The organism is Thermocatellispora tengchongensis (genome assembly GCF_014202315.1).
Taxonomy (GTDB): Bacteria; Actinomycetota; Actinomycetes; order Streptosporangiales; family Streptosporangiaceae; genus Thermocatellispora; species Thermocatellispora tengchongensis.
Genome location: NZ_JACHGN010000039.1, coordinates 1 through 57671, shown reverse-complemented (window position 1 = coordinate 57671; position 57671 = coordinate 1). Strand labels below are relative to the sequence as shown.

The 57671-nt window shown below is 72.2% G+C and carries 48 protein-coding genes; 7 read left to right on the top strand and 41 right to left on the bottom strand.

What is annotated here, in order from left to right:
* Positions 1-532: 532 nt before the first annotated feature.
* The 9 genes from tyrS to argC form a co-directional block, all read right to left on the bottom strand.
* On the bottom strand, positions 533-1804 hold the full coding sequence (gene tyrS, locus HNP84_RS49260) for a tyrosine--tRNA ligase (RefSeq protein ID WP_185057072.1): 1272 nt from the start codon (positions 1802-1804) through the stop codon (positions 533-535).
* Positions 1805-1927: 123 nt separating this feature from the next.
* Positions 1928-2608, bottom strand: a complete 681-nt coding sequence (locus HNP84_RS49255; RefSeq protein WP_185057071.1) for a DNA-3-methyladenine glycosylase — start codon at positions 2606-2608, stop codon at positions 1928-1930.
* On the bottom strand, positions 2590-4008 hold the full coding sequence (gene argH / locus HNP84_RS49250; protein WP_185057070.1) for an argininosuccinate lyase: 1419 nt from the start codon (positions 4006-4008) through the stop codon (positions 2590-2592). The genes HNP84_RS49255 and argH overlap by 19 nt, the downstream gene beginning before the upstream one ends.
* A gap of 150 nt (positions 4009-4158) precedes the next feature.
* Positions 4159-4665 (bottom strand): arginine repressor, encoded by a 507-nt coding sequence (locus HNP84_RS49245; RefSeq protein ID WP_185057069.1) that lies wholly within the window; start codon positions 4663-4665, stop codon positions 4159-4161.
* Positions 4662-5588 carry an ornithine carbamoyltransferase gene (gene argF, locus HNP84_RS49240; RefSeq protein WP_185057068.1) on the bottom strand — a complete coding sequence of 309 codons (927 nt, stop codon included), beginning with the start codon at positions 5586-5588 and terminating at the stop codon, positions 4662-4664. The genes HNP84_RS49245 and argF overlap by 4 nt, the downstream gene beginning before the upstream one ends.
* Positions 5585-6811 (bottom strand): acetylornithine transaminase, encoded by a 1227-nt coding sequence (locus HNP84_RS49235; protein WP_185057067.1) that lies wholly within the window; start codon positions 6809-6811, stop codon positions 5585-5587. The genes argF and HNP84_RS49235 overlap by 4 nt, the downstream gene beginning before the upstream one ends.
* Positions 6808-7695: an acetylglutamate kinase gene (gene argB / locus HNP84_RS49230; protein ID WP_185057066.1), complete on the bottom strand. Its 888-nt coding sequence runs from the start codon at positions 7693-7695 to the stop codon at positions 6808-6810. The genes HNP84_RS49235 and argB overlap by 4 nt, the downstream gene beginning before the upstream one ends.
* Positions 7692-8843 (bottom strand): bifunctional glutamate N-acetyltransferase/amino-acid acetyltransferase ArgJ, encoded by a 1152-nt coding sequence (gene argJ / locus HNP84_RS49225; protein WP_185057065.1) that lies wholly within the window; start codon positions 8841-8843, stop codon positions 7692-7694. The genes argB and argJ overlap by 4 nt, the downstream gene beginning before the upstream one ends.
* Complete coding sequence (gene argC / locus HNP84_RS49220; protein ID WP_185057064.1) at positions 8840-9868, bottom strand: N-acetyl-gamma-glutamyl-phosphate reductase; 1029 nt, start codon at positions 9866-9868, stop codon at positions 8840-8842. The genes argJ and argC overlap by 4 nt, the downstream gene beginning before the upstream one ends.
* Before the next feature lie 253 nt (positions 9869-10121).
* Between argC and HNP84_RS49215 the strand changes: the two genes are divergently transcribed.
* The 3 genes from HNP84_RS49215 to HNP84_RS49205 are packed head-to-tail and all read left to right on the top strand — an operon-like array spanning position 10122 to position 13581.
* On the top strand, positions 10122-11801 hold the full coding sequence (locus HNP84_RS49215) for a class I adenylate-forming enzyme family protein (RefSeq protein ID WP_185057063.1): 1680 nt from the start codon (positions 10122-10124) through the stop codon (positions 11799-11801).
* A gap of 60 nt (positions 11802-11861) precedes the next feature.
* Positions 11862-12224 carry a nuclear transport factor 2 family protein gene (locus tag HNP84_RS49210; RefSeq protein WP_185057062.1) on the top strand — a complete coding sequence of 121 codons (363 nt, stop codon included), beginning with the start codon at positions 11862-11864 and terminating at the stop codon, positions 12222-12224.
* A 49-nt stretch (positions 12225-12273) separates the two neighbouring features.
* Positions 12274-13581: an MFS transporter gene (locus tag HNP84_RS49205; protein WP_312927399.1), complete on the top strand. Its 1308-nt coding sequence runs from the start codon at positions 12274-12276 to the stop codon at positions 13579-13581.
* Between the two features lie 139 nt (positions 13582-13720).
* Here the strand turns inward: HNP84_RS49205 and HNP84_RS49200 are convergent, their stop codons facing one another.
* From HNP84_RS49200 to HNP84_RS49130, 15 genes are all read right to left on the bottom strand, one after another.
* Positions 13721-16297: a phenylalanine--tRNA ligase subunit beta gene (locus HNP84_RS49200; RefSeq protein WP_185057061.1), complete on the bottom strand. Its 2577-nt coding sequence runs from the start codon at positions 16295-16297 to the stop codon at positions 13721-13723.
* Positions 16297-17337, bottom strand: coding sequence for a phenylalanine--tRNA ligase subunit alpha (gene pheS, locus HNP84_RS49195; protein WP_246519614.1), 1041 nt, complete (start codon positions 17335-17337; stop codon positions 16297-16299). Before pheS ends, HNP84_RS49200 begins: the two co-directional genes overlap by 1 nt.
* A gap of 169 nt (positions 17338-17506) precedes the next feature.
* On the bottom strand, positions 17507-18664 hold the full coding sequence (locus HNP84_RS49190) for a sensor histidine kinase (RefSeq protein ID WP_185057078.1): 1158 nt from the start codon (positions 18662-18664) through the stop codon (positions 17507-17509).
* Between the two features lie 137 nt (positions 18665-18801).
* Positions 18802-19605, bottom strand: a complete 804-nt coding sequence (locus HNP84_RS49185; RefSeq protein ID WP_185057059.1) for a TrmH family RNA methyltransferase — start codon at positions 19603-19605, stop codon at positions 18802-18804.
* 123 nt (positions 19606-19728) lie between these two features.
* On the bottom strand, positions 19729-20109 hold the full coding sequence (gene rplT / locus HNP84_RS49180; protein WP_185057058.1) for a 50S ribosomal protein L20: 381 nt from the start codon (positions 20107-20109) through the stop codon (positions 19729-19731).
* Between the two features lie 37 nt (positions 20110-20146).
* Positions 20147-20341, bottom strand: coding sequence for a 50S ribosomal protein L35 (rpmI, locus tag HNP84_RS49175; RefSeq protein ID WP_185057057.1), 195 nt, complete (start codon positions 20339-20341; stop codon positions 20147-20149).
* Positions 20342-20456: 115 nt separating this feature from the next.
* Positions 20457-21041: a translation initiation factor IF-3 gene (infC, locus tag HNP84_RS49170; RefSeq protein WP_312927405.1), complete on the bottom strand. Its 585-nt coding sequence runs from the start codon at positions 21039-21041 to the stop codon at positions 20457-20459.
* A 359-nt stretch (positions 21042-21400) separates the two neighbouring features.
* Positions 21401-22225, bottom strand: a complete 825-nt coding sequence (locus HNP84_RS49165) for a shikimate dehydrogenase (protein ID WP_185057056.1) — start codon at positions 22223-22225, stop codon at positions 21401-21403.
* A gap of 2 nt (positions 22226-22227) precedes the next feature.
* Positions 22228-23241 (bottom strand): endolytic transglycosylase MltG, encoded by a 1014-nt coding sequence (mltG, locus tag HNP84_RS49160; protein ID WP_246519608.1) that lies wholly within the window; start codon positions 23239-23241, stop codon positions 22228-22230.
* A 585-nt stretch (positions 23242-23826) separates the two neighbouring features.
* On the bottom strand, positions 23827-24306 hold the full coding sequence (gene ruvX, locus HNP84_RS49155; RefSeq protein ID WP_185057054.1) for a Holliday junction resolvase RuvX: 480 nt from the start codon (positions 24304-24306) through the stop codon (positions 23827-23829).
* A gap of 1538 nt (positions 24307-25844) precedes the next feature.
* Positions 25845-28517: an alanine--tRNA ligase gene (alaS, locus tag HNP84_RS49150; protein ID WP_185057053.1), complete on the bottom strand. Its 2673-nt coding sequence runs from the start codon at positions 28515-28517 to the stop codon at positions 25845-25847.
* A gap of 73 nt (positions 28518-28590) precedes the next feature.
* Positions 28591-28821 (bottom strand): hypothetical protein, encoded by a 231-nt coding sequence (locus tag HNP84_RS49145; RefSeq protein ID WP_185057052.1) that lies wholly within the window; start codon positions 28819-28821, stop codon positions 28591-28593.
* Positions 28818-29243, bottom strand: coding sequence for a DUF948 domain-containing protein (locus HNP84_RS49140; protein WP_185057051.1), 426 nt, complete (start codon positions 29241-29243; stop codon positions 28818-28820). The genes HNP84_RS49145 and HNP84_RS49140 overlap by 4 nt, the downstream gene beginning before the upstream one ends.
* A 190-nt stretch (positions 29244-29433) precedes the next feature.
* Positions 29434-30741 (bottom strand): replication-associated recombination protein A, encoded by a 1308-nt coding sequence (locus HNP84_RS49135; RefSeq protein ID WP_185057050.1) that lies wholly within the window; start codon positions 30739-30741, stop codon positions 29434-29436.
* 27 nt (positions 30742-30768) lie between these two features.
* The gene (locus HNP84_RS49130) at positions 30769-31230 is read right to left on the bottom strand and encodes a DUF2231 domain-containing protein (protein ID WP_185057049.1); all 462 of its coding nucleotides are present in this window, start codon (positions 31228-31230) and stop codon (positions 30769-30771) included.
* Between the two features lie 172 nt (positions 31231-31402).
* Between HNP84_RS49130 and HNP84_RS49125 the strand changes: the two genes are divergently transcribed.
* Together HNP84_RS49125 and HNP84_RS49120 are read left to right on the top strand one after the other, a co-directional pair.
* Complete coding sequence (locus tag HNP84_RS49125; RefSeq protein ID WP_185057048.1) at positions 31403-32326, top strand: peptidylprolyl isomerase; 924 nt, start codon at positions 31403-31405, stop codon at positions 32324-32326.
* 87 nt (positions 32327-32413) lie between these two features.
* Entirely contained in the window at positions 32414-33652 is a 1239-nt protein-coding gene (locus HNP84_RS49120) for a cytochrome P450 family protein (protein ID WP_185057047.1), read from the top strand.
* A gap of 163 nt (positions 33653-33815) precedes the next feature.
* On the opposite strand, the gene aspS is transcribed toward HNP84_RS49120, so the two are convergent.
* From aspS to HNP84_RS49105, 3 genes are read right to left on the bottom strand one after another with little or no spacing between them, the layout of a single operon-like run.
* Positions 33816-35561 (bottom strand): aspartate--tRNA ligase, encoded by a 1746-nt coding sequence (gene aspS / locus HNP84_RS49115; protein ID WP_185057046.1) that lies wholly within the window; start codon positions 35559-35561, stop codon positions 33816-33818.
* Positions 35558-36835, bottom strand: a complete 1278-nt coding sequence (hisS, locus tag HNP84_RS49110) for a histidine--tRNA ligase (protein ID WP_185057045.1) — start codon at positions 36833-36835, stop codon at positions 35558-35560. Before hisS ends, aspS begins: the two co-directional genes overlap by 4 nt.
* A gap of 3 nt (positions 36836-36838) precedes the next feature.
* Positions 36839-37519, bottom strand: a complete 681-nt coding sequence (locus HNP84_RS49105; protein WP_185057044.1) for an MBL fold metallo-hydrolase — start codon at positions 37517-37519, stop codon at positions 36839-36841.
* Positions 37520-37659: 140 nt separating this feature from the next.
* Here HNP84_RS49105 and HNP84_RS49100 point away from each other — a divergent pair, with 140 nt between their 5' ends.
* Positions 37660-38526: a peptidylprolyl isomerase gene (locus HNP84_RS49100; protein ID WP_312927391.1), complete on the top strand. Its 867-nt coding sequence runs from the start codon at positions 37660-37662 to the stop codon at positions 38524-38526.
* Between the two features lie 54 nt (positions 38527-38580).
* Positions 38581-39810, top strand: a complete 1230-nt coding sequence (locus HNP84_RS49095) for a DUF349 domain-containing protein (protein WP_185057042.1) — start codon at positions 38581-38583, stop codon at positions 39808-39810.
* Positions 39811-41113: 1303 nt separating this feature from the next.
* On the opposite strand, the gene HNP84_RS49090 is transcribed toward HNP84_RS49095, so the two are convergent.
* The 14 genes from HNP84_RS49090 to HNP84_RS49025 all read right to left on the bottom strand — a co-directional run bounded on the left by HNP84_RS49090 (position 41114) and on the right by HNP84_RS49025 (position 57306).
* Positions 41114-43300 carry a RelA/SpoT family protein gene (locus HNP84_RS49090; RefSeq protein ID WP_185057076.1) on the bottom strand — a complete coding sequence of 729 codons (2187 nt, stop codon included), beginning with the start codon at positions 43298-43300 and terminating at the stop codon, positions 41114-41116.
* Between the two features lie 241 nt (positions 43301-43541).
* A complete protein-coding gene (locus HNP84_RS49085; protein WP_185057041.1) occupies positions 43542-44063 on the bottom strand; it encodes an adenine phosphoribosyltransferase in 522 nt (173 codons plus the stop codon).
* A gap of 85 nt (positions 44064-44148) precedes the next feature.
* A complete protein-coding gene (gene secF / locus HNP84_RS49080; protein ID WP_185057075.1) occupies positions 44149-45210 on the bottom strand; it encodes a protein translocase subunit SecF in 1062 nt (353 codons plus the stop codon).
* The gene (secD, locus tag HNP84_RS49075; RefSeq protein WP_185057040.1) at positions 45210-47000 is read right to left on the bottom strand and encodes a protein translocase subunit SecD; all 1791 of its coding nucleotides are present in this window, start codon (positions 46998-47000) and stop codon (positions 45210-45212) included. The genes secF and secD overlap by 1 nt, the downstream gene beginning before the upstream one ends.
* Positions 47001-47081: 81 nt before the next feature.
* Complete coding sequence (yajC, locus tag HNP84_RS49070) at positions 47082-47465, bottom strand: preprotein translocase subunit YajC (protein WP_185057039.1); 384 nt, start codon at positions 47463-47465, stop codon at positions 47082-47084.
* Between the two features lie 246 nt (positions 47466-47711).
* Entirely contained in the window at positions 47712-48749 is a 1038-nt protein-coding gene (gene ruvB / locus HNP84_RS49065; RefSeq protein ID WP_185057038.1) for a Holliday junction branch migration DNA helicase RuvB, read from the bottom strand.
* A gap of 183 nt (positions 48750-48932) precedes the next feature.
* Positions 48933-49550: a Holliday junction branch migration protein RuvA gene (gene ruvA / locus HNP84_RS49060; protein WP_185057037.1), complete on the bottom strand. Its 618-nt coding sequence runs from the start codon at positions 49548-49550 to the stop codon at positions 48933-48935.
* Positions 49547-50071 carry a crossover junction endodeoxyribonuclease RuvC gene (ruvC, locus tag HNP84_RS49055; protein WP_185057074.1) on the bottom strand — a complete coding sequence of 175 codons (525 nt, stop codon included), beginning with the start codon at positions 50069-50071 and terminating at the stop codon, positions 49547-49549. The genes ruvA and ruvC overlap by 4 nt, the downstream gene beginning before the upstream one ends.
* Positions 50072-50246: 175 nt before the next feature.
* Positions 50247-51425, bottom strand: coding sequence for a GNAT family N-acetyltransferase (locus HNP84_RS49050; protein WP_185057036.1), 1179 nt, complete (start codon positions 51423-51425; stop codon positions 50247-50249).
* A gap of 48 nt (positions 51426-51473) precedes the next feature.
* Positions 51474-52226, bottom strand: a complete 753-nt coding sequence (locus tag HNP84_RS49045) for a YebC/PmpR family DNA-binding transcriptional regulator (RefSeq protein WP_185057035.1) — start codon at positions 52224-52226, stop codon at positions 51474-51476.
* 3 nt (positions 52227-52229) lie between these two features.
* Positions 52230-52832, bottom strand: coding sequence for a pyridoxal 5'-phosphate synthase glutaminase subunit PdxT (gene pdxT / locus HNP84_RS49040; protein WP_312927386.1), 603 nt, complete (start codon positions 52830-52832; stop codon positions 52230-52232).
* A gap of 163 nt (positions 52833-52995) precedes the next feature.
* A complete protein-coding gene (locus tag HNP84_RS49035; RefSeq protein ID WP_185057034.1) occupies positions 52996-54660 on the bottom strand; it encodes an alkaline phosphatase D family protein in 1665 nt (554 codons plus the stop codon).
* Positions 54661-54925: 265 nt separating this feature from the next.
* Positions 54926-55840 carry a pyridoxal 5'-phosphate synthase lyase subunit PdxS gene (gene pdxS / locus HNP84_RS49030; RefSeq protein ID WP_185057033.1) on the bottom strand — a complete coding sequence of 305 codons (915 nt, stop codon included), beginning with the start codon at positions 55838-55840 and terminating at the stop codon, positions 54926-54928.
* Between the two features lie 455 nt (positions 55841-56295).
* A complete protein-coding gene (locus HNP84_RS49025) occupies positions 56296-57306 on the bottom strand; it encodes a DUF3048 domain-containing protein (protein ID WP_312927384.1) in 1011 nt (336 codons plus the stop codon).
* Positions 57307-57671: the final 365 nt, after the last annotated feature.

Here is a 57671-nt window from a genome sequence, read left to right as displayed (position 1 = left end):
GGTTGTGCATCATGCACTGGCTTTTAGCACACTGTTGAGTTCTCAAGAAACGGACGCGTGCTCTGCGGCCCCGCGAGACGATCTCCCGCGAGCCCTCCAGGGCGTTACTTCCGCTTGTCAATCCTATCAGGTGCGTCCAGACCCGGTCAAGTTCGGCCGAGTCGCGGAGCGCTCCCGCGCCCTGTCTCCAGGGCAACCCTCTGAACTTACCGTGCCAGCCGGGTTACGCCAAATCAACCGATTTTCTCGGTCGTTGGGCGCGCCGACGGCCCCGGCCGACACCGTGACGATGTGGCCGGCAGCAGGCTCGAAGGGTGTCGCCCTGGGGCCCGTCCGCCTGACCGGCGTCCGGCTCGCTCCCGGGGCGAGATGAAAGATTAGGTCGCGATCGGAGGCCCGTCAAATCGGGCTCCTCCCGCACTGTCAGGATGTCACAACGCGGGCGCCTCCGGCGGTATTCCCCGCCGGAGGCGCCGTTCGTGTCGTGCCTGCTCAGGGCATGTCAGGCCATGTCAGGCGGTGTCAGGCAGTGTCAGGCCGGCGCCACCTCGACGCCGCCCACCGAGCGCTTGCCGCGGCGCAGGACCAGGAACCGGCCGTGCAGCAGGTCCTCCGGGCCCGGGACGTACGCCTCGTCCGTCACCTTGACGTTGTTGAGGTACGCGCCGCCCTCCTTGACCGTGCGGCGGGCCGCGGACTTGGACTCCACCAGCCCGCTCTCGGCGAGCAGGTCGATGTACGGCGCGCCGAGCGCCGGCACGGTCGCCTTGGGCACCTCCGCCAGCGCCGCCGTCAGGGTGCTCTCGTCGAGTTCCTCCAGCGAGCCCTGGCCGAACAGGGCGCGGGACGCGGCGACCACGCGGGCCAGCTCGTCGGCGCCGTGCACCAGCGTGGTCACGTCCTCCGCCAGGGCGCGCTGCGCCTCGCGGGCGGCCGGGCGGTCGGCCAGCGACTTCTCCAGCGCCTCGATGTCCTCGCGCTCGCGGAAGGTGAACACCTTCAGGAACCGGATCACGTCGCGGTCGTCGGCGTTCAGCCAGTACTGGTAGAACGCGTACGGCGAGGTCAGCGTCGGGTCCAGCCAGATCGCGCCGCCGGCGGTCTTGCCGAACTTGGTGCCGTCGGCCTTGGTGATCAGCTTGCCGGTCACCCCGTGCACGTGGACGCCCTCGACCCGGCGGATCAGGTCGACGCCGGCGGTGATGTTGCCCCACTGGTCGCTGCCGCCGACCTGGAGGGTGCAGCCGTGGCGGCGGTAGAGCTCCAGGTAGTCGTTGGCCTGCAGGATCTGGTAGCTGAACTCGGTGTAGCTGAGCCCTTCGCCGCCGAGCCTGGCGGCCACCGACTCGCGGGCGAGCATGCGGTTGATCGGGAAGTGCTTGCCGATGTCGCGCAGGAAGTCGATCGCGGTCATCTGGCCGGTCCAGTCGAGGTTGCTGACCAGCGTGGCCCCCGTGGGGCCGGGGGTGAAGTCGAGGAACTTCTCCACCTGCGCCCGGATGCGGGCCACCCAGTCGGCCACGACCTCGGTGGAGTTCAGCGCCCGCTCGGTGCTGCGCCCGCTCGGGTCGCCGATGAGGCCGGTCGCGCCGCCGACCAGGCCGATCGGGCGGTGTCCGGCGCGCTGGAAGCGGGTGAGGATCAGCAGCGTGGCGAGGTTGCCGGCGTGCAGCGACTGCGCAGTGGGATCGAAGCCCGCATAGACCGTGATCGGGCCCTCGGCGAGCGCCGCGCGGAGGGCGTCGGCGTCGGTGGACTGCGCGAGCACGTCGCGCCACTGGAGCTCATCGAGGATGTCGGTCACGGTCCTTGCTTTCTGCTGTGTGTGGAAAGGAAGACGGCGGGCGCCCTGCGCGCCCGGCGTGTCTGACGCATCACAGCCTGCCCGATTCCGGGCCGCCTCCGCCACTCGAAACCGGAGTCAAGATCAGCCCTGTGACGTGGCGGATCTCCTGCGGCGCGGGATGTGCCTGCGATAGGGCGAGACGGTCGGGTGGCCGTCGATCCAGAAGCGCCACGGTGTGTCGGTGGCGGCCGAGATGCCGGTGCGCGGGCCCGACAGGATCGCGGTGGACTCGCTCGCCACGGCGCCGACGGGGCCGTCGGCCGTCACGCGCAGCTCGCCATCGGGCGCGCAGGCGTCCAGGCCGTTGTGCTCCCGGGTCAGCCCGAGCGCGACCGCCAGCCTCGCGGGGCCCCGGGCCAGGTCGCGGTCGGCCACGCCGGCGCCCCGCCGGGCCCTGGCCTCGTCCAGGCCCGCGATCACCTCGCCCGCGCGCAGCAGCACCGCGGAGCCCTGGTCCTCGGGCAGGCAGACGAGGTTGGCGCAGAAGTGCATCCCGTAGGTGAAGTACACGTACAGGTGGCCGGGCGGGCCGAACATGACCGCGTTGCGGGCGGTGCGGCCCCGGTAGGTGTGCGAGGCGGGGTCCTCGCCCGGCAGCCCGTACGCCTCGACCTCGGTCAGGCGCACGGCGACCGGGCCGTGCACCAGGACCTTGCCGAGCAGGGCGGGGGCGACCTCGTGGGCGGGGCGGTCGAAGAAGGAGCGGTCCAGGACCTCCCCGCCGCTCCCGCCCCGGGGCCGGCTCAGGCTCCGCTCGCCCATGCGGCCTGGGCGTCCACGATCTCGCGCAGGCTGGCGAGCTGGTCGCGTACGCGGTCGGGCGCGGTGCCGCCGTGGGCCTTGCGCGCGGCCAGCGCGCCCGCCACGTTGAGCACCTCGCGGGAGTCGGGGGTGAAGTGCGGGGAGACCTTGGCCAGCTCCTCGTCGGTGAGCTCGTCGAGGGTCTTGTCGTTGACCTGGCACCACACCACGAGGTGGCCGACGGCCTCATGGGCCTCGCGGAACGGCACGCCGCGGCGTACCAGCAGCTCGGCGAGGTCGGTGGCCAGGGCGAACCCGTCGGGGGCGCTGGCGGCGAGCCGGGCGGTGTTGACCCGCATGGTGGCGGCCAGGCCGGCGACGGCGGGCAGGACGAGCAGCAGGGTGTCGACGGCGTCGAAGACCGGCTCCTTGTCCTCCTGGAGGTCGCGGTTGTAGGTCAGCGGCAGGCCCTTGAGCACGGTGAGCAGCGTGGTGAGCGAGCCGATGAGCCGGCCGGACTTGCCCCGGGCCAGCTCGGCGACATCGGGGTTCTTCTTCTGCGGCATGATCGACGAGCCGGTGGAGTAGGCGTCGTCCATCTCGATCCAGCGGAACTCCTGCGAGGCCCACAGCACGATCTCCTCGCCCAGCCTGGACAGGTGGACGCCGATCATGGCGGCGCAGAACAGGAACTCGGCGGCGAAGTCGCGGTCGGCGACGGCGTCCATGGAGTTGGGCGCGGCGGAGTCGAAGCCCAGCTCCCGGGCCACGGCCTGGGGGTCGAGCGGCAGCGAGGAGCCTGCGAGCGCCCCCGCGCCGAGCGGGGAGACGGCGGCGCGGCGGTCCCAGTCGCGCAGGCGGTCGATGTCGCGGGCGAAGGCGTGCACGTGGGCCAGGAGCTGGTGGCCGAAGGACACCGGCTGGGCGTGCTGGAGGTGCGTCATGCCGGGCGCTGCGGTGTCGGCGTGCTGCTCGGCCTGGTTGAGCAGCGCGGTCTCCAGCTCCACCAGCCGGGAGACGATGTGGCGCACGTGGTCGCGCAGGTACAGGCGCAGGTCGGTGGCCACCTGGTCGTTGCGGCTGCGGCCGGCGCGCAGCTTGCCGCCCAGGGAGCCGAGGCGTTCGAGCAGGCCGCGCTCCAGCGCGGTGTGCACGTCCTCGTCGGCCACGGTGGGCCGGAACTCGCCGGACCTGCAGGCGTGCTCCAGGTCGTCGAGCGCGCCGAGCATGCGCTCCAGCTCCTCCTCGGTCAGCAAGCCCGCGCGGTGCAGCACGCGGGCGTGCGCCCGCGAGGCCAGCAGGTCGTACGGCGCGAGCCGCCAGTCGAACTGCACGCTCACCGACAGCCGGGTCAGCGCGTCGGACGGGCCGCCCTCGAACCGGCCGCCCCACAGCCGCATCGGCTTGCCACCCTCGGTCACTTCTACTCTCCTCCTCGTTCTTCCCACCGCGACCCTAGTGCAATTCCGCCCAGGTCCCGCGCACCATCGCGGGACGCGGACGCCCGGACGCCGTCTCCATGCGGGCGTCGCGGGCGCGGTGGTGGTGCGAAGGCGGCGCGCGGCACGGGGTCAGGCGCGTCGGTCGGCGGTCCTGAGCAGGGCCTCGGCGACGGCGGCGCCGCCCTGCGGGTCTCTGCTGATGACCAGGATCGTGTCGTCGCCGGCGACCGTGCCCAGGATGGACTCCCATCCGGCGTGGTCGATGGCGGAGGCGAGGAACTGCGCGGCGCCCGGCGGGGTGCGTACGATCACCAAATTGGCCGACGCCTCGGCGCTGACCAGCAGTTCCTCGGCGATGCGGTGCAGGCGGGCGGCCGGGGTCTCGCCGGTGCCCAGGCGGGCGGGCGGGATGCGCCCGCCGCCCTCGCCCGGCAGCGCGTAGACCAGCGAGCCGTCCTCTGCGCGCAGCTTGAGCGCGCCCAGCTCGTCCAGGTCGCGCGAGAGCGTGGCCTGGGTGACCTCGACGCCGCTCTCGGCCAGGAGTTTGGCGAGCTCGGGCTGCGACCTGACCGGCCGCCGGGCGAGCAGCTCGGTGATCCGGGCCTGGCGCGCCGCCTTGGTCATGGGCAGGGTCATCGTTGCTCCAGCAAGAACGCCAGCAGTGCCTTCTGGGCGTGCAGCCGGTTCTCGGCCTGGTCCCACACTACGCTGCGCGGGCCGTCGAGGACGTCGGCGGTGATCTCCATGCCGCGGTACGCGGGCAGGCAGTGCAGCACGATCGCGTCGGGCGCGGCCAGGGCCAGCAGCTCCGCGTTCACCTGGTACGGCATGAGGGCCCGGACGCGGTCGTCGCCGCCCTCCTGGCCCATCGACACCCAGGTGTCGGTGGCGACGACGTGGGCGCCCTCGGCGGCGGCGCGCGGGTCGGACACGGCCACGACCGAGCCGCCGGTGCCCGCGGCGATGGTCGCGGCGCGGTCGAGGATGACGGCGTCGGGCTGGTGCGCGGCCGGGCCGGCGACGCGAACGTGCATGCCGGCCAGCGCGCCGCCGAGCAGGTAGGAGTGGGCCATGTTGTTGGCGGCGTCGCCGAGGTAGGCGAGGGTGCGCCCGGCCAGCGTGCCCTGGTGCTCGCGGATCGTCTGCAGGTCGGCGAGGATCTGGCAGGGGTGGAACTCGTCGGTGAGCGCGTTGACCACCGGCACGGTGGCCGCCTGCGCCATGGCCTCGATGCGGTCCTGGCCGAAGGTGCGCCACACGATGGCGGCGACCTGGCGCGAGAGCACCTTCGCGGTGTCGGAGATCGGCTCGCCCCGGCCCATCTGCGAGGAGCCGGCGTCGATGATCAGGGGCTGGCCGCCCAGTTCGGCGATGCCCACCGCGAAGGAGACGCGGGTGCGGGTGGAGTGCTTGTCGAAGATGACGGCGACGGCGCGCGGGCCCTCCAGGGGGCGGTGCCCGAACCGGTCCTTCTTCATCGCGTCGGCGAGGTCGAGCACCCTGGCCTGCTCGGCCGGGGTCAGGTCGTCGTCGCGCAGGAAGTGCCGCAGGGCGGTCATGCCTGGACCTCCGCGAGGATGGCGGGGAAGGTCGCCACGAACGAGGTGACCTCCGCGGCGTTGATCACGAGCGGGGGCGCCAGGCGTACGGCGTCGGGCTGGACGGCGTTGACCAGGAACCCGGCCCGCTGGGCCGCGGCCTGCACCTCGGCGGCCTTGGCGTCGGTGAGCAGGGCGGCCAGCCACAGCCCGCGCCCGCGCACGCCCGACAGCAGCGGGTGGTCGATCGCGGCGATGCCGTCGGCGAGCCTGGCCCCGACCGAGCGGGCGTGCTCCAGCAGGCCCTCGCGCTCGATGGTGTCGAGCACGGCCATCGCCGCGGCGCACGCGACCGGGTTGCCGCCGAAGGTGGAGCCGTGGTCGCCCTTCTCCAGGACCGTGCCGGCGCGGCCGAAGCCGATGCAGGCGCCGATCGGCAGCCCGCCGCCCAGGCCCTTTGCCAGGGTGAGGATGTCGGGCAGCACGCCCTCGTTCTGGTGGGCGAACCAGTGGCCGGTGCGCCCGATGGCCGACTGGATCTCGTCGGCGACGAACAGGGCGCCGGTGGAGTCGCAGATCTCGCGGACGGCCTTGAAGTAGCCCTCGGGCGGCGGCACGACGCCGGCCTCGCCCTGGGTGGGTTCGAGGAAGACCGCGGCGCACTCCTCGGTGACGGCCTCCTTCAGCGCGTCGGCGTCGCCGTAGGGAACGAAGCGGACATCGATCGGGAAGGGGCCGAACTGGTCGCGGATGGACGCCTTGCCGGTCAGCGACAGCGCGCCGATGGTGCGGCCGTGGAAGCCGTTCTCGGCCGCGACGAAGTAGGTGCGGCCCTCCGCCTTGCCGTACTTGACCGCGATCTTGTACGCGCACTCGTTGGCCTCGGTGCCGGAGTTGGCGAAGAACACCCGGCCGGGCGCGCCGAGCAGGCCGCGCAGCCGCTCGGCGAGCAGCACCTCGGGCGCGTGCATGAACAGGTTGGAGGTGTGGGCCAGCTTGGCGACCTGGGCGGAGACCGCCTCGACCAGCGCGGGGTGGGCGTGGCCGAGGCTGCTGACGGCGATGCCGCCGATCATGTCGAGGTATTCGCGGCCGTCCACGTCCCACACCCGGCAGCCCTGGCCGCGGGCGAGGACGACGGGCGGCACCCCGTAGTTCGCCATGAACGCGTCCTCGAAGCGGCGCTTGAACGCGCCGCCCACGCCGGAGTCGGCTCCGTGTCTGTACCCCCCGGGCGACGTCATGCGCCCACCTCCTCGTGCGGCACCACCATGGTGCCGACCCCCTCGTCGGTGAAGATCTCCAGTAGCAGGGCGTGCTCGACGCGGCCGTCGAGCACGTGGGCCCGCGGCACCCCGCCGCGCACGGCGGTGAGGCAGGCGCCCATCTTGGGCACCATGCCGCTGGTCAGGCTCGGCAGCAGGGCTTCGAGCTCCTTGTCGTCGAGCCTGCCGATCACCTCGTCGGAGGCGGGCCAGTCGGCGTACAGGCCCTCGACGTCGGTGAGCACGATGAGCTTGCTCGCCCCGAGCGCGACGGCCAGCTCGGCGGCGGCGGTGTCGGCGTTGACGTTGTAGACCGTGCCGTCCTCGCCGCGGGCGACGCTGCTGACCACCGGGATGCGCCCGTCGTCCAGCAGCGCCCGCACGGCGCCCGCCTGGACCTTGACGATCTCGCCGACCTGGCCGATGTCCACCGGCTCGCCGTCCACGACGGCGTGCTTGCGCACCGCGGTGAACAGGTGGGCGTCCTCGCCGGACATGCCCACCGCGAACGGGCCGTGCCGGTTGATCAGGCCGACGACGTCGCGGTTGACCTGGCCGACCAGCACCATGCGCACGACCTCCATGGCCTCGGGCGTGGTGACCCGCAGCCCGGCGGTGAAGCTGCTCTCGATGCCGAGCCGGTCGAGGTGGGCGCTGATCTGCGGGCCGCCGCCGTGCACGACGACCGGCTTGAGCCCGGCGTAGCGCAGGAACACGACGTCCTGGGCGAACGCCTGCTTCAGCGACTCGTCGGTCATCGCGTTGCCGCCGTACTTGACCACGACGGTGGCGCCGTGGAAGCGGGCGAGCCAGGGCAGGGCCTGGATCAGGGTCGCGGCCTTCTCCGCGGGGGTCTGCCTCATGTCGAGTACGCCGAGTTCTCGTGCACGTACGCGGTGGTCAGGTCGGTGGTGTGGATGGTGGCCGTGTCGGTGCCGGCGGACAGGTCGATGGTGACGGTGACGTCGCGCGGGCGCAGGTCCACCTTGCCGCGGTCGTCGCCCGCGGCGCCGCCCCGGCAGATCCAGATGCCGTTGACCGCGACGTTGACCCGGTCGGGCTCGAAGACGGCGTCGGTGGTGCCGACGGCCGACAGGATGCGGCCCCAGTTGGGGTCCTCGCCGTAGATGGCGCACTTGAACAGGTTGCTGCGGGCGACCGCGCGGCCGACCTTGACCGCGTCGTCCACGCTCGCGGCCCCGACGACCTCGATCGCGATGGCCTTGGTGGCGCCCTCGGCGTCCACCAGGAGCTGGCGGCTGAGGTCGGCGCAGACCTCGGTCACCTTGGCGGCGAACTCGCGCTCGTCGGGGGTTACCCCAGAGGCGCCGCTGGCCAGCAGCAGCACGGTGTCGTTGGTGGACATGCAGCCGTCGGTGTCGAGCCGGTCGAAGGTGACCGAGACGGCCTCGCGCAGCACGGCGTCGAGCCGGTCGGCGGGCACGTCGGCGTCGGTGGTGAGCACGCACAGCATGGTGGCCAGGCCGGGGGCGAGCATGCCCGCGCCCTTGGCCATGCCGCCGACCATGTAGCCGCTGCCGCGCCGGAAGGAGATCTTGGAGACGGTGTCGGTGGTGCGGATCGCGTCGGCGGCCGGCAGCCCGCCGTCGCGGTCGAGCTGCCCGGCGGCGGTCTCGACCCCGGCGAGCAGGGCGTCCATGGGCAGGCGCTCGCCGATCAGGCCGGTGGAGCAGACCGCGACCTCGCCGGCGGAGTCGCCGAGCAGGGCCGCGACCTTCTCGGCCGTGGCGTGGGTGTCCTGGAAGCCCTCCGAGCCGGTGCAGGCGTTGGCGCCGCCGGAGTTGAGGACCACGGCGAAGACCCGGCCGCCGCGCAGCACCTGCTGCGACCACAGGACGGGCGCCGCCTTGATCCGGTTGGCGGTGAAGACGCCCGCCGCGGCGCGGGACGGGCCGTCGTTGACGACGAGGGCGACGTCACGCGCGCCGCCCGCCTTGATCCCGGCGGCCACGCCCGCCGCGCGGAACCCGAGAGGTGCAGTAACGCTCACGGAGCTACTCCATTGACAGGGAGGCCGAGTGTTTCGGGTAGGCCCAGGGCCAGGTTGGCGCTCTGGATCGCGCCGCCCGCGGTGCCCTTGGTCAGGTTGTCGATGGCGATGACGGCGACGATCCTGCGGGCGCGCTCGTCGAGCGCCACCTGGAGGACGGCGGTGTTGGCGCCGTACGTCATGGCGGTGGCGGGCCAGCGGCCCTCCGGCAGCAGGCGCAGGAACGGCTCGCCGGCGACCGCGGCCTCGTACGCCTCGCGCACCGCGGCGGCGGTGACGCCGGGCAGGGCCGGGGCGGTGCAGGTGGCGAGGATGCCGCGGCTCATCGGGGCCAGGGTGGGGGTGAACGACACCGACACCGGGGCGCCCGCGACGGCCGAGAGGTTCTGCTCCATCTCCGGGGTGTGGCGGTGCACGCCGCCCACGCCGTACGCGCTGACCGAGCCCATCACCTCGCTGCCCAGCAGGTGCGGCTTGGGGGCGCGGCCGGCGCCGCTGGTGCCGCTGGCGGCGACCACGACGACCTCGGGCGCGGCGAGCCCGGCGGCGAAGGCCGGGAAGAGCGCCAGCGTCACGGCCGTCGGGTAGCACCCGGGCACCGCGATGCGGCGGGCGCCCCGCAGCACCTCGCGCTGCCCCGGCAGCTCGGGCAGCCCGTACGGCCAGGTGCCGGCGTGCTCGCCGCCGTAGAACTCGGCCCACGCGGCCGGGTCGGCGAGGCGGAAGTCGGCGCCGCAGTCGACCACCAGCGCCGAGTCGCCGATGCTCTCGGCGACGGCCGCCGACTGGCCGTGCGGCAGCGCCAGGAAGACCAGGTCGTGCCCGGCCAGGGCCTCGGGCGTGGTGTCGAGCAGGACGCGGCCGGCCAGCTCGGGCAGGTGCGGCTGGTGCTCACCGAGGGTGGTGCCGGCGCTGGCCCCCGCGGTCAGCGCACCGATCTCGATCTCGGGGTGGCCGAGCAGGAGGCGCAGCAGCTCGCCCCCCGCGTATCCACTCGCCCCGGCCACCGCCGCGCGCGCGCCCAATCTCCCGACCCCCCAACGATCGTATGTTCATGCAGTGTACTGCATGCTTTCCCAAGGATTATGCATCGGCGAGCATGGCCATGCAAGACGATCTCGCATGATGGACGCCGCACGGGCGATGTCGGGCAGATGACGGGCATATGTCGGGCGCGTGGCGAGCGAACCGAACTTCCCTCTGTTCTCCATACATACCGGTCGGTACGCTGACGTCACGCACACCGTTCCACGCTCATGACGGCCGGGAGTCGCACGCATGACACTCACCCACGAACAGGTCCGCGCCCAGCTCACCGCGCCGGGCCAGCTCTTCGAGATGGACGAGGTGGAGATCCGGGGGACCACGATCCGCACCTGGAAGCACGCGCCCGGTCACTTCCGGGCCCTGCTGGACGCCAGCCGCGGCTACGGCGAGCGCGACTTCCTCATCTACGAGGACGAGCGCCTGTCCTTCGAGGAGCACTACCGGCGCGCCTCGGCGCTGGCCACCGTCCTGGTGCGCGACTACGGCGTGGCCAAGGGCGACCGGGTGGCCCTGGCCATGCGCAACTACCCCGAGTGGGTCGTCTCCTTCTCCGCGATCCTGGCCGCGGGCGCCATCGCCGTGCCGCTGAACGCCTGGTGGACCCGGCAGGAGCTGGAGTTCGGCCTGGCCGACTCCGGGGCCAAGGTGCTCATCGCCGACGGCGAGCGGGCCGACCGGCTGGCCGCCGCTTCGTACGACGCCAGGCTGATCGTCACCCGGCCCGGCGGCGAGCCGCCGGAAGGGGCCGCGCTGCTGGCGGACCTGATCGCCGACGCCGGGCCCGGCTCCGCGCCGCCCGCCGTCGAGCTGGACCCGGAGGACCCGGCGACGATCTTCTACACCTCCGGCACCACCGGCAGGCCCAAGGGCGCCCTGGGCACCCACCGCAACCTCGGGCAGGCGCCGATGACGGTGGCGTACTCGCTGATGCGCGGGGCGATGCTGGCCGGCAAGGACCCGGCGCAGGCAAGCGGCGAGCGCCGGGTGTCGCTGCTGACCGTGCCGCTGTTCCACGTGACCGGCTGCTTCGCCACCATGATCACCTCGCTGTTCAGCGGGGCCACGATCGTGCTGATGTACAAGTGGGACCCGGGCGTGGCGCTGCGCCTGATCGAGCGGGAGAAGGTCACGGGGCTGGTCGGCGTGCCCACCAACGCCTGGCAGCTCCTGTCGCACCCCGACATCGGCAAGCACGACATCTCCAGCCTCGGCTCGCTCGGGTACGGCGGCGCGCCCGCCCCGCCGAAGCTGCTGGAGCGCATCACCTCCGAGCTGCCCGGACGGGCGCCGTCCAACGGCTACGGCATGACCGAGACCACCGCGCTGATCATCAACAACACGGGCCGCTCCTATCTGGACAAGCCCGACAGCATCGGCCATCCGGTCGCGGTCATCGACGTGCGCATCTCCGACCCGCTCGGCAACGAGGTGCCGGTCGGCGAGGTCGGCGAGCTGTGCGTACGCGGCTCCGCCGTGATCGCCGGCTACTGGAACCGCCCCGACGCCACCGCCGAGACCTTCGTGGACGGCTGGCTGCACACCGGCGACCTCGCCCGGGTGGACGAGGAGGGCTTCGTCTACATCGTGGACCGGGCCAAGGACATGGTCATCCGCGGCGGCGAGAACGTCTACTGCGCCGAGGTCGAGGCCGCCCTGTTCGAGCACCCGGCCGTGGACGACGCCGCCGTGATCGGCATCCCGCACGACGAGCTGGGCGAGGAGGTCGGCGCGGTCATCCGGCTCAAGCCCGGCGCCCGGGTCACCGAGGCGGACCTGACCGGGTTCCTCAAGGAGCGCATCGCCACCTTCAAGATCCCCACGCACGTCTGGTTCCGCGACGCCGACCTGCCCCGCAACCCCGGCGGCAAGATCCTCAAGACCCACCTGCGCCGCGAGATCCTCGGCCTGTAGCCGCCCGCATTACCCGCGGCGTAATCGCCCCGCCCCCGGTCGCGGTGACACGGTGGTCCCATGACCGACTACGCCGCGCTCGTCGAGCGCTACATCGCCACCTGGAACGAGACCGACGCCGAGACCCGCGCCAAGGCCGTCGCCGGGCTGTGGACCGAGGACGGCTCCTACACCGACCCGCTGGCCGACGTGCGCGGCCACGACGCCATCGGCGCGGTGATCGGCGCCGTGCACGAGCGGTTCCCCGGGTTCGTCTTCACCCCGGGGAGCCTGCTCGACGGCCACGGCCGCCTCGTCCGCTTCACCTGGGGCCTGGGCCCGGCCGGCGGCGAGCCGCTGGCAGAGGGCTTCGACGTGGCCGAGCTGGCCGAGGACGGCCGGATCGCACGGGTGCTCGGCTTCCTGGACAAGGTGCCGGGCTGACGGTAAATCGATTGCGCCGCCGGCCACGCCTGAAACAGACTCTCCAAGCGTGACCGGCGACGAATCCGAACGGGAGCGCGGCGGGCCGTGGCGTCACCTGCACATGGACCTGAGCCCGCTGCGCGACTCCCGCGACTTCCGGCTCCTGATGGGCTCGGGCGTCATCACCATGTTCGGCAGCTTCCTCACCTACGTCACGGTGCCGCTGCAGATGAAGCAGCTCACCGGCTCGTACGTCGCGGTGGGGCTGGTGAGCCTGGCGGAGTTCGTCCCGATGGTGCTGTGCGGGCTGTGGGGCGGGGCCATCGCCGACGCCCTCGACCGGCGCCGCGTGGTGCTGCTGTGCGAGGCGGGCCTGGCGCTGATGTCGGCCCTGCTGCTGCTCAACGCGCTGCTCCCGAACCCCCAGGTGTGGGTCCTGTACGTCGTCGGCGCGCTCATGGCCGGTCTGGACAGCCTCCAGCGGCCCAGCCTGGACGCCATGGTGCCCCGAGTGGTCCGGCACGACCAGCTCACCGCCGCGGCGGCGCTGATCTCCTTCCGGTGGAACCTGGGCGCCATCGCCGGCCCCGCCCTGGCCGGCCTGATCGTGGCCGCCTACGGGCCGGCGACGACGTACGGGATCGACCTGGTCACCTACCTGGTGTCGCTGGCGCTGCTGCTCCGGGTGCGCGCGGTGCCGCCGCGCGAGGACGCCGCCCCCGCCTCGCTGCGCACCCTGGCCGAGGGCGTGCGCTACGCCGTGCGCCGCCCGGACCTGATGGGCACCTACCTGGTGGACATGGCCGCGATGTTCTTCGCCATGACCACCGCCCTGTACCCGTTCCTCGCCGACGAGTTCGGCACGCCCGAGGCGCTGGGCCTGCTGTACTCCTCCTCGGCGATCGGCGCCCTGCTGGCCTCGCTCACCTCGGGCTGGACCCGGCGGGTGCACCGCCACGGCATGGGCGTGATCGTGGCCGCCGCCGCCTGGGGCGCCGCCGTGGCCGTGGCCGCCCTCTCACCCGCCTTCTGGGGCGTCTTCGCCTGCCTGGTGGTCGCGGGCGCCGCCGACATGATCAGCGGCCTCTTCCGCGCCACCATCTGGAACCAGACCATCCCCGACGAACTACGCGGCCGTCTGGCCGGCATCGAGCTGCTGTCGTACTCCTCGGGCCCCATGCTGGGCAACACCCGCGCCGGCCTCATGGCCGACCTCGGCGGCACCCGCTTCTCCCTGGGCGCGGGCGGCCTGCTGTGCGTCACCGCCGTCTGGGGCCTGGCCGCCGCCCTGCCCCGCTTCCGCCGCTACGACGCCCGCACCGACGAACACGCCCAAGCCGAACGCGAACGCCGCACCGCGAACGCCACTCCGTAAGATCCACCGGTTGCTACGCTGTGCGACTCGCTCATCCTCAACGTGCCGTTCACGATCGACATCGATCTGAAGGGCATCTTCGAGATCTAGAAGGCGCGACAGGGCCGGTACGCCGCGTGCGTACCGGCCCTTCGGTGTCTCAGGCGCCGCGGAGCTGGGCGCCCAGGCGTTCCGTCGCCAGGGAGACGGCGGCGTCGCGGGCCGCGGTGGTCTCCTCGACCGTCAGGGTGCGGTCGGGGGCGCGGAAGCGCAGGGAGTAGGCCAGGGACTTGTTGCCCTCGCCCACCTGGGCGCCGGTGTAGACGTCGAACAGCCGGATCGACTCCAGCAGCTCGCCGGCGCCCTCGCGCAGGGCCTGCTCGACCGTCGCCACGGGGGTGGCGGCGGGGACGACCAGGGCGACGTCCTGGGTGGCGACCGGGTAGGACGAGATCGCCGGGGTCTGGACCGGGCCCGGGAGGCCGCGCTCCAGGCGGGTGAGCTCGATCTCCATCGCGCAGGTGCGCGGCGGCAGGCCGTACGCCTCGATCACGCGCGGGTGCAGCTCGCCCGCGTGCCCGATCAGCTCGTCGCCGACGTGGATCGCGGCGCAGCGGCCCGGGTGCCACGGCTCGTGGGCGTCGGCCGAGACGACCGGGACGAGCCTGGCCTCGCGGACCACGGTGCGGGCCGCCTCGATCGCGTCGGCCCAGCCGGCCGCGCGGCCGCCGCCCCACCAGCCCGAGCGCTCGCGCTCGCCCGTCAGCACCACCGCGACCCGCAGCGGCTGCGCGGGCAGCGCGGCCTCGACCGAGGCCAGCTCCTCGGGCCTGGGCCGGCGGCTGACCGGGAGCACCGGGGCCTTCTCCGGCGCCCCGGGCTCGGGCCGGTAGACGGCGCCGACCTCGAACAGCGCGACGTCGGAGAATCCGCGGCCCACGTTGCGCACCAGCGTCTTGAGCAGTCCGGGCAGCAGCGTGGTGCGCATCAGCGGCTCGTCCTCGCTGAGCGGGTTCGCCAGCCTGGTCGCCACGCGGCGCGGGTCGCCGGCCGGCAGTTGCAGGTTGTCGAAGTCGCGCTCGCCGAGGAACGGATAGGACAGCACCTCGACGTACCCGGCCGCGGCCAGGGCCCGGCCCACCCGGCGGCGCAGCCGCTGGCCCTCGGTCAGGCCGCCGCCCGCGGGCGCGGCCGGCAGCACCGAGGGCAGCCGGTCGTAGCCGACGAGCCGGATGACCTCCTCGGCCAGGTCGTTGGGGTCGGTCAGGTCGGGACGCCAGGTCGGCGGCGTGACCGTGATCAGGTCGGTGGCGCCCTCGGTGACGTCCAGCGCGTCGCCGAGGTCGCCGCCGGAGACCACGCCGGTGGCCGCGGCGCCCGAGGCGGACGCGCCGCCCGCCGTGGCCGCCGCCGGCTCGGTCGCGGTGACGGTGCAGCCGACCTGCTCCAGATGGCGGATCACGACCTCGCGGCCGTACGCCATGCCGGCGACGCGGTCGGGGTGGTCGGCGGGGATCGTGATCCGCACCGGATCGACCTCGATCGCGGCGTGGGTGACCCCCGGCGCGGCGGTGCCGCCGCCCAGCTCGACCAGCAGCTTGACCGCCCGCCAGGAGGCGTACAGCGGCAGCTCGCGATCGACGCCGCGTTCGAACCGCTTGGACGCCTCGCTGACCAGGTTGTGCCGCCGGGACATGCGGGCCGTCCCGGTGGCGGAGAAGTGGGCCGCCTCGATCACCAGCTCGGTGGAGCTGCCGGAGATCTCGGTGGCCAGGCCGCCCATGGTGCCGGCCATCGAGATCGGGCCCGACCCGTCGGTGATCAGGATGTCGTCGGGGTGGAGCTTGCGCACGACGTGGTCCAGGGTCTCCAGCGTCTCGCCCGCGCGCGCACGGCGTACGACGATCTCGCCGGTCAGCTTGGTGCGGTCGAAGGCGTGCAGGGGCTGGCCCAGCTCCAGCATGACGTAGTTGGTCACGTCCACGGCGAGCGAGACCGGGCGCATGCCCGCGCGAAGCAGGCGCACCCGCATCCACAGCGGGCTGGGCGCGGCCGGGTCGAACCCGCCGACCTCGCGCAGCACGAACCGGTCGCACGCGCTCGGGTCGCCGATGGAGGCCGGGTAGGCGGCCTCGGCGGTGTCGGGCAGGTCGAGGTCGGCCGGGTCGCGGAACGGCACGCCGAACGCGATGGCCGCCTCGCGCGCCACGCCCCGGATGGACAGGGCGTAGCCGCGGTCGGGGGTGATCTCCAGCTCGATGACGTCGTCGCGGAGCTGGAGCAGCTCCACGATGTCGGCGCCGATGGGCGCGCCGGGCTCCAGCACCAGGATGCCGGGCGAGGAGTCGGCGATGCCCAGCTCGGCCTCCGAGCAGATCATGCCGTCGGAGACCCGCCCGTACGTCTTGCGGGCGCCGATCTCGAACCCGCCGGGCAGCACCGCGCCGGGCAGCGCGACCGGAACCCGGTCGCCCACCGAGAAGTTGGTCGCCCCGCACACGATGCCGCGCGGCGCGGCCTCGCCCACCTCCACCTGGCAGTAGCGGATGGGCTTTTTGAACTCGGTGAGCTCCTCGATGTCGAGGACCTCACCCACCACGACGTTCTTGATCTCATGCCCGTGGGAGGTGATCGACTCCAGCTTCAGGCCGGCGGCCGTGAGCTTGTCGGCCACCTCGTGGGCGGTGACCGCGGGAAGGTCGACGTACTCCCGCAGCCAGCTCAGCGGGACCTTCATCAGACCTCCATCCCGAACGGGAGCGTGAAGCGCACGTCTCCCTCGACCATGTCGCGCATGTCCTCGGCGTTGTGGCGGAACATCAGGGTCCGCTCGATGCCCATGCCGAAGGCGAAGCCGGAGTAGCGGCGCGGATCGACGCCGCAGGCGACCAGCACCCGCGGGTTGACCATGCCGCAGCCGCCCCACTCGATCCAGCCCTCGGACTTGCAGGTGCGGCACGGGGGGTTGCCCGGCACCGCGGACGAGCCCCGGCACACGAAGCACTTCAGGTCCATCTCGGCGGACGGCTCGGTGAAGGGGAAGTAGTTGGGCCGGAACCTGGTCGTGATGCCCTCGCCGAACATGACCTCGGCGAAGCGGTCGAGCGTGCCCTTCAGGTGGGCCATGGTCAGGCCCTCGTCCACGGCCAGCCCCTCCACCTGGTGGAAGACCGGGGTGTGGGTGGCGTCGAGCTCGTCGGTGCGGAACACCTTGCCGGGCGAGATGACGTACACCGGCAGCGGGCGCGAGAGCAGGGCGCGGATCTGCACCGGCGAGGTCTGGGTGCGCAGCACCTTGCCCGACTCGACCGACTCCACGAAGAAGGTGTCGTGCTCGGAGCGGGCCGGGTGGTCGGGCGCGATGTTCAGCGCGTCGAAGTTGAACCACTCGCCCTCCAGCTCCGGGCCCTCGGCCACCTCGTAGCCCATCGCCACGAACGCGTCGGCGATGCGCTCCTGGAGCGTGGTCAGCGGGTGGCGGGCGCCGACGGGGCGGGCGTCCCAGGGAAGGGTGACATCGACGGTCTCCTCGACGAGCACCCGTTCGTCGCGCTCGGCTTCGAGCTTGGCCTGGCGCGCGGCGAGCGCCTCGCCGATGGCCTTGCGCGCGCCGCCGATGCGCTTGCCGGCCTCGGCGCGGGCCTGCGGGGGCAGGGCCCCGATCTCACGGTTGGCGAGCGCGATCGGCGAACGGTCGCCCGCGTGCGCCAGGCGTACCTGCTTGAGTTCATCGAGGTCGCGGGCCGCCGCTATGGCGGCCAGGGCGTCGGCCTGCATGCGCGCCACCTCATCGGCGTGCAGCGGCGTCACCTCGACCGGGTCGTAGTTAGACAACTTGAGGGCTCCGAATCCAGGACTTGAGCGGCCATGAGTCTAGTGCTTTCCGCGGGGGCGCCCACCGGCGGAAGCGGCCCGCTCGCCTGGTGTTTCGAGTCGCGGGCTCGGCTCAGGCGAAGTCGGGGGTGCCGGTGGGCACGGTAAATCGGAACTCGGCACCGCCCTCGGGGCCGCGCTGCACGGTGACGGTGCCGCCGTGCGCCTCGACCAGGCCCTTGACGATGAACAGGCCGAGCCCGGTGCCGCCCCGGCGGCGGCCGGGGCCGCGCCAGAACTGCCGGAACACGCGCGGCGCCAGCTCGGGCGCGATGCCCTCACCCTGGTCGCGCACGGACACGGCCACACCCCATTCAATCGGTTCCACGACTATTGTCACCGTACCGCGTCCGTGACGCACCGCGTTTTCCAGCAGGTTGGCCAAGATCTGATCGATCTTGTCCTGGTCGAGCCACGTCTCGGGCAGCTCGCCGTGGACCTCCAGGCGGAAGCGGTCCTCGGGCTCGCCCGCGGCCACCCGGCCGGCGATGATCCGGCGCACCCGGGCCGGGATGTCCACGACCTGGCGCCGCACCTGGAGCCGCCCCGACTCGATCCGCGAGACGTCCAGCAGCTCGGTGATCAGCCGGGTGACCCGGTCGGCGTCGGCGTTGACGGTCTCCAGCATGACCAGCTTCTGGTCGTCGGTGAAGCGGTTCCACTTGGCGAGCAGGGTGGCGGTGAAGCCCTTGACGCTGGTCAGCGGGGAGCGCAGCTCGTGGGCGACGGTGGAGACGAGGTCGGCGCGGCTGCGCTCCAGCCGGGCGCGGGCGCCGTTGTCGCGCAGCGTGATCGCCACCCGTACGACGTCGCCGCCGCGCTCGGGCTCGCGCACCAGCCTGGCCGCGATCAGCAGCTCCTGCCCGCCGGGAAGCTGCACCGGGCACTCGGGCTGGCGGCTGCGGGTGCGCAGGCCGCCGCACGGGTCGAGCCACTTCCACCACTCGCGGCCGTCCTGGTCGCGAAAGGGGAAGACGTCGCGGATGTCGGCGCCGAGCGCGCGCTCGCGGCTGACCCCGGTCAGGCGGGTGGCGGCCCGGTTGACCACCAGGACGCGGCCGGTGGCGTCGACGACGATGACGCCGTCGGGGAGGTCGTCGGCGGAGATGACGCAGCCGCGGTCGCGGGCCTGGGCGGACGCGAGCCCGTCGCCCGCGGCGCTCTCGCCGTCCGCGTCGGTGCTGACGCCGGGGCCGGTGCCGGGATCACGATGGCGGCCCTGGACGGGCAGGAGCGGCGTGGCGTCGGGCGAGGACGCCGGGCGCGCGGCATCGACGCGCTGCCGATCGACGTTCTCTCCCAGCACTACCCCGCCTCCTCGACCCTACAAGGCCGACAATAGCGGGTTTCCCGCATCGTGCGGCAGCCTCACTTTTCCCGTTGAGTGCGGGCGGACGCGTACAAACATACCGCTGCGGCGGTGGCGAGATTGAGGCTCTCGGCCTGGCCGTAGATGGGCACGCGGACCACTTCGTCGGCCAGGCGCAGCACCTCGTCGGGCAGGCCCCACGCCTCGTTGCCGAAGATCCACGCGGTGGGCCCGGACAGGTCCACGTCGTCGAGGGTGCGCTCGCCCGCGCCGTCGGCGGCCAGGACGCGCATGCCGCACTCCTTCAGCCGGCCTACGGCCTCGGCGACGGGCGCGCCGGTGGCCACCGGGAGGTGGAACAGGCTGCCCGCGCTGGCGCGCACGCACTTGCCGTTGTAGGGGTCCACCGAGGCGTCGGTGAACACCACCGCGTCGGCGCCGGCGGCGTCGGCGGTGCGCAGCACGGTGCCCGCGTTGCCCGGGTCGCGTACGTGCGCCAGCACCGCCACCAGGCTCGCGCCCGGCGTGACGGCCTGTGCCAGCGGCACGTGCACCAGCTTGCACACCGCGAGCAGGCCCTGCGGGGTGACGGTCTGGGCCAGCTCGGCCATGACCTCCCCGCTGGCGAGGTGCACCGGCACCCCGGCCCCAGCCGCGGCGGAGACGATGTCGGCGTGCCGGGCCTCGGCGCCGGCGGTGACGTACAGCTCGGCCACCACCCCCGGGAGCCTGAGCGCCTCCCTGACGGCCTGCGGGCCCTCGGCGAGGAAGGCCAGGTCGCGTTCGCGGAACGCGCGCTTGGCGAGCCTCCTGGCCGCCTTCACCCGCGGCGACCTGATGTTGGTCAGCTCGGTTCTGGCCATGCGCGGTACGGTCCTTGCCCCGAAGTCCTCCACGAAAGCGAAACGCCGTGATCCCCAGCGGGGTCCTCGCGTGGCTGGGGCGGCGCGAGGACCGTCACCGCTGTGAGATCACGGCCAGGGACGTCAGGCGACGGGCGCGTTGACGTCGGCGGGCAGGGCCTTCTTGGCGGTCTCGACGAGGGCCGCGAAGGTCTGCGCGTCGTTGACGGCGAGGTCGGCCAGGATCTTGCGGTCCACCTCGACCCCGGCGGCCTTCAGGCCCTGGATGAACCGGTTGTAGGTCAGGCCGTTCTGACGGGCCGCGGCGTTGATCCGCTGGATCCACAGGCGGCGGAAGCTGCCCTTGCGGTCCTTGCGGTCGCGGTAGGCGTAGGTCAGAGAGTGGAGCATCTGCTCCTTGGCCTTGCGGTACAGACGCGACCGCTGACCCCGGTAACCGCTCGCCCGTTCGAGTACGACCCTGCGCTTCTTCTTGGCGTTGATCGCCCGCTTCACGCGTGCCATTTGTATCTATCTCCCCGGGGATTCGTTCGTACTCGGCTTACTTGGCGAGCAGCTTCTTGATCTTCTTCGTGTCGGCGTCGGACATCACCACGTCGGGGTGGAGACGGCGCGTCAGCTTGGACGACTTGTGCTCGTTGTAGTGCGCGCGGTTCGCCCGGCGACGAATGATCTTGCCCGACCCGGTGAGCCGGAACCGCTTCTTCGCACCGCTGTGCGTCTTCATCTTCGGCATCTCAGCCGTCTCTCCCTCGTTCGCTCGTGCCGATGTCCCGGGCCGGTCACCCGAGTCAAGGGCATGCCTGACTACGAGACCGGACCCGGTCTCGGCGCTGACGTGGGCCTGCCGCCTACTCCTGGGGCTCGGCGGTCCCGGCCTCCCGCGCCGGCGCGTCACCGCGGCGCGATCTCGCCGCGGCCTTCTCGGCCTTGGCCTCGGCCTTCTTCTTGTGCGGCCCGATCACCATGATCATGTTACGGCCATCCTGCTTGGGCTGGGACTCGACGAAGCCCAACTCCGTCACGTCCTCGGCCAGCCGCTGCAGGAGCCTGAACCCCAGCTCGGGACGGGACTGCTCCCGGCCCCGGAACATGATCGTGACCTTGACCTTGTCTCCCGCCTTGAGGAACCGCACCACGTGACCCTTCTTGGTCTCGTAGTCGTGCGGGTCGATCTTCGGCCGGAGCTTGATCTCCTTGATGATCGTGTGCGCCTGGTTGCGGCGCGCCTCGCGCGCCTTCATCGCGGACTCGTACTTGTACTTGCCGTAGTCCATGAGCTTGCACACGGGCGGGCGAGCCGTCGCCGCGACCTCCACGAGGTCGAGGTCGGCCTCCTGAGCCAGCTTCAGCGCATCGTGAATGGAGACGATGCCGACCTGCTCGCCGTTCGGGCCGACGAGGCGGACCTCTGGCACACGGATACGCTCGTTGATGCGGGGCTCGGCGCTGATGGGACCTCCCAGGTTTACGTTACTGCGTTACGTACCTCGGCCGCCCTGCGGACGGCCGCCACGTGCTTGATCGTGCCGGGAACCCTCGCGGATCGCGCTCCCCCAAGCTCGCGAAATGCGAAATGCCCCGCACGTCGCGCATGCGGGGCCACCGAGCCCGCCATCGCGGGCCCACTCCGGGCCGTCACGCCCGGAAGTGATCCTTGACCCGTCGGCCCAGTGGCCGATCAGGTGGGAGGAAAACCTCCGCTTGCGCGTCCAGCAGGCATGCCGGACCGATCAGGCACTTACGTTACCACAACGCCCGCCGCCCGCCGAATCTTCCCGCCGGCGGGCGGTGCTCAGGACGCCCGGCGCTCCAGCTCGGCCTGCCCGGCGGCGCGCATCGCCTCGACCGGCGCGGGCTCGCGGCCCGTCATCAGCTCGACCTGCCGGACGGCCTGGTGGAGCAGCATCGGGAAGCCGCCGACGACCGTGCCGCCCGCGGCGCGTACGGCGCGGGCCGCGACCGTGGGCCAGGGCGAGTAGACCACGTCGAACAGCGCGGGCACGGCGGCCAGGAGGGGTGCGAACGCGTCGGCGGCCCCGGACGGCAGCGTGCTGACCACCAGATCGACGTGGATCAGCGCGTCGAGCTTGTCGAAGGTCTCCACGGCCAGCGCCATGCCCAGCCGCTCGGCCGCCTCCAGGGTGTCGCCCGCGCGGGACGGCTCGCGTACGACGAGGGTGGCCTGGCCCAGGCCCAGCTCCCGCAGCGCGGCCAGGGCGGAGGCCGCGGTCGCGCCCCCGCCCAGGATCGTGGCCGAGGCGGGCGCGCCGACGCCGGCCTCGGCCAGCGCGCGGACGATGCCGTACACGTCGGTGTTGTCGCCGTGCCTGCGGCCCTCGCGCAGCACGATCGTGTTGGCGCCGCCGACCTCGACGGCGAGGTCGGAGACGGTGTCCACGACCCGCAGCGCCACCCGCTTGAGCGGCATGGTCAGCGACAGCCCGGCCCACTCGGGGCCGAGGCCGTCGAGCAGGGCGGGCAGCCGGGCCTCGTCGCACTCGATCGCGTCGTAGCGCCACCCGTCCAGCCTCAGCGCCGCGTACGCGGCCCGGTGCAGGACGGGCGAGAGTGAGTGGGCGATCGGCGAGCCGAGCACCGCGGCCCTGGGTCCGGTCACGCTCAGCCGCCCTGGTAGTTGCGGTTGAACTCGTCGCGGAGCTTCCAGAACTCCGCCTCGGAGTCGGTGAACTTGGTGATGCCGCGCTTGGGATCGACCGTGACGAAGAACAGCCAGCTGCCCTTGGCCGGGTTCAGCGCCGCCTCGATGGCGTGGTCGCCCGGATTGGAGATCGGGCCGGGCGGCAGGCCGTGGCGGGCGTAGGTGTTGTAGGGCGAGTCGCTCTTGGTCTCGGCGTCGGTGGCGGCGATGCCGTACTTGTTCAGGCCGTACATGACCGTGCTGTCCATCTGCAGCTTCATCGGCGGGTTCAGGGCCAGGCGGTTGTAGATCACGCGGGCGACCTTGGGCATGTCGTCCACACTGCCGGACTCGGCCTGCACGATGCTGGCGATGGTCAGGATCTGGTGCTGGGTGAAGCCCAGCGCCTTGGCCCGCGAGGCGATGCCCGCCTGCTCCAGCGCCTCGTCGTGGCGGTCCTTGAGCGTCTGCAGGATGTCGGACGCGGTCATCTTGGGGGTGATCTCGTACGTGGCCGGGAACAGGTAGCCCTCGACCTTGCCCTTGGCCGCCGCCGGCAGTTCCAGGTTCTTGGCCGCCTCCTGGAACTCCTTGACCGGCTTGCCGGTGGACTTCTCCAGCTCGGCGTAGATCTGGCTGGCCCGCAGGCCCTCCTTGATCGTCACCTTGGCGAGGAGCCTGAGCTTGGGGTCCAGCAGGGTGACGGCGCTGGCCGCGGACATGCCCTTGCGCATCTTGTAGTCGCCCGGCTGCAGCGAGGAGCTCTTGCCCGCGGCGTCGATGGCGTTGGTGAAGGCGCGGGCGCTCTTGACCACGCCCTGCTCCTCCAGGATCTGCGCGACCTCGGCCGCGCTGGCCCCCGGCCGGATCTCCACGATGACCTCGCCGGAGCCCTCGCCGGTGTAGTCGTCGGGCACCGTCACGTCGCGGAGCCAGGTGTAGCCGTAGTAACCGGCGCCGCCGATGAGGCCCACCAGCACGATCAGCGCCAGCATCGGCGCGAGGAAACCACCGCGGTTGCGGCGACGACGGCGCCGCCGCCCTCCCCTGCGCCGGCCGTTGCGCCCGGCCGCGGAACGGCGACTTCGACCATCGTCGTCTTCGGACCCCAGCAGGAAGTCCATATCGAGATCATTCATAGGTGCGCTGGCCAATCTCCCGGTACGAACGGCCTGGCGTCAAGCGGAACGCCCAAACCGAGGGGGCACCGAGCAATCCGTGCCCGTACGCGGCGGCAGGCGGGTGTCGGTCTCCTCTGTCCGACGTGTTTCGGGCGCGGCCCACCGGCCATCAACGTATCCCGAGGTAAGCGTGCAACATCTCCCGGTATCTCACGAACTCGCCTTCTTTGTCAGTGAATTTCGTGATTCTATGCTCAGGCGTGGTCATGGCGCGGCCACAACCGACCACCTGGTCTGGGTGAAGGGCGACATTGCCCCAACATTGCCGCGATGGCTGTATGCCCCCACGCCACCGCCGTAGTCCCTCGTCCAGGTAAGTGTTCGATGCCCAACACCCCGCGGACGCCGTAACCCGAACACCTCCGCGTACGCCGCCATCCGGACGCCTTCGACCGATGATCACTCGGACGCTTCCCCGGCGCCGCCGCCGGCCTCCACCGCCGTCCCCGGCGGCCGCCCGGTGGCCCGCTCGCCGTCCAGCGCCGACTGCAGAATGATCACGGCCGCCGCCTGGTCCACCACGTCCCGCTGCCGCTTCCCGCGTACGCCCCCGGCCCGCAGCCCCTGCTGCGCGCTCACGGTGGTCATCCGCTCGTCCACCAGCCGCACCGGCGTGGGCGCGAGTCGCACGGCCAGCTCCCCCGCGAAGTGCCGCGTCACCGCCGCGGCGTGACTCTCCCGCCCCGACAACGAGGTCGGCAGCCCCACCACGACCTCGACCGCCTCGTACTCGGCCACGATCTCCGCGATCCGCGCGAAGTCGCCCTTCCCCCGGCGCACGGTCTCCACCGGCGTGGCCAGCACCCCACCCGGATCGCTACGCGCCACCCCGATCCGCACCGCCCCCACATCGATCCCGACCCGCACCCCGGCCCTCATGACCCTCCCTCCCGCACGAACACGCCCGCCCAAGAGTAAAGGCCCCCGACCCGAAGCCCGCACACGTTCACGCCCGCTTCAGCCCCATTCAGCACAAGAACACGCAAAGACGACCTCCCTGCGCCCCGAACACAGGCGACCGGACAGAGCCATCACCCGGCCCGCACCCCATCCGGCACGCCGAAGCCCCGGCGGTCACGCGGACACCCGCCGCGCCCTCAGGGGCAGGCCACTGGGTGGTGCGCGGTGCCTGGCGTTCCACGCGCCCGGAGGGCTCTCGCCCAGCGGTCCGCGGTCCCAGCGTCACCACGCCGAGCTGCCTCCGACGGGGCAGGTGGCAGTCCGAGCCATCCCCCACACCGACCCACCTCCGGCCCGACAGGCGGCGATCCCGGCCGACCTCACACCGACCGACCCACCTCCGGCGCGGCGGGCGGGTGTGGCGACGGGCGCATGGGGCCGCACAGCGGACCCCATCTCGCACACGGTGTTGAGGTGAATCCGGGGGCGGCTCCGCTATGGGACAACCGCGCGGGCATCCGGTCCCGCCCTCAGGCGGGGGCGGCACCAGCACGTGCAGGCGCGACGCCACCTCGTGGGCGGCGCCCTCCGCTTCGCCCCACTATGTGCCCACTTGGTAGCAGTCCCCGCATCGAGGGCCTCCGCGCACGCGGTGCCACGGTCAGGGCGCCCGCAGGGCACACGGCCCCACTCATCCGCAAGCCCGCAATGGGAACGCGCGCGCAGCGGGGCGCGCCACAGCGCCCCACGCCCGGGGAATGCCCGCCTCGCTCCCGCTCACCAACGTGGTGGGCGTCGGCTGATTGGCGCGTGCGCACGACGCGAACCTCGGAGTTTGCCGTGCACGAGCGGCCGTCGAAGGTCACCCATCGGCCCTGCGGCCCGGCACACGGCCCGACCTCGCGGCGGTTTCCAAAGATCAGTGCGCGGCATGGACCGCTGTGGGTGCGGCCCCGCACATGGTGCGCCGCAGGACGGAGGCTGGCGCGAGACGGACGCGGGCCCGAGACGGATAGCGGCCCAGGGGGGCCGGAAGCGCGCAGCCGCCGCCGGGTTCGCCCTCACCACGTGCGTATGCGCAAGGTGCGCCTTCCGGCACCACCCCATTGGGGGCGGCTCACGCGGGTGCGGTTCCAGCGGGCATCGCCCCGGCCACGCCCATCCAACGTCGCCGCGAACGGGCGCCAGCAACATGGGCACGCCGCAACCCAGGCCACGCCCAGGCACCCCAGCCCCCGCTCCCCACGTCCGGCCCTCGCTCCCGGAAAGCTCGCAGCGGGAGCGAGTCACATGCCGCAACGCGGGACACACCCGGGCATCCCTGCCCCGGTCCCCACCCGTGCCGCAACCAGGAGCGGAGGCAGGCCGCATGTCCGGTTCCGTGCTCTGAATAAGGGCCCGTGCGGGGTGCCCGGCTGCGCCGGCTGGTTCGTGGGATCGCGTCGGGTGGGAGGGACGGCGGGGTGGGGCCGACCCCGGGGCCGATGCCCCCGGGGCGGGGGCATCGGCGGTGGGTGTCAGGACAGGTGGCGGGTGACGGTTTCCTCTACGGCGCGGAGGGCGTCGGGGATGGCCTCGGGGCGGGTGCCGCCGCCCTGGGCGATGTCGTCCTTGCCGCCACCGCCGCCGCCGAGGGCCTTGGCCGCGACGCCGACGAGGGCGCCGGCCTTGAGGCCGCGGTCGCGGGCGGGCTCGTTGGCCGTGGCGACCACGACGGGGCGGTCGGCGGGGACGCCGGTGATCACGACGACCGCGGGGCGGTCGGCGGGGAACCTGCCGCGTACGTCCAGTGCGAGCTTGCGCAGGTCGTCGGCGGAGGTGCCGTCGGGGACGCGGTGGACGACGAGGGAGACGCCGTGGACGTCGCGGGCGCCGGTGGCCAGTTCGCCCGCGACCGCGAGGACCTGGGCCGAGCGCAGGCGCTCCAGCTCCTTCTCTGCGGAGCGCAGCCGGGTGACGATGCCCTCGATGCGCTCGGGCAGCTCCTCGCGGCGGGCCTTGAGCTGCTCGCTGAGCTGGGAGACCAGTACGCTCTCGCGGGCCAGGAAGCGGAAGGCGTCCAGGCCGACCAGGGCGTCCACGCGGCGCACGCCGGCGCCGATGGAGGACTCGCTCATCACCTTGATCAGGCCGAGCTGGCCGGAGCTGGCGACGTGGGTGCCGCCGCACAGCTCGCGGGAGTAGTCGCCGACCTCGACGATGCGGACCTCGTCGCCGTACTTCTCGCCGAACAGCGCCAGCGCGCCCATCGCGCGCGCCTCGGCCTGGGAGGTGATGAACGCGTTGACCCTCAGGTCGTTGATCAGGACCGCGTTGACCTCGTCCTCGACGTCGCGCAGCACGGTCGGGGGCACCGCGCCCGCCGCGGTGAAGTCGAAGCGGAAGCGGCCCGGGGAGTTCTCCGAGCCCGCCTGCGCCGCGGACTCGCCCAGCGCGTTGCGGAAGCCGCGGTGCACCAGGTGGGTCGCGGTGTGACTGCGCGAGATCGCGCGCCGCCGCTCGACGTCGATCTCGGCGTGCGCCGCGTCGCCGACGCGGAGCTCGCCGGAGCGGACCTTGCCCCGGTGCACGATCACGCCCGAGACCGGCTGCTGGACGTCCACGACCTCGACCTCGGCGCCGGAGGTGCGGATGACGCCCTGGTCGGCGAGCTGGCCGCCGCCCTCGGCGTAGAACGGGGTGCGGGCGAGCACGACCTCGACCGTGGTGCCCGCGCCCGCCGCCGGGACCGAGCCGCCCTCGACGAGGATGCCGATGACCTCGGACTCGGCGTCGGTCTGGTCGTAGCCGAGGAAGTCGACCTTGCCGGCCTTCTCCAGGATCTGCCCGAACACCGAGATGTCGGCGTTGCCGGTCTTCTTCGCCGCCGCGTCGGCCTTCGCCCGGTCGCGCTGCTCCTTCATCAGGCGGCGGAAGCCCTCTTCGTCCACCTGGAGGCCCTGCTCGGCCGCCATCTCCAGGGTCAGGTCGATCGGGAAGCCGTAGGTGTCGTGGAGCTGGAACGCCTGCGCGCCGGGCAGCACGCCCTGGCCCTTGCGCTTGGCCTCCTCGACCGCCACGTCGAAGATCGCGGTGCCGGTGCGCAGGGTGCCGAGGAAGGACGCCTCCTCGGCGTCGATCACGGTGTGGATGTTGGCCGCGTCGGCCTTCAGCTCGGAGTACTGCGCCGACATGACCTCGATGGTGGTCGCGGTCAGCTCGTGCATGTAGCGCTCGTCGCCCGCGCCGAGCAGGCGCAGGTTGCGGATCGCGCGGCGCAGCATGCGGCGCAGGACGTACCCCCGGCCCTCGTTGGAGGGCAGCACGCCGTCGCCCACGAGCATGACGCCCGCGCGCATGTGGTCGGCGACCACGCGCAGCGAGACGTCGGCGCGGGGGTCGCGGCCGTAGCGGGAGCGGGTCAGCTCGGCGGCGCGGTCGAGGATCTTGTAGGTGGTGTCGATCTCGTAGATGTTGTCGACGCCCTGCAGGATCGCCGCCATGCGCTCCAGGCCCATGCCGGTGTCGACGCTCTTGGCGGGCAGCTCGCCGAGGATCTCGTAGCCCTCCTTGACCGGGCCCTCGCCCCGCTCGAACTGCATGAACACGTTGTTCCACACTTCGAGGTAGCGGTTCTCGTCGGCCACCGGCCCGCCGTCGCGGCCGTACTCGGGGCCGCGGTCGTAGTAGATCTCGGTGCAGGGCCCGCACGGGCCGGGCACGCCCATGGACCAGAAGTTGTCCACCATGCCGCGCCGCTGGATGCGCTCGAGCGGCACGCCGACCTTCTTGTGCCAGATGTCGGCGGCCTCGTCGTCGTCGTGGTAGACGGTCGCCCACAGCCGGTCCTCGGGGAAGCCGAAGCCGCCCTCGGACTCGGGCTTGGTGAGCAGCTCCCACGCGTACGGGATCGCCTGGTCCTTGAAGTAGTCGCCGAAGGAGAAGTTGCCCAGCATCTGGAAGAAGCTGGCGTGCCTGGTGGTCTTGCCGACCTCGTCGATGTCGTTGGTGCGGATCACCTTCTGCGCGCTCGTCGCCCTCGGGTAGGGGGGCTTGCGCTGCCCGAGGAAGTAGGGCTTGAAGGGCACCATGCCCGCGTTGACCAGCAGGAGCGTCGGGTCCTCGGCGATCAGGCTGGCCGAGGGCACGACGGTGTGCCCACGCTCCTCGAAGAAGCGCAGGAAGCGGCGCGCGATCTCTGCCGACTCCATTTCAGCGGCCATCCTTTGCAGTAGTGAATGTGTGGAGGCTTCCTACCGTACTCACCCGGCGGAGTGATCTCGCCTAGTCGGTGGATTCAACAGTGTCAAGACCGTACTCGGCCCGCAACTCGCTTTCGCGCTTCGCCGCGGCCTCCAGGGCGTCGCCGGCGAAGGCGCGGACCTCGGCCAGCAGGCCGCCGGCCCGGCCGGCGGCGCGGCGCGCGACGTGCTCGGGGTGCAGGGCCTGCAGCTTGCGCATGACCCAGACGGCCAGGGCCGCGCCGACCGCGAGGTAGAACAGCCGCCGGATCATCGCGGCAGCCTTCTCTGCCCGGTACGCCCGCCGCGCACGGCCGTCGCCCCGTTCGCGCCGTTCGCCCCGTTCGCGCTCCTGGCGGCGGCCGCGGCGCGCACGCCGTGGCCGAGCGCGGAGATCTTGATCAGCGGCCCGGCGATGAGCGTGGAGGCCACCCCGCTGACCCGGGCCATGTCGCCGCTGACCCGCTTGACGTCGGTGGCGATGGCCTCGACGGCGACGAGCTGCCGGTTGGTCTCGGTGACGGTGGCCGAGACCTCCTCCATCAGCGGCACCACGCGCTCGCCCAGCTCGGAGACCATCTTGGCGGTCTCGGTGAGCAGGCGGGCGGCCTTGATCAGGACCATGGCAAGAAAGCAGACCAGGATCGCCCAGAAAACGGCGACGATCAGGCCCGCGACCTCTCCCGCGGTGAGCATGGCGGTTTCCGTCCCCTCGTTGCGTGACCCGGCGCGCGGGCGGCGAGTGGATGCTCCCCCCGCCCGTCTCGCCGCGCCTCGTCGGCGGGCGGGACCCCTTGGGCGGAAGGCTCAGGGTGACGACCCTATCGTGTCGCGGGCCCCGGGCCGCCGAAGCGGCGTACGGCGGCGCTTCGGCGGCCCGCGGACGTCACGGCTTTCTGAGGAAGTCGCGGATCCTGGCCCAGCGTTCGGCGACGGCGGCCTCGGCGCCGTGCCTGGTCGGCTCGTAGTAGCGGCGCTCGCGCAGCTCGCGGGGCGCGTACTCCTGGCGGACCAGGCCGTGCTCGAAGTCGTGGGGGTACTTGTAGCCGTCGCCGTGGCCGAGCTTGGCGGCCCCGGCGTAGTGGGCGTCGCGCAGGTGGCCCGGCACCTGGCCGATCAGGCCCCGGCGTACGTCGTCGGAGGCCGCGCCGATCGCCTTGACCACGGCGTTGGACTTGGGGGCGAGCGCGCAGTGGATCACGGCGTGGGCGAGGTTGATGCGGCCCTCGGGCAGCCCGATGAACTCCACCGCCTGCGCCGCCGCCACCGCGACCTGGAGGCAGGTGGGGTCGGCCATGCCGACGTCCTCGCTGGCGAAGATGACGATCCGCCTGGCGATGAAGCGCGGGTCCTCGCCGGCCTCGACCATGCGCGCCAGGTAGTGCAGCGCCGCGTCGGCGTCGGAGCCGCGCATGCTCTTGATGAAGGCGCTGATGACGTCGTAGTGCTGGTCGCCCTGCCGGTCGTAGCGGACCGCGGCCTTGTCCACGGCGCGCTCGACGACCTCGACGGTGATGTCGTCGTCGAGCAGGGCGGCGGCCTCCAGATAGGTCAGCGAGCGGCGGGCGTCGCCGCCCGCCAGGCGTACGAGGTGGTCCAGGGCCTCGGGGCGGAGCGTGACCCGGCCGCCCAGCCCGCGCTCGTCGGCGACGGCGCGCTCCAGCACGGCGCGGATGTCGCCTTCGGACAGCGACTCCAGGGTGAGCAGCAGCGAGCGCGACAGCAGCGGCGAGATGACGGAGAAGAACGGGTTCTCGGTCGTGGCGCCGATGAAGGTGACCCAGCGGTTCTCGACCGCGGGCAGCAGCGCGTCCTGCTGCGCCTTGTTGAAGCGGTGCACCTCGTCCACGAACAGGACGGTCTGGCGGCCGGTCATGCCGAGCTCGCGGCGGGCCTGGTCGATCGCGGCCCGGACCTCCTTCACGCCGGCCGAGACCGCGGAGACCTCGACAAAGCGGCGCTTGGTGACGCCGGCCACGACGTAGGCCAGGGTGGTCTTGCCGGTGCCGGGCGGGCCCCACAGGAACAGCGACATGGGGGCCTCGCTCTCGACCAGCCTGCGCAGCGGCGTGCCCGGCCCGAGCAGGTGGCGCTGGCCGAGCACCTCGTCGAGGGAGCGCGGGCGCATGCGGACGGCCAGCGGCTCCTGGCCCCTGTGGGCCTCCTCGGCCGCCGAATCGAACAGGCTATCCACATCACGACACTACCGCGTGCGCGGCACTCAGCTCGACCAGACGGCGGTGGCGCCGGTGTGCCCGGCCCGCGCCACGTAGAAGCCGGCGACGACGGCGAGGACGACCGTGAGGGCCGACAGCGCGTATCCGGCCGCCTTGCCGGCGCGCTGCGGGAGGAAGACCATGACGAGCGAGGCGGCCCCGAGGCCGAGGGTGCTGAACAGCAGCGGGTTGGCGAAGGCGGAGTGGTCGCCGATGAGCTGGGCCATCTGGGCGGGGGGCTCCTGGCCGCCGAACATGCGGTCGTACAGGGCCTCGCCGCTCTGCTTGGCGGCGAAGACCGACACGGGGGCGGCGACCGCGAGCAGGACGACCGCCCATCCGATGCGGTCGCGCCAGCGGGGCACCACGGCGTACGCGATGGACATCAGGACGGCGAGCGGGGTCAGCACCACGGCGGCGTGAATGATCAAGGGATGCGCAGGAAGGCCGAGGATTTCGTCGAACATGTGGGTCGCTCCGGGATATGTGATGACGGGTGGTTTTTACTACGGATGCCGACATCATCGGGTTCTTTCCTGAAGGACTTGTGAGAGCCGCACTTACGTCCTCCACACGCGCGGGACCGGTACGATGCGCCAAGTCAAATGCAAAGAAGCGGTGATTCTGGAGGACATACCGGTGAGCGGCGAGGACCAGAGCGAGCTGGCGCGTCAACACAGGGAGCGACAGGCGCAGCGGGCCGCCGTGGAACGCCAGACGGCCAAGGCCAGGCGGAACATCATGCTCGCCGCAGTCTTCGGAGTGGTGGTCGTGGTGGGCGGGGTGGTCGCCGCGACCACCCTGACGGGCGGGAGCGACGAGAGCGGCGACGTGAGCGCGGCCACCACCCCGTCGGCGTCCGCGACGCCGTCGGCCTCGGCGAGCGAGTCGGCCGAGCCGTCCGCGACGCCGTCGGCCCCGGCCAACGCGAGCGCGATCACCTGCGAGTACCGCAAGGACACCAGCGGCAGCCCGGCCAAGAACGTCGGCATGCCGCCCTCGAAGCCGAGCCTGCGGTGGAAGACGATGACGCTGTTCACCAACCAGGGTGACATCGTCATCGAGCTCGCCACCCAGCAGGCGCCGTGCACGGTGAACTCGCTGGCGTTCCTGGCGAAGAAGAACTTCTACGACAACACCAAGTGCCACCGCCTGGCCACCCCGGAGAACTCCGGGCTGGCGATCCTGCAGTGCGGCGACCCGCAGGCCAAGGCCGACGGCAAGAACCCGACCGACGGCCAGGGCAGCTCGGGCTACGTCTTCAACGACGAGAACCTGGGCGGCATGTCCTACGGGCGCGGCACGGTGTTCATGGCCCAGGCGCCCGACGCCTCCAACCAGAACGGCAGCCAGTTCGCGATCTCCTTCGCCGACGACACGGCCCAGCTCGACTCGCAGGCCGCGTACACGCCGTTCGGCACGGTGGTCAAGGGCATGGAGATCATCGACAAGGTGGCCGCGGGCGGCTTCCTGGTCAACCCGGAGGACATCACCGGCGACGGCGGGTCCACCGCCCCCAAGATCCCGGTGGTGATCAAGAACGTCCGGCTGTCGGTGAAGTGAGCCCGGCCCGCGACGGCGGTGCGGGGCGGGCCGGGGGCTCCTAGGGTTGGGGCGAAGGGATCTTTCCCAGCCCGATAGGAGCGGCCCGTGTCCGATGACCCCTCGCCGTCGCGGCAGCCGGAGAAGCTGCCGTTCGAGTTCCTGCTCTCGCCCGCGTTCGCGGCCGATCCGTACTCCGCCTACGCGGAGCTCCGCGAGCGCGGGCCGGTGCACCCGATCGACTTCCCGCCCGGCACCACGTCCTTCCTGGTCCTGGACTACGAGCACGGCCGCGCCGCGCTGAGCGACCCCCGGCTGTCGAAGGACCCGGAGAACGCCCCGGAGTGGTACCGGGCGATGCTGGCGCAGGGCGACATCCCCATCGGCGGCAACATGCTGATGGCCGACGCGCCCGACCACACCCGGCTGCGGCGCGTGGTGTCGCGGGCGTTCACGCCGCGCCGGGTGGAGTCGCTGCGGCCGAGGATCCAGCAGATCACCGATGAGCTGATCGACGCGATGCGGGCGAAGGGCAGCGCGGATCTCATCGAGGATTTCGCCTTCCCGCTGCCGATCGTCGTGATCTGCGAGCTGCTCGGCGTGCCCGCGGAGAACCGCGAGCGGTTCCGCGAGTGGTCCAGGCTCCTCATCACGCCCGCGATGACGCCCGAGGCCATCGCGCGGCGCTCCGCCGCCCACCGGGAGAGCCGGGCGTACTACGCCGAACTGGTCGCCGAGCGCCGCGCCGAGCCGCGCGACGACCTGGTCAGCGCGCTGGTCTCGGCCGCCGGCGAGGACGACGGGCGGCTCACCGAGGCCGAGCTGATCTCCACGCTGGGGCTGCTGCTCATCGCCGGCCACGAGACCACGGTCAACCTGATCGCCAACGGCACCCTGGCCCTGCTGCGCAACCCGGACCAGCTCGCGCTGCTGCGCGAGCGGCCCGACCTGATGCCCGCGGCGGTGGAGGAGTTCCTGCGCTACGACAGCCCGGTCGAGCGGTCCACGCTGCGGGTGGCGCTGGAGGACATGGAGATCGCCGGCACGCCGATCCCGGCCAAGAGCTTCGTGCACGTGTCGCTGGCGGCCGTGCACCGCGACCCCGCGGCCTTCCCCGACCCCGACCGGCTGGAGATCCGGCGCGAGGACAACCGGCACGTCGCCTTCGGCCACGGCCCGCACTTCTGCGTGGGCGCGCCGCTGGCCCGGCTGGAGGGCCAGATCGCGTTCACCACGCTGCTGGACCGGCTGCCCGGACTCGCGCTGGACTGCCCGCCCGAGGCCCTGGAATGGCGCGTGTCGGGCGCGGTGGTACGCGGCCTGGCCGCACTGCCCGTCCGCTTCTGACGCCTTCTGCGGCCCCCTGAGCGCTTCTGGGGCGCACACACGCAAAGGGAGCCCCGTGCGGCGCACGGGGCTCCCTGGCGCTTCTCAGGCCGTTCCGGGCGGGTCTCAGAGCCGTCTTCAGCCCAGGGGGCCCGGCAGGCTCGGCCCTGAGGGCCCGGCAGGCTCAGCCCTGGGGCTCGGCAGCCTTCGGCTTGGCGTCCACGCCGGCCTCCTTGCGCTGCTCGGAGGTGATCGGCGTGGGCGCACCGGTCAGCGGGTCGAAGCCGGAGGCGGTCTTCGGGAAGGCGATCACGTCGCGGATCGACTCGCCGCCCGCCAGCAGCATGCACACGCGGTCCCAGCCGTAGGCGATGCCGCCGTGCGGCGGCGGGCCGTACTTGAACGCCTCCAGCAGGAAGCCGAACTTGCTCTCGGCCTCCTCCTTGGAGATGCCGAGCACGTCGAAGACGCGCTGCTGCATCTCGGCGCGGTGGATACGGATCGAGCCGCCGCCGATCTCCATGCCGTTGCACACCATGTCGTACGCGTACGCCAGCGCGTGGGCCGGGGCGTCCTGGAAGGTGTCGGCCCACTCCGGCTTCGGCCCGGTGAAGGGGTGGTGCACCGCGGTCCAGCCGCCCTCGCCGTCCTCCTCGAACATGGGCGCGTCGACCACCCACAGGAACGACCAGGCCGACTCGTCGATGAGCCCGCAGCGGCGGCCGATCTCCAGCCGGGCCGCGCCCAGCAGCTCGCGGGTGGGGTTGAGTAGGCCCGCGCCGAAGAAGATCGCGTCACCGGGGGCCGCGCCGGTCTTGGCGGCCAGCCCGGACAGCTCGGCCTCCGACAGGTTCTTGGCGACCGGCCCGCCGAGGGTGCCGTCCTGCTGCACCAGCACGTACGCCAGCCCGCGCGCCCCGCGCGACTTCGCCCATTCCTGCCAGCCGTCGAGCTCCTTGCGCGTCTGGGAGGCGCCGCCCGGCATGACCACGGCCCCCACGTAGGGCGCCTGGAACACCCGGAAGGAGGTCCCGGCGAAGTACTCGGTCATGTCCACCAGCTCGCACCCGAAGCGCAGGTCGGGCTTGTCGGAGCCGAACCGGGACATGGCCTCGGCGTAGGTGATGCGCGGCAGCGGGGTGGGCAGCTCGTAGCCCAGGATGTCCTTCCACAGCCGCCCGATCAGCGCCTCGCCCAGGGCGATCACGTCGTCCTGGTCCACGAAGGACATCTCGATGTCGATCTGGGTGAACTCCGGCTGCCGGTCGGCGCGCAGGTCCTCGTCGCGGTAGCACTTGGCGAGCTGGTAGTAGCGCTCCAGGCCGGAGACCATGAGGAGCTGCTTGAACAACTGCGGCGACTGCGGCAGGGCGTACCAGTTGCCGGGCTGGAGGCGGACCGGCACCAGGAAGTCGCGCGCGCCCTCGGGGGTGGAGCGGGTCAGCGTCGGGGTCTCGACGTAGACGAACCCGTGCTCGTTCATCACCTGGTTGGCCAGGTAGGTGGCCCGGGACCTGATCCGCATCGCGTCGGCGATCTGCTGGCGGCGGATGTCGAGGTAGCGGTACTTCAGCCGCGCCTCCTCCGAGACGCCCGAGCCGCCCTCGATCGGGAACGGCAGCGGGGCCGACTCGCTGAGCACCTCGACCTCGCTCGCCACGACCTCGATCTCGCCGGTCGGCAGGTCGGGGTTCTCGTTGCCCGCCGGGCGTACGCGGACCTCGCCGACGACCTTCACGCAGTACTCCGAGCGCAGGTCGTGGGCGTGGTCCTCCTCGCGGAAGACGACCTGGGAGGAGCCGGAGGCGTCACGCAGGTCGATGAAGACGACGCCGCCGTGGTCGCGGCGGCGCGCCACCCAGCCGGCCAGCGTGACCCGCTGCCCGGCGTGTTCCCTGCGAAGTGATCCCGCTTCGTGCGTGCGGATCATATGCTCAGCTTCTCCTTCAGTGTCGTGACGAGTCCGGCGAGCGGCACGGCCGTCTGCTCGCCGCTGGCAAGGTCCTTGAGCTGCGCTTCGCCCGCGGCGAGGTCGCGCTCGCCCAGGATCACGGCGAAGCGGGCGCCGGATCGGTCGGCGCCCTTCATGGCGCCCTTGACGCCCCGGCCGCCGAAGGCCATGTCGGCGGGCACGCCCGCCCTGCGCAGGCCGGTGACGAGCCCGAACATCACGCGCCGGGCGTCCTCGCCGAGCGGCACGCCGTACACGCTCACCCGGCCGGCGGCGCGCTCGCCGTCGTCCTCGGCCAGGCCCTCGGCCTCCATCGCCAGGACGGTGCGATCGACGCCGATCGCCCAGCCGACGCCCGGCAGCGGCGGGCCGCCGATCATCTCGCTCAGCCCGTCGTAGCGGCCCCCGCCGCCCACGGCCGACTGCGCGCCGAGGCCGCCGTGCACGAACTCGAAGGTGGTGCGCGTGTAGTAGTCCAGGCCGCGTACGAGGCGCGGGTCGTCGGTGTAGGCGACGCCCTCGCCGCTCAGCAGCGCGCGCACCTCCTCGTGGTACGCCTTGCACGCCTCGCACAGGTGGTCGGTGACCAGCGGCGCGTTCTCCAGCTGGGCGCGCACCTCGGGGCGCTTGTCGTCCAGCACGCGCAGCGGGTTGAGCTCCACCCTGGCCCGGGTCGCCTCGTCCAGGTCCAGGCCGCGCAGGAACTCCTGCAGCGCGGCCCGGTAGGCCGGGCGGCACTCCTTGCACCCCAGCGTGTTCAGCAGCAGCTCGACGCCGGTCAGGCCGAGGGCGGCGTAGCCGTCGAGGGCCAGCATGATCACCTCGGCGTCGAGCGCCGGGTCCTCCGCGCCCAGCGCCTCCACGCCCACCTGCGAGAAGTGACGGTAGCGGCCCTTCTGGGCCCGCTCGTAGCGGAAGTTGCTGCCGGAGTACCACAGCTTCACCGGAAGCTGCCCGGCGTTGTGCAGGCCGTGCTGCAGCACCGCGCGCAGCGTGCCCGCGGTCATCTCGGGACGCAGCGTGATCGACCGGCCGCCCTTGTCCTCGAAGGTGTACATCTCCTTGGTGACGATGTCGGTCGACTCGCCCACGCCGCGGGCGAACAGCGCGGTGTCCTCGAACGTCGGCGTCTCGATGTAGCCGTAGCCGGCGCGCCGCGCCGGAGCGGACAGCGCCTCGCGTACGGCGAGCGCGCGCTCGGAGCGCGGCGGCAGCCAGTCGAAGGTGCCCTTGGGCGCCTGGAAGCTGCTCATGTTCTAGATCCCCCTAGCGGGACCGGCGGGCGGCGTCGCCTCCGCGAGATACGGGTTGGTGGCGCGCTCGCGGCCGATCGTGGTCTGTGGTCCGTGGCCCGGCAGCACTACCGTCTCATCCGGCAGCCGCTCGACGGTGGAGGCGAGGCTGCGCAGGATCGTCGGGAAGTCGCCGCCCGGCAGATCCGTGCGGCCGATGGAGCCGGCGAACAGCAGGTCGCCCGAGAACAGCACCTTCTCCTCGGTCAGCCCGAAGGTCACCGACCCCCTGGTATGGCCGGGCGTGTGATCGACCCTGATCCGCAGGCCCGCGAGGTCCAGCACGGCGCCGTCGGACAGCTCGCGCACGTCGTCGGGCTCGCTCAGCTTGATGCCGCCGAAGAGCTGCGCGGAGGTGACGCCGAAGCCCTTGGCCGGGTCGCTCAGCAGGTCGCGGTCCTCGGGGTGGATCCAGGCGGGGACGTCGCGCGCGCCGCAGACCGGGGCCACCGACCAGACGTGGTCGATGTGGCCGTGGGTGAGCACGACGGCGACGGGCTTGAGCCGGTGCTCGCGCAGCAGGTCGTCCAGACCGGGCACGGCGTCCTGGCCGGGATCGACGATCACGCACTCCTCCCCGGCCGCGGGGGCGACGACGTAGCAGTTGGTCTGGAAGGACCCTGCGGGAAAGCCGGCGATCAGCATCTGCCTCAGTTGATCTCGTCAAGAATGCGGATGGGAATGTAACCGAAGGGTACCGGTGCGGGTCGCCGGGCTGCGAACCATTACCCATGGGCCGATACGATTCGCCCACCTCAGTTAGTTCGCACAGGGACCCTCGGAGGGTGACGGCAGTGGCAACCGGCAGGGAGCGCCAGAAGCAACTGGCACGTGAGCACTACGAGCGTCAGATGAAGCGCCGTATGGAACGCCAGGCCAAGGCCAGGCGCACGGCCGTCGTCGGCTCCACCGTGGGCGTGCTCGTCGTGATCGGCGGCGTGGTGGCCGCGACCGTGCTGATCGGCGGCGGCGAGCCGGAGAGCAACGCGGCGGCCTCGCCCTCGGCGGCGCCCACCGAGTCGGCGCCGCCCCCGGTCACGCCCACCCCCATCGACGCCACCAAGGTGACGTGCGAGTACCCCAAGGAGGACAAGGGCGCGGTCAAGGACGTCGGCACTCCCCCGGCCAAGCCCGACCTGAAGGCCGAGCGGATGACGCTCAAGACCAGCCAGGGCGAGATCGTGATCGACATGGAGCCGACGAAGGCGCCGTGCACGGTCAACTCCTTCGCTTTCCTGGCCAAGAAGAATTACTTCGACGGGACCAAGTGTCACCGTCTGGTCACGCCCGAGACCGGCGGGCTGGCGATCCTGCAGTGCGGCGACCCGCTCGCCACCGCCGACGGCAAGGGCGAGAAGGATGGTCAGGGCGGTCCTGGGTACCGCTTCAACGACGAGTACCTGGGCGGCATGCAGTACGGCCGCGGCGTCGTGGCCATGGCCAACAGCGGCCCGAACACCAACGGCAGCCAGTTCTTCCTCATCTTCGGGGACGAGACCAAGCAGTTGCCGCCGCAGTACACGCCGTTCGGTACGGTCAGCAAGGGAATGGACGTCCTCGACAAGGTGGCCAAGGGTGGCTTTCTCGCGGATAACCAGTCACCTAAGGTGGGCGTCGAAATCAAAGACGTGACAATCTCTGGCAAGAGCTGACGTAATAGCCACATAGAGCAGCGCGACGAGAACTATCGAGTGCGGGAGGACACGGTGAGCACCGACCCGTGGGGCCGGGTAGACGACGACGGCACCGTCTACGTGCGTACGGCTGAGGGCGAGCGGGCCGTCGGGTCCTGGCAGGCCGGTGAGCCCGAAGAGGCACTGGCCTACTTCCATCGCAAGTACGACGAGCTGGCGACCCAGGTGGAGCTGCTGGAGCAGCGGCTGCGCGGCACCGACCTGCCGCCCGCCCAGGCCGAGGCCAGCATCGTCAAGCTGCGCGAGGCGGTCACCGACGCCCACGCGGTGGGCGACCTGGACGCCCTGCTCGCCAGGCTCGGCTCGCTGACCGAGCTGGTGGCCAAGCGTCGCGAGGAGGTGCGCGCCGCCCGCGACGCGGCGCGCGCGGAGGCCAGGGCGGTCAAGGAGCGCATCGTCGCCGAGGCCGAGCGCATCGCCGAGGACGCCACCCACTGGAAGGCCGGCGGCGAACGGCTGCGCCAGCTCGTGGAGGAGTGGAAGGCCGCCGACCGCATCGACCGGGTCACCGAGGCCGCGCTGTGGAAGCGGCTCTCGGCCGCGCGCACGGCCTTCGCCAAGCGGCGCAAGGCGTACTTCGCGGGGCTGGACGAGCAGCGCGAGGGGGTGCGCGCGGCCAAGGAGCGCATCGTCGCCGAGGCCGAGGCGCTGGCCGACTCCACCGACTGGGGCGCCACGGCGTCGGCGTACCGGGAGCTGATGCGGCAGTGGAAGGCCGCCGGCCGCGCCTCCCGCGAGGCCGAGGACGAGCTGTGGGCCCGCTTCAAGGCCGCCCAGGACCAGTTCTTCCAGGCCCGCTCGGCCGTCTTCGCCGAGCGCGACGCGTCGCTGCGCGAGAACGCCGAGGCCAAGGAGCTCATCCTGGCCGACGCGGAGAAGATCCTCCCGGTCACCGACGCCCGCGCCGCCCGCGCGGCCCTGCGGCACATCCTGGAGCGCTGGGAGGCCGTCGGCCCGGTCCCGCGCGAGATGCGCGACCGCCTGGAGGGCGGCCTGCGCCGCATCGACGACGCGGTGCGCAAGGCCGAGGAGGCCGAGTGGAAGCGCTCCAACCCCGAGGCCCGAGCCCGCGCCCAGGACACCGTCAACCAGCTCCGCCGCTCCATAGAGCAGCTTGAGGCCCGCCTGGCCAAGGCCCGCGCCGCCGGCAGGGAGAAGGACGTCAAGGAGAGCGAGGAGGCCCTGACCGCCCGCCGCTCCTGGCTCGAAGAGGCCGAACGCACCCTGGCCGAGTTCAGCTAACCCCCGGGCCGCCCCTCCAGCGGCCCGGGCCCAGCCCTCTCCATCCCATCCCGGCGCCCGACGCACGACGCCGACGGCACACGACTTCCGCCCGCGCAGGCCCCCTCCCCGCACGCCCCTCCGTGCCACACCGCTCGACCACGCATCCCGCCTCCCCCGCATGCCCGGAATCCGGGCGTCGCGGGGCCGCTTCCACGTGAGGCACTGCCGGAAGGAGACCGGCGCCGGAAGCGGGCCCCTGGGCGCGGCCACCGGCCCGGCTCGCACGCCGATCAGGCGGTGCTGGGGACCGTGTCCGCGCCCGTGGTGTTGAGGTGTGCGTGCCAGGCGGGTGGTGCTGAAGGCACGAGCATGCGGATACGCCGACGCGTTTGACCTTGGGTCAGGGCAGGCGAAGGGCCGAGCAACAGTGGCCCACCCGCGCCCTGTGCGCGCGCCCTCTGTGATGGCCGGGCCCTTGTGGGGCTTCGGGCCCTTGTGAGGGCCGGGCCCTGTGTGAGGGCCGGGCCCTGTGTGAGGGCCGGGCCCTTTGTGAGGGCCGGGCCCTGTGTGGGGGCCGGGCCCTCCGTGCGCCGCACCCGCACCCCCAGGCCGTGGGAGCACCTCCCGCCGCGTGAGCATTCGCACGGCACACTGGCGCCCCCGGGCCACGGAACCCCCCGCCGCACCGCACCCGATGCCTGGCCGAACGACCCACGCCGTGCAGGCACCCCGCGCCATGCGCACACCACACGCCCTGCGCACACAGACGCCCCATGGCCCGCCCGAGCCCTGCGCGAGTGCCGCGCCCATGGCCCGCCCGCGCCCCGTGCCCGTGCCGCGCCCTCTGTGGGGGCCGGGCCCTGTGCGCCGCACACCGCGCGCACGCCGCGCCTGCACTCCAGGCGGCGCGAGCACCTCAGGCCGCGAGCTCCTCACGTAGCGCGAGAACCAGCACGGCACACCCGCGCCCCAGCCCACGGGAGCACGCCCGCCGCACCCCGGGCCGCGCCCCCCTGCATCCCACCCGATGCCGCGCCAGCACCCCACGCCATCGACGCACCCCGTGCCCTTCGCCCCCCCATGCGGGCACCCCACGCCCCGTACGCACCCCAGGCCGCGCGGGCACTTCACGCCATGCGCGCGCCGCGCCCTGTACGCACGCCGCGCCCTGCCTGCCGGCCGGTGCCGACGGGGCCCGCGCCGCCCATTCCAAGGGACGGCGGTGGCGTGGCCCGTCCGCGCTCCCCGGGGCACAGCCGTCAGGGCGGCGGCGTTCCGGGCGCCGTGGCGGGCCTGGGGTGTGGGCGGGGTGCCGCTCGCGTCAGCTTGTCACTCTGTAGACGTCGTAGACGCCCTGGACGTTGCGTACGGCCTTCAGGACGTGGCCCAGGTGTTTGGGGTCGCCCATCTCGAAGGTGAACTTGCTGACCGCGACGCGGTCGCGGCTGGTGGCGACCGAGGCCGACAGGATGTTGACGTGGTGGTCGGACAGGCTGCGGGTGACGTCGGACAGCAGGCGGGGGCGGTCCAGGGCTTCGACCTGGATGGCGACCAGGAAGACCGAGTCGTCGCCGGGTGACCAGCTCACCTCGACCAGGCGGTCGGGCTCGGCCTTGAGCTGCTCGACGTTGGGGCAGTTGGTGCGGTGGACCGACACGCCGTGGCCGCGGGTCACGAAGCCGACGATCTCGTCGCCGGGCACGGGGGTGCAGCAGCGGGACAGGCGCACCCACACGTCGGGGTCGCCGGCCACGATGACGCCGGCGTTGGCGCCCGAGCGGGGGCGGCCGCGCAGCCGGGTGGGGACGGCGGTCTCGGCGATGTCCTCCTCGGCGCCCTCGACGCCGCCGATGGACTGCACCAGGCGTTGTACGACCGTCTGGGCGGCGATGTGGCCCTCGCCGACGGCGGCGTACAGGGAGGAGACGTCGGGGTGGCGCATGTCACGGGCGAGCGCCAGCAGCGCCTCGCCGGACATCAGCCGCTGGAGCGGCAGGCCCTGCTTGCGCATGGCGCGGCCGATGGCCTCCTTGCCCGCCTCGATCGCGGTCTCGCGGCGCTCCTTGGAGAACCACTGCCGGATCTTGTTGCGGGCGCGCCCGCTCTTGACGAACTTCAGCCAGTCGCGGGACGGGCCGGCGTCGGGCGACTTGGAGGTGAAGATCTCGACGGTGTCGCCGTTGCCGAGCCGCGACTCCAGCGGCACCAGCCGCCCGTTCACCCGGGCGCCGATGCAGCGGTGGCCGACCTCGGTGTGCACGGCGTAGGCGAAGTCGACGGGGGTGGCGCCCTCGGGCAGCGCGATGACCTGCCCGCGCGGGGTGAACACGTAGACCTCGGAGACCGACAGGTCGAAGCGCAGCGACTCCAGGAACTCGCCCGGGTCGGAGGTCTCCTTCTGCCAGTCGAGGAGCTGGCGCAGCCAGGCCATGTCGCTGGCGGGCTTGACCTTGCCGCCCGCGGACCCGGCGGCGTTGACCTCCTCCTTGTACTTCCAGTGCGCCGCGACGCCGTACTCGGCTCGGTGGTGCATCGCGTGGGTGCGGATCTGCAGCTCCACCGGCTTGCCCTCGGGGCCGATGACCGTGGTGTGCAGCGACTGGTACATGTTGAACTTGGGCATCGCGATGTAGTCCTTGAACCGGCCGGGCACCGGGTTCCATCGCGCGTGGATCGTTCCCAGGGCCGCATAGCAGTCGCGGACGGTGTCGACGAGCACTCTGATGCCCACCAGGTCGTAGATGTCGTCGAACGCGACGTCCCTGGCGATCATCTTCTGGTAGATCGAGTAGTAGTGCTTGGGCCGGCCCTTCACGGTGGCGCGGATCTTGGCCTCGCGCAGGTCGGCCGCGACCTTCTCGATCACCTCTTGCAGGAACAGGTCGCGCCGCGGCGCCCGCTCCGAGACCATGCGCGCGATCTCGTCGTAGCGCTTGGGGTACAGCAGCGCGAAGGCGAGGTCCTCAAGCTCCCACTTGATGGTGTTCATGCCCAGGCGGTGGGCGAGCGGGGCGAAGATCTCCAGCGTCTCGCGCGACTTCTGCTCGCGCTTGTGGGGCGGGAGGTAGCGCATGGTGCGCATGTTGTGCAGCCGGTCGGCCAGCTTGATGATCAGGACCCGGATGTCGCGGGACATCGCCACGACCATCTTGCGTACGGTCTCGGCCTGCGCGGCGTCGCCGAACTTGACCTTGTCCAGCTTGGTGACGCCGTCCACGAGCAGCGCCACGTTGTCGCCGAAGTCGGCGCGCAGCTCCTCCAGGCTGTAGGCGGTGTCCTCGACGGTGTCGTGCAGCAGGGCGGCGCACAGGGTCTCGTCGTCGGTGCCCAGCTCGGCCAGGATCGTCGCCACGGCCAGCGGGTGGGTGATGTACGGGTCGCCGCTCTTGCGCTTCTGGTCGCGGTGGTGGTAGGCCGCCACCTCGTACGCCCGCTCGATCAGGCGCAGGTCGGCCTTGGGGTGCGTCGCGCGCACCGTGCGGAAGAGCGGTTCGAGCACCGGGTTCATGGCCCCACCCCCAAAACGCGAGAGCCGGCGCCGCGGCGCGGGCGCCGGTTTCTCCTCGGCGGCGTCGGACACGGCCGGGCCCGGATCGCCGCCCTGGGCGGCGACCGGCTCGGGAACGTCGCCGTCGGAGGTTACCTCGGGCACGACCACATCACGGGGCACACAGACTCCTCGCGTTCGAGTCCAGATCCCCTCAGTGTATCTATCGCGGGAGATGAGGGGTCCGGTCCCCCGGAGCCGATCAGACGATCACGAGGGAGCGCAGGTCGACGTCGTCCAGCTTCTCCCGGCCACGGAGGAAGGCCAGTTCCATGAGCACCGCCGCGCCGACCACCTCGGCGCCGGCCCCCCTGACCAGTTCGATCGTCGCTCGGGCGGTGCCTCCGGTGGCGAGCACGTCGTCGACGATGAGGACTCGGTCGCCGGGGGCGAAGGCGTCGCGGTGCACCTCGATCACGGCGGAGCCGTACTCCAGATCGTAGGACGCCTCGAAGGTTTCGGCAGGCAGTTTGCCCTTCTTACGTACCGGGACGAAACCGGCGCCCGCCCGGAAGGCGACCGGGGCGGCCAGGATGAAGCCGCGCGCCTCGATGCCGACCACCTTGTCGCAGCCCTGGCACAGCCGGGCGAGCTCCTCCACCACCGCCGAGAACGCCTCGTGGTCGGCGAGCAGCGGGGTGATGTCCTTGAACAGCACGCCCGGCTTGGGGTAGTCGGGCACGTCCCTGATCCGGTCCAGGATCAGCTTGCTCAGCTCGGTCATATCGTGCCTATCACGCGAATCCAACGCGAACAGCCACGGCGCCCCCGCCCCTCACCCGCGGCGAGGGGCGGGGGCGCCGGCGGCACTACTTCTTCCTGCGCTTGGCGGCGGCGGTGCCGACCGGCTCCCGCTTGTCGTCCTTCTTCTCGTCGTCCGCGCCCGGGGCCGCGTCCTTGGCCGCGGCGCCCTTGCCGCCGGTGCTGGCCAGCCGCCTGGCGATGGCCTGGTACTTGGGCTCGCGCTCCTTCAGCGTGACCAGCATCGGCGTGGCCACGCACAGCGAGGAGTACGTGCCCACGATCATGCCGACGAACAGGGCCAGCGACAGGTCCTTCAGCGTGCCCGCGCCGAGCAGCGTGGTGCCGATGAACAGGATCGCGGCCACGGGCAGGATCGCGACCAGCGAGGTGTTCAGCGAGCGGATCAGGGTGTGGTTCAGCGCGTTGTTGGCGGCCATCGAATAGGTCATCTTGGAGGTCGTGCCGAGCTTGGCCGTGACCTCCTTGATCATGTCGAACACGACGACCGCGTCGTACAGGGAGTAACCGAGGATGGTCAGGAAGCCCAGCAGCGTCGCCGGGGTGACCTCGAACTGCGACCAGGCGTAGACGCCCGCGGTGATCACCAGGTCGTGGATGAGCGCGACGATGGCGGCCAGCGCCATCTTCCACTCGAAGGCCATGGTGAGGTACAGGATGATCGCCACCATGAAGACGCCCAGGCCGATCATCGCCTGCTCGGAGACCTCACCGCCCCACGAGGCCCCGATGACCTGGATGTCCACCTGGTTCTGCGGGATGCCGTACTCCTGCGCGACCGTCTTCTGCACGTTGGTCACGCCGGAGGCCGACAGGCTCTCGGTGGTCACCCGCCACCGGTCGCCCGCCGTCTGCACGATCACCTGGTGCGCGCCCGCCTCCTGGACGGTCTCGCGGACCTGCTCGATGTTGGCCGTGGGCGCCTTGAAGGAGAAGACCGAGCCGCCCCGGAACTCGATGCCGAAGTTGAGCCCCTGGATCACCAGGCCGGCGATCGAGACGAGCAGCAGGAGGGCGGACAGGCCGTACCACAGCTTCTGGCGCCCGACGAAGTCGACGTTGACCTCGCCGCGGTAGAGACGGCGCCCGAGACCACCGATGCCCGACATCATGCCTCCTGCGGGGTGGACGTGGCGCTCGCGGGCTGCCGGCTCATCCGCTCGGCGTCGAGGCCGGACAGCTTGTGGCCCTTGGCGAAGAACTTCAGCCTGGCCAGCAGCGCGACGAACGGCTTGGTGAACATGAACACCACCACGATGTCGATGAGGGTGGTCAGGCCCATCGCGAACGCGAAACCGGCCACACCGCCAACCGCGAGGAAGTACAGCACCACCGCGGCGATGAACATCACCGCGTCGGCGATCAGAATTGTACGCCGCGCCCGCACCCAGGCCACTTCCACGGCCGCGCGCAGCGACCGCCTGCCCTCCTTCATCTCGTCGCGGATGCGTTCGAAGTAGACGATGAAGGAGTCGGCGGTGATGCCGATCGAGACCACCAGGCCGATGATGTGGGGCAGCGACAGGCGGAAGCCGGCGTTCTCGCCCAGGATCACCACGGCGGTGTAGGTCAGGATCGTGGCCACGCCGAGGCTGAGCACCGACACGATGCCGAGGCCGCGGTAGTACAGCAGCGAGTAGACCACCACGAGGGCGAGGCCGATGCCGCCGGCGATGAGACCGCCGGTGAGCTGGTCCTGGCCCAGGGTGGAGGAGACCTCCTCGATCGAGCTCTTCTCGAACTTCAGCGGCAGCGCGCCGTACTTGAGCTGGTTGGCCAGCTCGGTGGCGGTCTCCTGGTTGAAGGTGCCGGAGATCTGCGCCCGGCCGCCGGTGATGGGCTCCTGGATGACCGGGGCGGAGATGACGACCCCGTCGAGGACCACCGCGACCTGGTTGCGCGGGGCGGCCGAGTTGTAGGCGGTCGTGGTGATCTGGGACCACTTCTGCGTGCCGCTGCTCTTGAAGTTGAGCTGCACCAGCCACTCACCGGTGGTGGGATCGACGCCGGAGTCGGCGCCGCCGATCTCGGTGCCGACGACGGACGCCTTGTCCAGGATGTAGCGGGCCGAGCCGTCCTGGCTGCAGGCCGCGATCTGCTTGGCCGGGTCGTCCTGCGCGCCCTGCCCGCGGTCGGCCTTGGTGCAGTCGAGCGCCCGGAACTGGGCCATGACGGCCGGGTCGATGCCGGTGGTGTCCTGTCCGGCGAGCGGGTCGTCACTGGCCTGCGGCGTGGGGGTCGGGGTGGGCGTCGGAGTCGCCTTGCCCTTGTCGCCCTTCTTGCCGTTGTCGGCCTTCTTGCCGGTGGTGGCCGTGGGGGTCGGCTCGGCGGCGGGCGAGTTCTGCGGGGAGGGGTTCGCCTGCCCGCCGGCCTCCTGGGCCGTCTGCCGGCCCGCCTGCTCGGTGAGCGCGGAGGAGACGGCGCGGCCCGCGGGGCTGGCCGAGGTCTGCGGGGCGGCGCTCTCGCGCGCGGACGGCGTGGTGTCGGGGGTCGTCTGCCCCGACCCGCTCGGCGTGGCGCTGGGCGTGGGCGCGGTGGTGGGCAGCTCCTGCGTCGTGGACGCCGCGACCGCGAGCACCTGGCGGAACCTCAGCTCCGCCGTGGTGCCGACCAGGGCGACGACCTCCTCCTGCCCCACACCGGGAACGGAGATGACGATGTTGTCCCCGGAGCGGGCGACCTCGGCGTCGGAGATGCCACTGCCGTTCACCCGGTCGCGGATGATGTTGACGGCTAGGTCGAGGCTCTCATCCGAAGGGTCCTCGCCATTGGCGGTGATCGGTGACAGCGTCACCGTGGTGCCACCCGCGAGGTCGAGGCCGAACTGCGGGAGGAACGCCTTCTGCAGGAGCATCGTCCCGCCCAAGGCGAGGATGAGCGCCACGAGCAGCAGGAGCATACGCCCCGGCCTGCTCGGAGTACTGGTCGGTCGGGCCACTGGTCGTCGATTCTTTCGGGTAAAGGGTTTTCTGTAGCCTAGTCAGGACTTCTTGGTGCTGGAGTCCTTCTGCTCGCCGTCCACGGTGTCGGCGGGCTCGGCGGTTCCGGCCACAGTGTCGTCCTTCTCCCCCTCGCCGTCGGCCGCCGGCGCCTCGGCGTCGGTGACCACCCGGCCGATCGCCGCCTTGACCCAGCGGGTCTCGACCCCCGGGGCGATCTCCAGGATCACGTCGTCGCCGTCGACGGCAACCACGTCGCCGAACAGGCCGGTCGTGGTCATCACGCGCGCCCCCGGCGCCAGGGAGTTCTGCATGCGGAGTTGTTCCTGCTGCCGCTTGCGCTGCGGCCTGATGAGCAGGAAGTAGAACACCACTACCAACAAGATCAGCGGCAGGAACGAGGTTAGCGCGTTGTTGCTGCCCACGATGGGCCACCTTCCATGAGGGATGAACCGGCGGTGACGCCGGGGAATCTATGCAATGCGACCGCGCCGCTAGCACGTCAGCCTACACAGCCAGCCAAAGCTGGGAGTGTAGGCGGCGCCGCGGAACCCGGCAACGAACTCACGACGCGGCGCGCGGGAAAGTTCCCGCTTCGAGATGCTTGTCACCGATCCGTGACCACCTCTTTGCCAGACGGTTGACACCCCTGTTACGGCCTCTGCTGAAAATTACACACCCCCGCCCGGCGAAGCGCCGAACGCGGTGGGCGGAGGAGAGAGCCCCAGGTGGGTCCACGCCGCCGCGGTGGCGACCCGGCCGCGGGGGGTGCGGGCGATGAGCCCCTGCCGCACCAGGAACGGCTCGGCGACCACCTCGACCGTCTCGGGCTCCTCGCCCACGGCGACGGCGAGGGTGGACAGCCCGACGGGCCCGCCGCCGAACTTGTGCAGCAGCGCGCCGAGCACGGCCCGGTCGAGCCGGTCCAGGCCCTCGGCGTCGACCTCGTACAGGTTCAGCGCCGCGGCCGCGGTCTCGCGGCTGACCTCGCCGCCCGCGCGCACCTCGGAGAAGTCGCGTACGCGGCGCAGCAGCCGGTTGGCGATGCGCGGGGTGCCCCGCGAGCGCCTGGCGATCTCGCGCGCCGCGTCGGGCGGCAAAGTGACCCCGAGCAGCCGGGCGGAGCGGTAGAGCACCTGCTCCAGCTCCTCGGGGGTGTAGAAGTCCATGTGGGCGACGAACCCGAACCGGTCGCGCAGCGGCGCGGGCAGCAGCCCGGCCCTGGTGGTGGCCCCGACCAGGGTGAACGGCGCGATGTCGAGCGGGATCGCGGTGGCGCCCGGCCCCTTGCCGACCACGATGTCCACCCGGAAGTCCTCCATCGCCAGGTAGAGCATCTCCTCGGCGGGCCTGGCCATGCGGTGGATCTCGTCGATGAACAGCACCTCGCCCTCGGCGAGGGTGGACAGGATCGCCGCCAGGTCGCCCGCGCGCTCCAGCGCGGGGCCGGAGCTGAGGCGCAGCGGGGCCCCCAGCTCGGCCGCGATGATCATGGCCAGGGTGGTCTTGCCCAGTCCAGGGGCCCCGCTCATCAGCACGTGGTCCGGCGGCCTGCCCCGGCGCAGCGCGCCTTCGAGCACCAGCGAGAGCTGCTCGCGCACCCGCCCCTGCCCGATGAACTCGCTCAGCCGCTTGGGCCGCAGCGCCGCCTCGATGGCCCGCTCGTCGCCGTCGGCGTCGGGCGAGACCAGATCGCGTTCCAGGCTCACATCCGCCTCCCGTGGCTCGACCCGGACCGGGCGGGGCGCGCCGCGCGCGCGGACGCCCGCGCTCCGCGTGCGCCGGCGCTCGGCTCGCGGTGACCTCGGACGGCGTGCCGCCGCCGGTCACCGGTCGCCGGGCGGGAGTGCGGGACGCGAGCGCGGGGGGCGGAGGTCGGCATGGGGGTCAACCTAGCGGCTCAGCGTGCGCAGCGCGGCCTTGAGGAGGGCCGCGATGTCGGGGCGTCGGCCCTCGGCCAGGGCGGCGTCGGCGAGCGGGGCGACCTCGGCGACGGCCTCGTCGGCGTCGCGGGCGGTGTAGCCGAGGCCGACGAGGCCGGTGTGCACCTGCTCGCGCCAGGCGGGGGCGGCGGCGCGGCCGTTGGCGACGGCGGCGGGCACGGGCTCGGGGGCGCCCAGTTTGTCCTTCAGCTCCAGGATGATGCGCTGGGCGACCTTCGGGCCGATGCCGGGGACCATGGTCAGGGCCTTGACGTCGCCGGCGGCCACGGCCACGCGCAGCGCGTTGGGGGCGTGCACGGCGAGCATGGCCAGTGCGAGCTTGGGGCCGACCCCGGCGACCCGCTGCACCGCCTCGAACAGGTCGCGCTCGTCGGCGTCGGCGAAGCCGTAGAGGGTCAGCGACTCCTCGCGCACGACCAGGGACGTCGCCAGCCGGGCCGGCTCGCCCACGCGCAGGGAGCCGAGCGTGGCGGGGGTGCAGTGGACGAGCACGCCGACGCCGCCGACCTCGACCACGGCGGTGCCGGGTCCGATCGCGGCGGTGCGGCCCGACAACGAGGCGATCACGGAGTCCTCCCTCTCGCCCTGGCCAGGGCGTCGGCGAGGCGGTTCTGGGCGCCGCCGCGCCACACGTGGCAGATCGCCAGCGCGAGCGCGTCGGCCGCGTCGGCGGGCCTGGGCATCGCGTCGAGCCGCAGCAGCCGGGTGACCATGGTGCCGACCTGCTGCTTGCCCGCGGTGCCGCTGCCGGTGATGGCGGCCTTGACCTCGCTGGGGGTGTGCAGCGCGACGGGCAGCCCGCGCCGCGCGGCGCACACGATCGCCACCGCGGCCGCCTGCGCGGTGCCCATGACGGTGCGTACGTTGTGCTGGGCGAAGACCCGCTCGACCGCGACGGAGTCGGGGCGGACGTCGTCGAGCCACTGCTCGATGCCGCGCTCGATGGCGACCAGGCGGGACCCGATGTCGTCGTCGGCCGGGGTGCGCACGACGCCGACCGCGACGAGCGACAGCGGCGCGCCCGGCCGGCCCTCGACCGCCCCGAGGCCGCACCGGGTCAGCCCCGGATCGACCCCGAGCACCCGCATCTCGGGCAACCGCACCCGCACGCCTCCCCACCCGCGGCGCATGCGCCGCGAACCCGGCCCCAACGCCCGGCCGAACATCTGTTCGGGGGCGACTTTACCGTGATCCGGGCTCCCCCGCACGCCAGACACCCGTACTCGCCGGGAAAGCCGGGGCACCAGCGACGCGGGGCCGGGGTCAGAAGTAGTCGAGCATGTACGGCGTGGCGCGGAAGGCCGCGTCGAGCCCTTCGTCCAGTTCCGGCGAGCCGCCGCGGAGCAGCCCGGCCCGGCGTAGCGTGGCGGCCGGCACCCCGGCGTACAGGGCGGAGATCCCGTTGACCGTGAGGCGGGCGGAGTCGCCGGCGGACGGCGCGGCCGTCAGCGCGCCACGGCCGCCGGAGACGGTGAGCCGCCACTCCCCCATGCCCGCCACGGCGATGGGCGCGTCGAGGGCGAGGCCGGCCGGGAAGCCGCGGGCGGCGACGGCGGCGGGGAGGTCGATGACGCGCAGCATCCAGCGGTCCTGCTTGACCGGCTCGTACCGTACCTCGCCGAGCAGCCAGAACACCGGGTCGTCGGGGGCGACGGCGGCGCGTACGGAGCGGGCGACCGAGGAGGCGGTGCCGACCAGGGCCCACAGGGCCCGCGCGGTGGGCTCGGAGGCGGCCACGAGGTTGTCCACCTCGATGTCGCCGCCGTCCCACCGGTAGATCACGTAGCCGTCGCGGGCGGCGTACATGAGGTCGTCCTCGTCCTCCAGCCACAGCCGCCAGGTGGCCTCGTCCCAGCAGACCGGCCCGGAGGCGCGGGAGGCGGCGTGCGCGCGGTGCAGGACCGCGGCGACCTCGGCGGCGTCGCCGGGGCCGAGCCTGCGCAGCTCGACCTGCTCACCGCCGTGCTCACCGCCGTGCTCGCCACCCTGCTCACCGCCGGGACGGATCGTGCGCAGGCCCTCGGCGGGCAGCTTGACGATGTTCCTGATCCCGGCGTGCTCCCAGCCGAGGGAGCGGTAGATCGGCGTGGTGGCCGGGTAGAGGGCCGACAGCGGGTAGCCCAGCTCGGCGCAGCGGTCCAGGGCCGCCCGCACCACGAGGCGTCCCACGCCGCGCCCGCGGTCCTCGGGGGCCACGGTGACCCCGGCCAGGCCGCCCATCCGTACGGGGCGGCCGTGCCACCACTGCACGAAGTCGGCGACGCGCGCCGTGGCCACCAGGCGCGGGCCGTCGAACACGCCGAGGAAGCGGCCCGCCTCGGCCGCGGGGGTCACCAGGCTGCGCCAGCGCTCCCGGTCGCCCGGGGACAGCGGCCCGAACGCGCGCCACCTGTTGTCGAGCGCGGCGTCGAGGTCGCCGGGCGTCAGATCACGAATGTCCACGACGCCCCAACCTACGCGGTCCGCGCGCCGGCGACGCGCGGACCCGGATCAGCCGAGCTTGGCCAGGACCTCGTCGGAGACGTCGAAGTTGGCGTAGACGTTCTGCACGTCGTCGCTGTCCTCCAGGGCCTCCAGGAGGCGGAAGACCTTCTTCGCGCCCTCCTCGTCGAGCGGCACGTTCAGCGACGGCAGGAACGACGCCTCCGCCGACTCGTAGTCGATGCCGGCGTTCTGCAGCGCCGTGCGCACCGCGACCAGGTCGCCCGCCTCGCAGACCACCTCGAAGGACTCGCCGAGGTCGTTGACCTCCTCAGCGCCGGCGTCGAGGACCGCGGTCAGCACGTCGTCCTCGGTCAGCTCGCCGGCCTTGGGCACGATCACGACGCCCTTGCGGTTGAACATGTACGACACCGAGCCGGGGTCGGCCATCGAGCCGCCGTTGCGGGTCATCGCGACGCGCACCTCGGAGGCCGCGCGGTTGCGGTTGTCGGTCAGGCACTCGACCAGCACCGCCACGCCGCCGGGCGCGTAGCCCTCGTACATGATGGTCTGCCAGTCGGCGCCGCCCGCCTCAAGACCGCCGCCGCGCTTGCGGGCGCGCTCGATGTTCTCCAGCGGCACCGAGTTCTTGCGGGCCTTCTGGATCGCGTCGAACAGGGTCGGGTTGCCGTCAGGATCGGGGCCACCGGTCCGCGCCGCCACTTCGATGTTCTTGATGAGCTTGGCGAACAGCTTGCCGCGCTTCGCGTCCAGCGCCGCCTTCTTGTGCTTCGTCGTCGCCCATTTGGAGTGGCCGGACATCGCCTAGCGCTCCCTACCGTCTCTACGAACCATCTCAACAAAGTACGCGTGCACCCGCGCGTCCCCGGTCAGCTCGGGGTGGAAGGACGTCGCGAGCAACGGCCCTTGACGAACCGCGACGATCCTACCGCCGGGTTCGGCGCGGGCCAGCACTTCGACGCCGGTCCCGACCGATTCGACCCACGGCGCCCGGATGAAAACGGCGCGGACCGGGCCCTCGCCGGCGAAGTCGACGTCCTCCTCGAAGGAGTCCACCTGGCGGCCGAACGCGTTGCGGCGCACCACCATGTCGATGCCGCCGAAGGTCTGCTGGCCCGGGACCCCGTCCTCGATCCGGTCGGCGAGCATGATCATGCCGGCGCAGGAGCCGTAGGCGGGCATGCCCTCCTTGATCCGCAGCCGCAGGGGTTCGAGCATCTCGAACGCCTCGGCCAGCTTCCAGATCGTGGTGGACTCCCCGCCCGGGATGACCAGCGCGTCGGCCTCCGCCAGCTCGCCGGGACGGCGTACGGCGGCGGCGCGGGCGCCGGCGTCGGTCAGCGCGCGCACGTGTTCGCGCACGTCTCCCTGCAGGGCGAGCACCCCGATCACGGGCACACTGGTCACAGGCCATCCTTAGGGGTCGGTTACCGAGGGTATACACGGGATCAACGCCCGCCCCGCCGACAATCTTCCCAGATCATGCCATGGCACTCCGCGCCCGGACGGCGAAGGGGCCCTCCCGGCACTGGGAGGACCCCTTCGCGGACGGCGGCGGTGAGGGGGCGCGTCAGGGGCGCTTGGTCTCCCAGTCCACCGTCTCCTGGATGGTGTCGATGGCCGCGCGGGTGGTCGCGGAGGGGTCCACCGGCCGCAGGTACGTCTGCTGCACGCCGGGCACCCGGTCCTCGATCACGAACGTCGCCTTCACGTGGGCCTCCGCGCCCGGCTGGGTCACGAACGGCACGACCTTGAAGTCGGCCGTGATCGCGTCCTTCTCGATCCGGGTGAGGACGTAGCCGCGCTGGTTGTTGTAGAACTTCAGGTGCGGGTTGATGGCCAGGAACGGGTGCGTGGCGGGGTCGGAGTCCGCGCCGTCGCCGCCGGTGCTGATCGAGGTGGCCACCAGCTCCGAGCCGACCGTGGCCGAGGTGGGGTCGTCGTAGTCGAGCTTGAGGTCGCTCGCCCAGTGCGCGTGCACGTCGCCGGTGAGCACCACGGCGTTGCGCACGCCCGCGTCCACCCAGCCCTGCGTGATGCGCCGCCGCGAGGCGACGTAGCCGTCCCAGGCGTCCTGGCTGGTGACCTTGGCGGGCCCGGCGTTGTTGTCGCGCTGGGCGAAGAACACCTGCTGGCCCAGGATGTCCCAGCGGGCCGAGGAGCGGCGGAAGCCGTCCAGCAGCCACTCCTCCTGCTCGGCTCCGGTGATCGAGCGCGCCGGGTCCACCGCAGCCGGGCAGTCGCGGTAGCCGTCGCCGCACCCCTGGTCGTCGCGGTACTGCCGGGTGTCCAGCATGTGGAAGGTGGCCAGCCTGCCCCAGGTGATCCGCCGGTAGAGCTGCATGTCGATGCCGCGCGGGATCGAGGTGCGGCGCAGCGGCATGTTCTCGTAGTACGCCCGGAAGGCCGCCTCGCGCCGGGCGAGGAAGTTCGGCTGCGGCACCTCGGGCCTCTCGGGCACCTCGTCGGCCCAGTTGTTGTCCAGCTCGTGGTCGTCCCACACCACCGCCCAGGTCGCCGCCGCGTGCGCGGCCTGCAGGTCGGGGTCGGCCTTGTACTGCGCGTGCCGCTGCCGGTAATTGGCCAGCGTCTCGGTCTCTGGGCCCTCGTGGTGGCGGATGTTGCCGCCGGGGATGGTGTAGGTGTCGCGGGTGTACTCGTACTGGTAGTCGCCCAGGTGCAGCACCAGGTCGGGGCGCTCCTCGGCGAGCCTGCGGTAGGAGGTGAAGTAGCCGTGCTCGTACTGGGCGCAGGACACGAACGCCATCGTCAGGCCGCCGCCGTACATGCCGGGGTGGGGCGCGGTGCGCGCCCGGCCCGCGGGTGACAGGTGCGGGCCGGCCTTGAACCGGTACCAGTACTCGCGGTCCGGCGCCAGCCCTTCCAGCTCGACGTGGACGCTGTGCGCCCACTCGGTCCTCGCCGGCGCGGTCCCCCGCCGCACGACCCGGCGGAACCCCTCGTCCGCGGCCACCTCCCACTGCACCGGGATCGTCCGGTCCGGCATCCCGCCCAGCCCGTCCTCGGCGAGCGGCTGGACGGCGAGCCGGGTCCAGATCACGAACCCGTCCCGGGAGGGGTCGCCGGAGGCGACGCCCAGCGTGAACGGATCACCGGCCAGGGGCCCGCGCCGCCGCGCGTCCGCCGCCGCGACCCCCGGCACCGCGGCCACGGCTCCGGCCGCGATCCCGGCGACGCCCGTGACCAGAAACGACCGCCTGGTGAGCGGGGACATGAGCGACCTCCAGAGCGATCAAGCATCGGGACGTCCCGCAGCTTGTCGGAGGCCGATGTCCAGAAAGTTGGCTTCCGGTGGCCATTGACCCAACTTGACGGCACTTTTACGGCACAGCCAAGTTCTTGGTCGGAACACGCACTGTCCCCGACCCGACACGAACGCCGGGCACTGGCGCGCGCCCCCGGGGAGGGTCCGGGGCCGGGGGCGGAAAAACGGAGCCCGCCCGTGCGGGGCACGGGCGGGCTCCGGTGAGACGCGTGGGCTACCAGCCGCGCTCGGCGAGGCGGTGCGGCACCGGGATGTCGTCCACGTTGATGCCGACCATGGCCTCGCCCAGGCCGCGGGAGACCTTGGCGATCACGTCGGGGTCGTCGTAGAAGGTGGTGGCCTTGACGATGGCCGCGGCGCGCTTGGCCGGGTCGCCGGACTTGAAGATGCCGGAGCCGACGAAGACGCCCTCGGCGCCGAGCTGCATCATCATGGCGGCGTCGGCCGGGGTAGCGATGCCGCCCGCGGTGAACAGCACCACCGGGAGCTTGCCGTCGCGGGCCACCTCGGCGACCAGCTCGTACGGGGCCTGCAGCTCCTTGGCCGCGACGTACAGCTCGTCCTCGGGCAGCGAGGTGAGACGCTTGATCTCGGCGCGGATCGTGCGCATGTGGGTGACGGCGTTGGAGACGTCGCCGGTACCGGCCTCGCCCTTGGAGCGGATCATGGCCGCGCCCTCGGTGATGCGGCGCAGCGCCTCGCCGAGGTTGGTCGCGCCGCACACGAACGGCACGGTGAACTTCCACTTGTCGATGTGGTTGGCGTAGTCGGCCGGGGTGAGCACCTCGGACTCGTCGATGTAGTCGACCCCCAGCGCCTGCAGCACCTGGGCCTCGACGAAGTGGCCGATGCGCGCCTTGGCCATGACCGGGATCGACACCGCGGAGATGATGCCCTCGATCATGTCGGGGTCGCTCATCCGCGACACCCCGCCCTGCGCGCGGATGTCGGCGGGCACGCGCTCCAACGCCATGACGGCCACGGCACCGGCGTCCTCGGCGATCTTGGCCTGCTCGGGGGTGACGACGTCCATGATGACGCCGCCCTTGAGCATCTCAGCCATACCGCGCTTCACCCGGGCGGTCCCGGTGACGGCGGTCTGGGTGACTTCGGGGCTGCTGCTGGACACGGGTGTTACCTCACGAGGGCGCCGACGGATCGATCCCCTCCATGTTAGGCGCTGATCCACCTATCCCCGGACATGCCACCTTGTCGTGGTTCGTCCCCGATTGTGGACAGATTGTACGGCCACGGCCGCTCCGCCCGCGCCTGTCTGGCGGGCGACCTGCGCAGGCGAGCGGGTGCCCGCGAAAAGGGCGCGGTGACGGGGTTGTGGTGGTTTGGGCGCGGGTCCTGTCTGGACCGGTGAAGGGGTCTCTCCAGGAAGACGGATGGCGGGCGACCTGCGCAGGTAACCGGGCTCCGGCCAACCGGCGCGGTGACGGGGTTGTGGTGGCTTGGGCGCGGGTCGTGTCTGGAGGAGGAGCGCAGGGAGCGCAGCGACCGGAGCGACGAGGGAAGACACGACCCTGCAGAGCGCCCAAGCCCGCCCGTGCGAAGCACGGGCCATGAACACAGCAATAATCAGGGCTGGACTGGCTTGGGGGCGGCCAGGACGACCCAGACCTGGCCCTTGGCGAAGGGCATGGGGTCGCCGGACTCGGTGGTGAAGGTCGTGCCCTCCTTCTCCGAAGGGCGGGACCACTTGGCCTTGTACGCCTTGCCGTCGCGCAGGACGACGGCGCGGCCGGTGCCGGTGGTCTTGATGAGGGGGGTGTAGCTGTCGTTGACGTCGTGGAACTGGGAGCGGGTGGTCTTGGCGTACTGGACGACGATGGTGGGGGCGCCGAGCTGGCCGCCCTCTGCCGCCATGTCGCGCTTGCCGTCCTGCCAGATCAGCCAGCGCTTCTGCGTCTCCGACCAGCCGAAGGTGAAGCGGGCGGCGGGGTATCTGACGCTGAAGGTCTTCCTGGGCACGCCGCCCTCGGGGGCCTCGCCGAAGACGAAGCCGATGTCCTTGGCCTTGGTGGCCTGGGGGGCGGCGGCGAGGAGCTTGCGGGGGCTGGCCACCAGGTTGTACGGCGCGACCCGGCCGGGCTCGCGGGCGTACGCCGAGCCGGCGGCGCTGTCGGAGACGTCGAACAGGGACGCCTTCTGCACGTAGGGGATCATCTTGGTCTGCACCCCGGAGTACGCCAGCGCCGGCTTGCCGAACATCGGCAGGATGTGCAGGTCGGAGATGCGCGCCGAGCGTACGGGGCCGACCTTGGCCGGCAGGCGGGAGGAGTAGATGGCCATCAGCCGGGTCAGGCCGCCCTCGACCTGCTCGACGTAGACGATGTCGGCGCTCTTGAGGCCGATCTGGGGCTTGCCCGCCGCGGTGTTCTCGATCTTGACGGCGAGCACCGGCTTGCGGGCTGCGGTCGCGGCGCCGGTGAAGGGGTGCTCGGGCGGCTCCGAGGGCGTCGGGGTGGCGCTCAGGGGCGCCGCCTGCGGGTTGGTGCCCGGGGCCGGCTCGTCCGACGAGCATGCCGCCGCGGGGGCCAGCACGGCGGCTCCGGCCAGCGTCACCACGATCAACCGGGATACCCGCACGACGCATCTCCTCCGTTTCGGGTGATAAGCAGGCATGAGCTTACCGACGACCCGGTAAGAACCTGTTCAAAATGCCCGACGAAGGTCACGAAGTCTGCCAGAGACCTCCACTACCCGCAAAAGCCGCCGTCAGTCGGGCCGTCGGGGGGCCTGGCCGGGGGTGTCGGGCAGGCACGGCCGGAGGGTCGGGCGGGCACGGCGGGGGCGTCGGGCGGGCTCGGCCGGAGGCGCCCGGCGGGCACGGCCGGGGGTGTCGGGCGGGCACGGCCGGAGGGTCGGGCGGGTCGGGCGGGCCCGGCCGGGGGTGTCGGGCGGACCCGGCCGGAGGCGCCCGGCGGGCAGGCCCGGGGGAGGCGGGCGGGCAC

Bases quoted from the DNA above. Each gene is read 5' to 3' on its own strand.
- HNP84_RS49255 (WP_185057071.1), bottom strand. From the start codon at position 2,608: ATGGGCGAGCGGAGCCTGAGCCGGCCCCGGGGCGGGAGCGGCGGGGAG.
- HNP84_RS49245 (WP_185057069.1), bottom strand. From the start codon at position 4,665: ATGACCCTGCCCATGACCAAGGCGGCGCGCCAGGCCCGGATCACCGAG.
- argF (WP_185057068.1), bottom strand. From the start codon at position 5,588: ATGACCGCCCTGCGGCACTTCCTGCGCGACGACGACCTGACCCCGGCC.
- HNP84_RS49235 (WP_185057067.1), bottom strand. From the start codon at position 6,811: ATGACGTCGCCCGGGGGGTACAGACACGGAGCCGACTCCGGCGTGGGC.
- argB (WP_185057066.1), bottom strand. From the start codon at position 7,695: ATGAGGCAGACCCCCGCGGAGAAGGCCGCGACCCTGATCCAGGCCCTG.
- HNP84_RS49215 (WP_185057063.1), top strand. From the start codon at position 10,122: ATGACACTCACCCACGAACAGGTCCGCGCCCAGCTCACCGCGCCGGGC.
- HNP84_RS49210 (WP_185057062.1), top strand. From the start codon at position 11,862: ATGACCGACTACGCCGCGCTCGTCGAGCGCTACATCGCCACCTGGAAC.
- HNP84_RS49200 (WP_185057061.1), bottom strand. From the start codon at position 16,297: ATGAAGGTCCCGCTGAGCTGGCTGCGGGAGTACGTCGACCTTCCCGCG.
- pheS (WP_246519614.1), bottom strand. From the start codon at position 17,337: ATGCAGGCCGACGCCCTGGCCGCCATAGCGGCGGCCCGCGACCTCGAT.
- HNP84_RS49185 (WP_185057059.1), bottom strand. From the start codon at position 19,605: ATGGCCAGAACCGAGCTGACCAACATCAGGTCGCCGCGGGTGAAGGCG.
- rplT (WP_185057058.1), bottom strand. From the start codon at position 20,109: ATGGCACGCGTGAAGCGGGCGATCAACGCCAAGAAGAAGCGCAGGGTC.
- rpmI (WP_185057057.1), bottom strand. From the start codon at position 20,341: ATGCCGAAGATGAAGACGCACAGCGGTGCGAAGAAGCGGTTCCGGCTC.
- mltG (WP_246519608.1), bottom strand. From the start codon at position 23,241: ATGCTGGCGCTGATCGTGCTGGTGGGCCTCATCGGCGGCGCCGGTTAC.
- ruvX (WP_185057054.1), bottom strand. From the start codon at position 24,306: ATGAGGGCCGGGGTGCGGGTCGGGATCGATGTGGGGGCGGTGCGGATC.
- alaS (WP_185057053.1), bottom strand. From the start codon at position 28,517: ATGGAGTCGGCAGAGATCGCGCGCCGCTTCCTGCGCTTCTTCGAGGAG.
- HNP84_RS49145 (WP_185057052.1), bottom strand. From the start codon at position 28,821: ATGATCCGGCGGCTGTTCTACCTCGCGGTCGGCGCGGCCCTGGCCGTC.
- HNP84_RS49140 (WP_185057051.1), bottom strand. From the start codon at position 29,243: ATGCTCACCGCGGGAGAGGTCGCGGGCCTGATCGTCGCCGTTTTCTGG.
- HNP84_RS49130 (WP_185057049.1), bottom strand. From the start codon at position 31,230: ATGTTCGACGAAATCCTCGGCCTTCCTGCGCATCCCTTGATCATTCAC.
- aspS (WP_185057046.1), bottom strand. From the start codon at position 35,561: ATGATCCGCACGCACGAAGCGGGATCACTTCGCAGGGAACACGCCGGG.
- hisS (WP_185057045.1), bottom strand. From the start codon at position 36,835: ATGAGCAGCTTCCAGGCGCCCAAGGGCACCTTCGACTGGCTGCCGCCG.
- HNP84_RS49105 (WP_185057044.1), bottom strand. From the start codon at position 37,519: ATGCTGATCGCCGGCTTTCCCGCAGGGTCCTTCCAGACCAACTGCTAC.
- HNP84_RS49090 (WP_185057076.1), bottom strand. From the start codon at position 43,300: ATGAACCCGGTGCTCGAACCGCTCTTCCGCACGGTGCGCGCGACGCAC.
- HNP84_RS49085 (WP_185057041.1), bottom strand. From the start codon at position 44,063: ATGACCGAGCTGAGCAAGCTGATCCTGGACCGGATCAGGGACGTGCCC.
- secF (WP_185057075.1), bottom strand. From the start codon at position 45,210: ATGTCGGGCATCGGTGGTCTCGGGCGCCGTCTCTACCGCGGCGAGGTC.
- secD (WP_185057040.1), bottom strand. From the start codon at position 47,000: ATGCTCCTGCTGCTCGTGGCGCTCATCCTCGCCTTGGGCGGGACGATG.
- ruvC (WP_185057074.1), bottom strand. From the start codon at position 50,071: ATGCGGGTGCTCGGGGTCGATCCGGGGCTGACCCGGTGCGGCCTCGGG.
- HNP84_RS49045 (WP_185057035.1), bottom strand. From the start codon at position 52,226: ATGTCCGGCCACTCCAAATGGGCGACGACGAAGCACAAGAAGGCGGCG.
- HNP84_RS49035 (WP_185057034.1), bottom strand. From the start codon at position 54,660: ATGTCCCCGCTCACCAGGCGGTCGTTTCTGGTCACGGGCGTCGCCGGG.